This is a genomic window from Sphingomonas sp., from assembly GCF_035910975.1.
GTDB lineage: Bacteria > Pseudomonadota > Alphaproteobacteria > Sphingomonadales > Sphingomonadaceae > Sphingomonas.
Map to the genome: position 1 here is coordinate 674,139 of NZ_JAMHWM010000029.1, position 57,201 is coordinate 731,339.

General features: G+C 67.6%; 54 protein-coding genes and 1 tRNA gene (2 of these 55 running past the window's edge). 21 read left to right on the forward strand and 34 right to left on the reverse strand.

The features are described 5' to 3' along the window. Together mfd and VYI76_RS09690 are read left to right on the forward strand one after the other, a co-directional pair. On the forward strand, positions 1-1,205 hold the 3' portion of the coding sequence (gene mfd, locus VYI76_RS09685) for a transcription-repair coupling factor (RefSeq protein ID WP_326524546.1). 2,242 nt of this gene lie to the left of the window's left edge; the window shows 1,205 of its 3,447 coding nt (coding positions 2,243-3,447); the start codon falls outside the window, past its left edge; the stop codon is at positions 1,203-1,205. Positions 1,206-1,300: 95 nt separating this feature from the next. Beyond that, positions 1,301-1,858, forward strand: coding sequence for a GAF domain-containing protein (locus VYI76_RS09690; protein ID WP_326524547.1), 558 nt, complete (start codon positions 1,301-1,303; stop codon positions 1,856-1,858). Here VYI76_RS09690 and VYI76_RS09695 read toward each other — a convergent pair. Beyond that, the gene (locus VYI76_RS09695; protein WP_326524548.1) at positions 1,846-3,366 is read right to left on the reverse strand and encodes an EAL domain-containing protein; all 1,521 of its coding nucleotides are present in this window, start codon (positions 3,364-3,366) and stop codon (positions 1,846-1,848) included. The genes VYI76_RS09690 and VYI76_RS09695 overlap by 13 nt on opposite strands. 88 nt (positions 3,367-3,454) lie before the next feature. On the opposite strand from VYI76_RS09695, the gene moaA reads away from it, so the two are divergent. From moaA to VYI76_RS09725, 6 genes are all read left to right on the forward strand, one after another. Further along, positions 3,455-4,447, forward strand: coding sequence for a GTP 3',8-cyclase MoaA (gene moaA, locus VYI76_RS09700; RefSeq protein ID WP_326524549.1), 993 nt, complete (start codon positions 3,455-3,457; stop codon positions 4,445-4,447). Further along, positions 4,444-5,220, forward strand: coding sequence for an NAD kinase (locus VYI76_RS09705; RefSeq protein WP_326524550.1), 777 nt, complete (start codon positions 4,444-4,446; stop codon positions 5,218-5,220). The genes moaA and VYI76_RS09705 overlap by 4 nt, the downstream gene beginning before the upstream one ends. A gap of 55 nt (positions 5,221-5,275) precedes the next feature. Continuing rightward, a tRNA-Asn gene (locus tag VYI76_RS09710) sits at positions 5,276-5,350 on the forward strand. A gap of 61 nt (positions 5,351-5,411) precedes the next feature. Continuing rightward, positions 5,412-6,428, forward strand: a complete 1,017-nt coding sequence (locus VYI76_RS09715) for an adenosine deaminase (RefSeq protein ID WP_326524551.1) — start codon at positions 5,412-5,414, stop codon at positions 6,426-6,428. Continuing rightward, positions 6,425-6,943 (forward strand): phosphoribosyltransferase, encoded by a 519-nt coding sequence (locus tag VYI76_RS09720; protein WP_326524552.1) that lies wholly within the window; start codon positions 6,425-6,427, stop codon positions 6,941-6,943. The genes VYI76_RS09715 and VYI76_RS09720 overlap by 4 nt, the downstream gene beginning before the upstream one ends. A gap of 143 nt (positions 6,944-7,086) precedes the next feature. Next, positions 7,087-7,695 (forward strand): CC0125/CC1285 family lipoprotein, encoded by a 609-nt coding sequence (locus VYI76_RS09725; RefSeq protein WP_326524553.1) that lies wholly within the window; start codon positions 7,087-7,089, stop codon positions 7,693-7,695. Between the two features lie 66 nt (positions 7,696-7,761). On the opposite strand, the gene VYI76_RS09730 is transcribed toward VYI76_RS09725, so the two are convergent. The 7 genes from VYI76_RS09730 to VYI76_RS09760 all read right to left on the reverse strand — a co-directional run bounded on the left by VYI76_RS09730 (position 7,762) and on the right by VYI76_RS09760 (position 13,359). Continuing rightward, positions 7,762-8,568 (reverse strand): TrmH family RNA methyltransferase, encoded by an 807-nt coding sequence (locus VYI76_RS09730; protein ID WP_326524554.1) that lies wholly within the window; start codon positions 8,566-8,568, stop codon positions 7,762-7,764. Positions 8,569-8,907: 339 nt separating this feature from the next. Beyond that, positions 8,908-9,183, reverse strand: coding sequence for an HPr family phosphocarrier protein (locus tag VYI76_RS09735; protein WP_326524555.1), 276 nt, complete (start codon positions 9,181-9,183; stop codon positions 8,908-8,910). Beyond that, a complete protein-coding gene (locus tag VYI76_RS09740; protein WP_326524556.1) occupies positions 9,180-9,587 on the reverse strand; it encodes a PTS sugar transporter subunit IIA in 408 nt (135 codons plus the stop codon). The genes VYI76_RS09735 and VYI76_RS09740 overlap by 4 nt, the downstream gene beginning before the upstream one ends. 23 nt (positions 9,588-9,610) lie before the next feature. Then, complete coding sequence (rapZ, locus tag VYI76_RS09745) at positions 9,611-10,525, reverse strand: RNase adapter RapZ (protein ID WP_326524557.1); 915 nt, start codon at positions 10,523-10,525, stop codon at positions 9,611-9,613. Beyond that, the gene (locus tag VYI76_RS09750; protein WP_326524558.1) at positions 10,522-10,965 is read right to left on the reverse strand and encodes an HPr kinase/phosphorylase; all 444 of its coding nucleotides are present in this window, start codon (positions 10,963-10,965) and stop codon (positions 10,522-10,524) included. Before VYI76_RS09750 ends, rapZ begins: the two co-directional genes overlap by 4 nt. Then, a complete protein-coding gene (locus VYI76_RS09755) occupies positions 10,962-12,521 on the reverse strand; it encodes a sensor histidine kinase (protein WP_326524559.1) in 1,560 nt (519 codons plus the stop codon). Before VYI76_RS09755 ends, VYI76_RS09750 begins: the two co-directional genes overlap by 4 nt. Before the next feature lie 130 nt (positions 12,522-12,651). After that, the gene (locus tag VYI76_RS09760) at positions 12,652-13,359 is read right to left on the reverse strand and encodes a response regulator transcription factor (RefSeq protein WP_326524560.1); all 708 of its coding nucleotides are present in this window, start codon (positions 13,357-13,359) and stop codon (positions 12,652-12,654) included. Between the two features lie 156 nt (positions 13,360-13,515). Between VYI76_RS09760 and VYI76_RS09765 the strand changes: the two genes are divergently transcribed. Continuing rightward, entirely contained in the window at positions 13,516-15,132 is a 1,617-nt protein-coding gene (locus VYI76_RS09765) for a phosphoenolpyruvate carboxykinase (protein WP_326524561.1), read from the forward strand. 50 nt (positions 15,133-15,182) lie between these two features. Here the strand turns inward: VYI76_RS09765 and VYI76_RS09770 are convergent, their stop codons facing one another. Next, positions 15,183-15,572: a DUF3597 domain-containing protein gene (locus VYI76_RS09770; RefSeq protein WP_326525084.1), complete on the reverse strand. Its 390-nt coding sequence runs from the start codon at positions 15,570-15,572 to the stop codon at positions 15,183-15,185. Between the two features lie 114 nt (positions 15,573-15,686). On the opposite strand from VYI76_RS09770, the gene VYI76_RS09775 reads away from it, so the two are divergent. Beyond that, complete coding sequence (locus tag VYI76_RS09775) at positions 15,687-16,256, forward strand: DUF937 domain-containing protein (protein WP_326524562.1); 570 nt, start codon at positions 15,687-15,689, stop codon at positions 16,254-16,256. A 53-nt stretch (positions 16,257-16,309) separates the two neighbouring features. On the opposite strand, the gene VYI76_RS09780 is transcribed toward VYI76_RS09775, so the two are convergent. The 12 genes from VYI76_RS09780 to VYI76_RS09835 all read right to left on the reverse strand — a co-directional run bounded on the left by VYI76_RS09780 (position 16,310) and on the right by VYI76_RS09835 (position 29,981). Further along, entirely contained in the window at positions 16,310-18,115 is a 1,806-nt protein-coding gene (locus VYI76_RS09780) for a DUF885 domain-containing protein (RefSeq protein ID WP_326524563.1), read from the reverse strand. Continuing rightward, positions 18,112-18,570, reverse strand: coding sequence for an NfeD family protein (locus VYI76_RS09785; protein WP_326524564.1), 459 nt, complete (start codon positions 18,568-18,570; stop codon positions 18,112-18,114). The genes VYI76_RS09780 and VYI76_RS09785 overlap by 4 nt, the downstream gene beginning before the upstream one ends. Positions 18,571-18,575: 5 nt before the next feature. Further along, entirely contained in the window at positions 18,576-19,568 is a 993-nt protein-coding gene (locus VYI76_RS09790; RefSeq protein WP_326524565.1) for an SPFH domain-containing protein, read from the reverse strand. A 64-nt stretch (positions 19,569-19,632) separates the two neighbouring features. Further along, positions 19,633-20,805 (reverse strand): class I SAM-dependent RNA methyltransferase, encoded by a 1,173-nt coding sequence (locus VYI76_RS09795; RefSeq protein WP_326524566.1) that lies wholly within the window; start codon positions 20,803-20,805, stop codon positions 19,633-19,635. After that, positions 20,787-22,175, reverse strand: coding sequence for an NAD(P)H-hydrate epimerase (locus VYI76_RS09800; RefSeq protein WP_326524567.1), 1,389 nt, complete (start codon positions 22,173-22,175; stop codon positions 20,787-20,789). Before VYI76_RS09800 ends, VYI76_RS09795 begins: the two co-directional genes overlap by 19 nt. Then, positions 22,172-22,543 carry a hypothetical protein gene (locus tag VYI76_RS09805; protein WP_326524568.1) on the reverse strand — a complete coding sequence of 124 codons (372 nt, stop codon included), beginning with the start codon at positions 22,541-22,543 and terminating at the stop codon, positions 22,172-22,174. The genes VYI76_RS09800 and VYI76_RS09805 overlap by 4 nt, the downstream gene beginning before the upstream one ends. Then, positions 22,524-24,245 (reverse strand): dihydroxy-acid dehydratase, encoded by a 1,722-nt coding sequence (gene ilvD, locus VYI76_RS09810; protein WP_326524569.1) that lies wholly within the window; start codon positions 24,243-24,245, stop codon positions 22,524-22,526. Before ilvD ends, VYI76_RS09805 begins: the two co-directional genes overlap by 20 nt. 10 nt (positions 24,246-24,255) lie before the next feature. Further along, positions 24,256-24,984, reverse strand: coding sequence for an N-formylglutamate amidohydrolase (locus tag VYI76_RS09815; RefSeq protein ID WP_326524570.1), 729 nt, complete (start codon positions 24,982-24,984; stop codon positions 24,256-24,258). After that, a complete protein-coding gene (locus tag VYI76_RS09820) occupies positions 24,981-25,703 on the reverse strand; it encodes an enoyl-CoA hydratase/isomerase family protein (protein ID WP_326524571.1) in 723 nt (240 codons plus the stop codon). Before VYI76_RS09820 ends, VYI76_RS09815 begins: the two co-directional genes overlap by 4 nt. 178 nt (positions 25,704-25,881) lie before the next feature. Beyond that, on the reverse strand, positions 25,882-26,772 hold the full coding sequence (locus VYI76_RS09825) for a 4-(cytidine 5'-diphospho)-2-C-methyl-D-erythritol kinase (RefSeq protein WP_326524572.1): 891 nt from the start codon (positions 26,770-26,772) through the stop codon (positions 25,882-25,884). Next, positions 26,717-28,303: a tetratricopeptide repeat protein gene (locus VYI76_RS09830; RefSeq protein ID WP_326524573.1), complete on the reverse strand. Its 1,587-nt coding sequence runs from the start codon at positions 28,301-28,303 to the stop codon at positions 26,717-26,719. Before VYI76_RS09830 ends, VYI76_RS09825 begins: the two co-directional genes overlap by 56 nt. 16 nt (positions 28,304-28,319) lie before the next feature. Then, on the reverse strand, positions 28,320-29,981 hold the full coding sequence (locus tag VYI76_RS09835; protein WP_326524574.1) for an electron transfer flavoprotein-ubiquinone oxidoreductase: 1,662 nt from the start codon (positions 29,979-29,981) through the stop codon (positions 28,320-28,322). A 105-nt stretch (positions 29,982-30,086) separates the two neighbouring features. Here VYI76_RS09835 and VYI76_RS09840 point away from each other — a divergent pair, with 105 nt between their 5' ends. The 3 genes from VYI76_RS09840 to moaB are packed head-to-tail and all read left to right on the forward strand — an operon-like array spanning position 30,087 to position 33,083. After that, positions 30,087-30,785: a uracil-DNA glycosylase family protein gene (locus VYI76_RS09840; RefSeq protein WP_326524575.1), complete on the forward strand. Its 699-nt coding sequence runs from the start codon at positions 30,087-30,089 to the stop codon at positions 30,783-30,785. Between the two features lie 26 nt (positions 30,786-30,811). Continuing rightward, positions 30,812-32,566 carry a lytic transglycosylase domain-containing protein gene (locus tag VYI76_RS09845; protein WP_326524576.1) on the forward strand — a complete coding sequence of 585 codons (1,755 nt, stop codon included), beginning with the start codon at positions 30,812-30,814 and terminating at the stop codon, positions 32,564-32,566. Then, positions 32,556-33,083 (forward strand): molybdenum cofactor biosynthesis protein B, encoded by a 528-nt coding sequence (gene moaB, locus VYI76_RS09850; protein WP_326524577.1) that lies wholly within the window; start codon positions 32,556-32,558, stop codon positions 33,081-33,083. Before VYI76_RS09845 ends, moaB begins: the two co-directional genes overlap by 11 nt. Positions 33,084-33,203: 120 nt before the next feature. On the opposite strand, the gene VYI76_RS09855 is transcribed toward moaB, so the two are convergent. Beyond that, the gene (locus VYI76_RS09855) at positions 33,204-33,554 is read right to left on the reverse strand and encodes a GFA family protein (RefSeq protein ID WP_326524578.1); all 351 of its coding nucleotides are present in this window, start codon (positions 33,552-33,554) and stop codon (positions 33,204-33,206) included. 49 nt (positions 33,555-33,603) lie between these two features. Here VYI76_RS09855 and VYI76_RS09860 point away from each other — a divergent pair, with 49 nt between their 5' ends. Then, on the forward strand, positions 33,604-34,683 hold the full coding sequence (locus VYI76_RS09860; RefSeq protein ID WP_326524579.1) for a PA0069 family radical SAM protein: 1,080 nt from the start codon (positions 33,604-33,606) through the stop codon (positions 34,681-34,683). 241 nt (positions 34,684-34,924) lie between these two features. Here VYI76_RS09860 and rutA read toward each other — a convergent pair whose 3' ends face one another. From rutA to VYI76_RS09910, 10 genes are all read right to left on the reverse strand, one after another. Continuing rightward, positions 34,925-35,983, reverse strand: a complete 1,059-nt coding sequence (gene rutA / locus VYI76_RS09865; RefSeq protein WP_326524580.1) for a pyrimidine utilization protein A — start codon at positions 35,981-35,983, stop codon at positions 34,925-34,927. A 14-nt stretch (positions 35,984-35,997) separates the two neighbouring features. Continuing rightward, positions 35,998-36,783, reverse strand: a complete 786-nt coding sequence (gene rutD, locus VYI76_RS09870; protein ID WP_326524581.1) for a pyrimidine utilization protein D — start codon at positions 36,781-36,783, stop codon at positions 35,998-36,000. Beyond that, a complete protein-coding gene (rutC, locus tag VYI76_RS09875) occupies positions 36,783-37,163 on the reverse strand; it encodes a pyrimidine utilization protein C (protein ID WP_326524582.1) in 381 nt (126 codons plus the stop codon). Before rutC ends, rutD begins: the two co-directional genes overlap by 1 nt. A 189-nt stretch (positions 37,164-37,352) precedes the next feature. Beyond that, complete coding sequence (rutB, locus tag VYI76_RS09880; protein ID WP_326524583.1) at positions 37,353-38,069, reverse strand: pyrimidine utilization protein B; 717 nt, start codon at positions 38,067-38,069, stop codon at positions 37,353-37,355. 89 nt (positions 38,070-38,158) lie between these two features. After that, positions 38,159-39,742: a long-chain fatty acid--CoA ligase gene (locus VYI76_RS09885; protein WP_326524584.1), complete on the reverse strand. Its 1,584-nt coding sequence runs from the start codon at positions 39,740-39,742 to the stop codon at positions 38,159-38,161. A gap of 74 nt (positions 39,743-39,816) precedes the next feature. After that, positions 39,817-43,308 (reverse strand): DNA polymerase III subunit alpha, encoded by a 3,492-nt coding sequence (gene dnaE, locus VYI76_RS09890; RefSeq protein WP_326524585.1) that lies wholly within the window; start codon positions 43,306-43,308, stop codon positions 39,817-39,819. A 103-nt stretch (positions 43,309-43,411) separates the two neighbouring features. Continuing rightward, positions 43,412-43,891: a glutathione peroxidase gene (locus VYI76_RS09895; RefSeq protein ID WP_326524586.1), complete on the reverse strand. Its 480-nt coding sequence runs from the start codon at positions 43,889-43,891 to the stop codon at positions 43,412-43,414. After that, positions 43,888-44,562, reverse strand: coding sequence for an ABC transporter ATP-binding protein (locus tag VYI76_RS09900; RefSeq protein WP_326524587.1), 675 nt, complete (start codon positions 44,560-44,562; stop codon positions 43,888-43,890). The genes VYI76_RS09895 and VYI76_RS09900 overlap by 4 nt, the downstream gene beginning before the upstream one ends. Next, on the reverse strand, positions 44,555-45,805 hold the full coding sequence (locus VYI76_RS09905; protein WP_326524588.1) for a lipoprotein-releasing ABC transporter permease subunit: 1,251 nt from the start codon (positions 45,803-45,805) through the stop codon (positions 44,555-44,557). The genes VYI76_RS09900 and VYI76_RS09905 overlap by 8 nt, the downstream gene beginning before the upstream one ends. A gap of 519 nt (positions 45,806-46,324) precedes the next feature. Beyond that, positions 46,325-48,775, reverse strand: a complete 2,451-nt coding sequence (locus tag VYI76_RS09910; RefSeq protein ID WP_326524589.1) for a TonB-dependent receptor — start codon at positions 48,773-48,775, stop codon at positions 46,325-46,327. A 257-nt stretch (positions 48,776-49,032) separates the two neighbouring features. On the opposite strand from VYI76_RS09910, the gene VYI76_RS09915 reads away from it, so the two are divergent. Continuing rightward, positions 49,033-49,500, forward strand: a complete 468-nt coding sequence (locus VYI76_RS09915; protein WP_326524590.1) for an Hsp20 family protein — start codon at positions 49,033-49,035, stop codon at positions 49,498-49,500. A 263-nt stretch (positions 49,501-49,763) separates the two neighbouring features. Here the strand turns inward: VYI76_RS09915 and VYI76_RS09920 are convergent, their stop codons facing one another. Both VYI76_RS09920 and secG read right to left on the reverse strand, forming a co-directional pair. Beyond that, positions 49,764-51,398, reverse strand: coding sequence for a CTP synthase (locus VYI76_RS09920; protein WP_326524591.1), 1,635 nt, complete (start codon positions 51,396-51,398; stop codon positions 49,764-49,766). 83 nt (positions 51,399-51,481) lie between these two features. Continuing rightward, the gene (gene secG, locus VYI76_RS09925) at positions 51,482-51,871 is read right to left on the reverse strand and encodes a preprotein translocase subunit SecG (protein ID WP_326524592.1); all 390 of its coding nucleotides are present in this window, start codon (positions 51,869-51,871) and stop codon (positions 51,482-51,484) included. A gap of 235 nt (positions 51,872-52,106) precedes the next feature. Between secG and VYI76_RS09930 the strand changes: the two genes are divergently transcribed. The 6 genes from VYI76_RS09930 to edd form a co-directional block, all read left to right on the forward strand. Beyond that, complete coding sequence (locus tag VYI76_RS09930) at positions 52,107-52,445, forward strand: MarR family transcriptional regulator (RefSeq protein ID WP_326525085.1); 339 nt, start codon at positions 52,107-52,109, stop codon at positions 52,443-52,445. Continuing rightward, complete coding sequence (locus VYI76_RS09935; RefSeq protein ID WP_326524593.1) at positions 52,390-53,196, forward strand: glycoside hydrolase; 807 nt, start codon at positions 52,390-52,392, stop codon at positions 53,194-53,196. Before VYI76_RS09930 ends, VYI76_RS09935 begins: the two co-directional genes overlap by 56 nt. Continuing rightward, positions 53,193-54,122: an N-acetyl-gamma-glutamyl-phosphate reductase gene (gene argC, locus VYI76_RS09940; RefSeq protein WP_326524594.1), complete on the forward strand. Its 930-nt coding sequence runs from the start codon at positions 53,193-53,195 to the stop codon at positions 54,120-54,122. Before VYI76_RS09935 ends, argC begins: the two co-directional genes overlap by 4 nt. Before the next feature lie 101 nt (positions 54,123-54,223). After that, positions 54,224-55,681, forward strand: a complete 1,458-nt coding sequence (gene zwf, locus VYI76_RS09945; RefSeq protein WP_326524595.1) for a glucose-6-phosphate dehydrogenase — start codon at positions 54,224-54,226, stop codon at positions 55,679-55,681. A 131-nt stretch (positions 55,682-55,812) separates the two neighbouring features. Beyond that, positions 55,813-56,520: a 6-phosphogluconolactonase gene (gene pgl / locus VYI76_RS09950; protein ID WP_326524596.1), complete on the forward strand. Its 708-nt coding sequence runs from the start codon at positions 55,813-55,815 to the stop codon at positions 56,518-56,520. Between the two features lie 12 nt (positions 56,521-56,532). Beyond that, a protein-coding gene (gene edd, locus VYI76_RS09955; protein WP_326524597.1) for a phosphogluconate dehydratase crosses the window boundary here: on the forward strand, positions 56,533-57,201 show its 5' end (the start). Its footprint extends 1,152 nt past the window's final position; only the first 669 of its 1,821 coding nucleotides appear in the window; its start codon is at positions 56,533-56,535; the stop codon falls past the right edge of the window.

The window sequence follows — 57,201 nt, forward strand, 5'->3', positions numbered from 1 at the left end:
TGAAGACCGACGTACACGTCCTCACCCTCACCGCCACGCCGATCCCGCGCACGCTCCAGATGGCGATGTCGGGCCTGCGTGAGCTATCGGTGATCCAGACCCCGCCGGTCGATCGCCTGGCGGTGCGCACCTATGTCATGCCCTGGGACCCGGTGGTGCTGCGCGAGGCGCTGCTGCGCGAGCATTATCGCGGCGGGCAGAGTTTCTTCGTCACGCCCCGCATCGCCGACCTGCCCGACATCGAGGAATTCCTGCGCGAGAGCGTGCCCGAGGTCCGCTATGTCATCGCCCACGGCCAGATGGCGCCGAGCGAGGTCGAGGAACGGATGTCCGCCTTCTACGACAGGAAGTTCGAGGTGCTGGTGTCGACCAGCATCATCGAAAGCGGCATCGATATCCCGAGCGCCAATACGATGATCGTCAACCGGGCCGACCGCTTTGGCCTCGCCCAGCTCTACCAGCTGCGCGGCCGCGTCGGGCGGTCGAAGACGCGCGCCTATGCCTATATGGTCGCCCCGCCCGAGCGGCTGATGACCGACGCGGCGGAAAAGCGGCTGAAGGTACTCAGCGACCTTGAATCACTGGGCGCCGGATTCCAGCTCGCCAGCCACGATCTCGATCAGCGTGGCGCCGGTAATCTGCTGGGCGACGAACAGTCGGGCCACATCAAGGAAGTCGGTTTCGAACTCTATCAGTCGATGCTGGAAGAGGCGATCCTGGAAGCCAAGGCGGGCGGTACGCTGCGGCGGCCGAACGATTTCTCGCCGCAGATCACCATCGATGCGCCGATCCTGATTCCGGAATCCTATGTGCCCGATCTCGACCTGCGTATGGGGCTCTACCGCCGCCTGAACGAGATCGACGCGTCCGCGGGCCTGGAGGCGTTCGCGGCCGAGATGATCGACCGGTTCGGCACACTGCCGGACGAGACCGAGAACCTGTTGCGCATCATGGAGATCAAGCTCAACGCCAAGCGCGCATGCATCGCCAAGCTCGACGTCGGGCCGAAGGGCGCGCTGGTCAGCTTCCATGAGGGCGGCTTCCCCAACCTCGACGGGCTGCTCGCCTATGTCGGCAAACTGGGCGAGGTGGCGAAGCTGCGTCCCGACAGCAAGCTGGTCATCAATCGCGTCTGGGCCGACGGCAAGGCCCGGCTGCACGGCGCGTTGCAGCTCTCGCGCGGCCTGGCGAAGGCGGCGGGTTGATCGCTTACTATCGAAATGGCGCCATTTCGACGATAGCAACGAATTGTTTGCCTTAACGAATTTCGTGTTACACCCGTTTCGGGTAGGGTGTGATAATGATAAGATGGTTCGGAAGGCGGGGGAAGGTCGACACTCCCAAGGCGCTGGAGAGCGGCGATTTTTCGCCTTCCCCGATCGACGCCATTCGTGCGCGCCTGGCCGAATCGGACAGCGTCGATGACGTGATCGCCACCCTGCGAGAGATGGTTCGTCCGATCATCGGCGCGGACGGTATCACCGTCGTGCAGCGAGAGGGCGACGAGGTTGTTTACGTCACCGAGGATGCGGTGGCGCCACTGTGGGCCGGTCAGCGCTTTCCGATCCGCGTTTGTATCAGCGGCATGGCGATTCAGGCGCGTGCCCCGATCGTCATCCCCAATATCCTTGAGGACAAGCGCGTTCCGCTAAATGCTTATCTCGCGACATTCGTCCGCTCGATGGTGATGGTCCCCGTCGGGCATGGCGAGCCGCATATGGCGATGGGCGCCTACTGGCGCGTGGCGGAACCGATCACATCGATTGCGGTCGATCGGATGTCGGCGATCGCCGCCGTCGCCGCCGATGCACTCGCCCGGATCGAAGGCGGCGGGGACGAGGGCGTTCAGGTCGCCTGATCTACCAGCGCGACCAGCGCGGCGCCATCGATCGGCGGTGCGCAGAGATACCCCTGGAAGTATCGGCACCCCTCGCTGGCAAGCAAATCGCGCTGCACAGCCGTCTCGACTCCTTCCGCGATCACTTCCATCCCCAGCGACCGCGCCATGTCGATCACGCCGCGCACGACGACACGATCGCGCGGCGATCCGGCGATGCCCACCGTCAGTGCCTTGTCGAGCTTCAGATAATCGACCGGCAGGCTGTTGAGATAGGCCAGGCTGGAATAGCCTGTGCCGAAATCATCGATCGCTACGCGCAATCCCGCAAAGCGCAGCGCCGAGAGCGTGGCGGCGGCGGCATCGAGATTTTCGATCAGCCCGCTTTCGGTAATCTCGACCGTCAGTCGAGCGCGGGAGAAACCGCTGGCATCCACCCGCTCGAGCATCGCTGCGACGAAATCGGGCGCGGCGACGTCCTCCGCTCCGACGTTGACCGACAGGCGCAGCGCGTCAAGGCGCGCCGGCCAGTGCGCTGCGACGTCAAACGCGCGGCGGTGAAGATGTGTCGCCAGTTCGCCGCTCCGCCCGCCGTGCGCCGCCGCGGCCAGCAGAGCCTCGGCACCGACCTCGCCCAGCCGGGGATGGTTCCAACGCGCCAACGCCTCGACACCGGCGATCCGCCCGCTTGCGATCTCCACCTGCGGCTGGAACAACACGTCGATCTCGCCGCGCGCAAGGGCACCCGGCAGTTCGCGGGCAAGCGCCGCGATAGAGCGCGAGCGCCGCTGGAACAGATCCCGTACCGCCGCGCCCGCGTCGGGCGGGTCGCCGAGCGGTTCGATCAGACCATGAATCCGACCGGTCCGACGATCATGCTGAAGGTGCGCAACGACCCGGCCGAGCCCGGCGATCTCGTGCGCGAAGGCGGTCGAGGCCTCATTGCTCAGCCTGCGGATTGCCTGTCGGAGCTGTTCACGCTGGGCCGCGGGCAGGCGCGCAAGCGCCGCGCGGAGACGGCCATCTGGCGCCACGCCCAGCAGGGCCGCTAGGCTGGGGCTCATCTGCAACGATCGCCGAACGGGGTCGTATCGCCAACCCAGCGGCTCGGCCGCCCGCGCTTCGCTGACCCGCCCGCCACCACCGGCACGCTCCGCATGTAGTTCGGCAAAGCGCAGCGCCTCGATCAGTTCGATTTCCCGCATCGGGCTCGCCAGGAAGTGCGTCGCGCCGGACGCACGGAACTCTCCAAGCCGCGTCGCGTCGCCGCGCGACACAAGCGCCAGCAGCGCCAGATGATCGCGGGCGACCTGCTCGCCGATCGCGCGCGTCGCCGCGAGCCCGTCATCCACCGCCCCACGCGCATCGATCACCACCACCGCGGCACCGCTCGCCGCAACCCGACGCGCCAGCCCGTCGTCGCGCCGCGCCGCCACCGGACGCCAGCCGCCACGCACTGCGACCTCCGCCAGTTCGTCGCGCTGGCGGAACGACAGGATGAACAACGGGCGAACGCTCTCTTCGGTCACTCCGCGGCTTGTCGGGCAAATCGATGAAGAAAGACAGTATATCCGCAAAGGCTTGTTGCCGCGCGCGCAACCGCCTAGCTCTCTTGCCATGGCGAGCGCCCTTCCCCTGATCGACCGCCACGGTCGCGCGATCAGCTATCTGCGCGTGTCCGTCACCGATCGCTGCGACCTGCGCTGCCGCTATTGCATGGCGGAGGCGATGACCTTCCTGCCGCGCGCGGCGCTGCTTTCACTCGACGAGATCGCGATCATCGCCGAACGCTTCATCGCACGCGGCGTACGCCGGATTCGGCTGTCGGGCGGCGAGCCGCTGGTGCGGCGCGACGCGATCGATCTGGTGCGCCGGCTGGGCCGGCACGTCGGTAGTGGCCTCGACGAAGTGACGATGACGACCAACGGCACGCGCCTCGCGGACGCAGCGACCGATCTGCGCGGCGCCGGCATCCGCCGGATCAACGTCAGTCTCGACAGCCGCGACCCGGCCACGTTCCGCTTCATCACGCGGCACGGCGACGTGGCGCGGGTGCTGGACGGAATCGCCGCGGCGAAACGCGCCGGCATCGCGGTCAAGATCAACATGGTCGCGCTCGCCGGCCTGAACGAGGACGAAATCCCGGACATGCTCGCCTGGTGCGGCGAACAGGGCCATGATTTGTCGCTGATCGAGACGATGCCGCTGGGCGCGATCGACGAGGACCGCACCGATCGGTTCGTGCCGCTGACCCGCGTCTTGGATCGGCTGGCCCGGACGGTCGCGCTCGAACGCGACAGCCACCGCACCGGCGGGCCGGCGCGCTACTGGCGTACGCCGTGGGGGACCCGGCTGGGCCTGATCTCTCCACTGACAGCGAATTTCTGCGACGGGTGCAACCGCGTCCGGCTGACGACCGAGGGGCATCTGTACATGTGCCTGGGGCATGAGGATCGGGTCGATCTGAAGGCGGCGCTGCGGAACGGCGGCGTGGACGCGCTAGACGCCGCGATCGACGGCGCGCTGGCGGCAAAGCCCGCGCGCCATGACTTCCGCATCGATGCGGCGGCGCCCGCCGTCGCGCGCCACATGAGCGTGACGGGCGGATGAGCGCCCCGATCCGGCGCGCGCTCGTCGCGTCGCCCACCAATCCCGCGCGGATCGCGGCGGAGGAACTGGCCAACCTCTATGACTGGGTGCCGGTCGAACAGGCCGATATGGTGATCGCGCTCGGCGGCGACGGCTTCATGCTCCAGACGCTGCACCAGATGCTGGAGGCGCGGCGCAGCGTGCCGGTGTTCGGCATGAACCTGGGCACCGTCGGCTTTCTTATGAACGAATGGCGGCTCGACGGGCTCGATCAGCGGCTGGCGCGGACCCGGCCTTTCAAGGTGTCGCCGCTGTCGATGACGGCGCGGACGATCTCTGGCGAAACGCGGGTTCTGCCGGCAATCAACGAGGTGTCGCTGCTGCGCGAGACCCGCCAGACGGCGAAGCTGGAAGTGACCGTCAACGACCGCATCGTGCTGCCCGAACTGGTATGCGACGGCATATTGGCGGCCACGCCGGCTGGGTCCACCGCCTACAACCTGTCCGCCAACGGCCCGATCCTGCCGCTCGGCTCGGCGTTGATCGCGCTCACCCCGATCAGCGCATTCCGCCCCCGGCGCTGGCGCGGCGCGATCCTGCCCGAAAAGGCGCGGATCGGCATCACGGTGCTGGAAGCGGAAAAGCGCCCGGTCAGCGCCGTCGCCGACCAGCGCGAGATTCGCGATGTCGCGCGGGTCGATATCGAGATCGACCATATTCGGGACCTGACACTCTTGTTCGATCCCGAACACGCGTTGGACGACCGCATCACGATGGAGCAGTTCGTCGCCTGACGCCACAGGGGTTGCAACCGCCGAAAAGGCTGCTATCAGCGCGCCCTCACGCTGTTCCCTGATAGCTCAGCGGTAGAGCTCTCGACTGTTAATCGAGCGGCCGTAGGTTCGAATCCTACTCAGGGAGCCAGCGTTTTTTCTCGCAGACGCAGCACTTGCGCGCCCCTTCGCGGCTTGCGATGCTGCGCGCCATGAACGATCTCGACGCCTTCATCGCCGGCCTGCCCAAGGCCGAGTTGCACCTGCATATCGAAGGCAGCCTGGAACCCGAATTGATGTTCGCGCTCGCCCAGCGCAACGACGTCTCCATCCCCTATGCCTCGGTCGATGACGTGCGGGCCGCCTATGATTTCTCGAACCTTCAGGATTTCCTCGACATCTATTACGCGGGTGCCGACGTGCTCAGGACGCGCGCCGATTTCCGCGACCTGGCGATCGCCTATTTCGATCGCGCGGCGGCGGACGGCGTCGTCCACGCCGAGATATTCTTCGATCCGCAGACACATACCGATCGCGGGATCGCGATCGGCGAGGTGATCGAGGGGCTGTGCGACGGCATGGCCGATGCCGAGGGGCGGCACGGCCTCACCTCGAAACTGATCCTGTGCTTCCTGCGCCATTTGTCGGAAGAGGCCGCCTTCGCCACGCTGGAGGCTGCGGAACCGTGGCTCGATCGTATCGTCGGCGTCGGCCTCGATTCGTCGGAGGTCGGCCATCCGCCGTCGAAATTCGCCCGCGTCTTCGCCGCCGCCGCCGCCAGGGGCCTGAAACTGGTCGCCCATGCCGGCGAGGAAGGGCCGCCCGAATATGTCGCGGAGGCGCTCGACCTGCTCCACATCGACCGGCTCGACCACGGCAACCGCAGCCTGGAGGACCCGGTGCTGACTGCCCGGCTGGCGCGACAGGGCATCACGCTGACCGTCTGCCCCCTCAGCAACGTCAAGCTGTGCAACGTCGCCTCGATCGACGTCCATCCGATCGACAGGATGCTCGAACTGGGTCTCCGCGCGACGATCAATTCGGACGATCCCGCCTATTTCGGCGGCTATGTGGGCGAAAACTTCCGCGCCGCCGCGCGCGGACGCAACCTGGATCGCCGCCAGCTTGCAACGCTCGCGCGCAACAGTCTTCTCGGCTCGTTTCTCGACGATGCGCAGGTCGCCGCACATCTGGCCTCGCTCGACGCTTATGTGGAGGCGCAGGCATGACGCCGACGCTCACCCCCTTCACCTTCGACGAATTCCTGCGCGCGATCGACGATCTGGCGGCGCGCCTGCGCGGTGACGACTGGGGTGCGCAACTGCTCGTCGGCGTCGGGCGCGGCGGGCTGACGCCGGCGGTATTCCTCAGCCACGCGACCGGCATGCAGATGGTGTCGATCGACTTTTCGACCCCCATTCCAGAATTCAACGCGGCGCTGATCGATACGCTGGCCGCGCGCACCCGCGCGGGCGAACGGCTGTTGTTCATCGAGGACATCAACGATTCGGGCCGCACCATCGCCGCGATCCGCGCCCGGCTGTCCGCCGCCGGCGCCCATGCCGCCTGCACCCGCTTCGCCGTGCTGCTCGACAACGCGGTGTCGGCCGAACGGATCGATTATGCGTGGCGGACGATCGACCGTACCGTCACAAAGGACTGGTTCGTGTTCCCGTGGGAAGCGGTCGCCCCCCGCGCCGCGATTATGGAGGATGCCGAGGAAGTGCCCGAACGGATCGCGTGAATCGCGTCAGGCGTTCAGCCTGACGAAAGCCCGTTCCTGTTATGGCCCGTACCCAAGTTGAGCCGAGCGGACCCAATCCGGCGGCGAGACGTTTGCCCAACGGACGAGCCTCCCGGTCGCGGGATCGCTCGCTGGAGATTGAAATGTCTGGAAAAAACACTCCCCGCCGGTCCCGCGCGCTGATCGCTGCGGCGCTTGCCGGCGCAACATTGCTCGCCGCCTGCGCGGGTCCGACTCCCTACCGTCCGGCGATGGGATCGGGCTTCAGCCGCACCGGCTTCATGGATCAGCAGGTCGAACGCGACCGCTTCCGCGTCGCCTTCGCCGGCAACAGCTACACGTCGCGCGAGACGGTCGAACGCTATCTTCTGTTTCGCGCGGCCGAAGTCACGCTGCAAAGCGGCAACGATTATTTCGTGATGGCCGATCGCGATACCGACAAGCAGACGCGGACCTATACCACGCCGGGCTGGAGCCGCCCGTATGGCGGCTTCTCCGGCTTCGGCTATTGGGGCCCGTCATGGCGCTATTACGGCCGCGGCTTCGGCTGGCGCGGCTGGGACCCGTTCTGGGGCGATCCGTTCTGGGATCGGTCGGTCGATGTCCGCACCGTCGAGCGTTATGAGGCTTCGGCTGAGATCATCGTCGGCAAGGGTCACAAACCTGACGGCAACGTCCGCGCTTTCAATGCGCGCGACGTGGTCGACCGGCTGGGCCCGACGATCCAGTTGCCGGAGCAGGGCCGCCGCTGATCACGGGCAGGATTTGACGAAAGGGACCGTGAGCCAGGCGCTCGCGGTCCCTTATCTTATCCAGCGTCAGGCGGATCGTTCGGTCCGGGCCAGCACCTCATAGGCCATCACCGCGGTGGCGACGGCGGCGTTCAGGCTGTCGGCCTTGCCCAGCATCGGAATCTTGACCAGCAGGTCGCATTCGGCGGCCATGTGATCGGGCATCCCCTGCGCCTCGTTGCCGGTCAGCAGGAAAGTGGGCGCGGCATAGGCGGCGGCGCGATAGCCGCTGCTGGTATCGAGGCTCAGGCCGACAAGCTGGCCCGGTCCGCCGCGCAGCCAGGCACGGAACTCGTCCCACCGCGCGCGGGCTACCGGCACGGTGAACAACGCGCCCATGCTGGCGCGCACCGCCTCGACCGAAAAAGGGTCGACGCTTTCGTCGATCAGGATCACACCCCCCGCCCCCACCGCATCGGCGGTGCGCAGGATCGTGCCCAGGTTGCCCGGATCGCGCATCCGTTCCGCGACCAGCCAGATCGCGGCGGCGCTGCGATCGAGCGCGTCGAGCGGGGTCGGGAATTCACGATACACACCGATCACCGCGCCGGGATTGTCCTTGCCCGACAATTTGGAGAGGATGTCGGGGGTGGTCTCGATCGCGTCGCCGCCGGCGGCCTCCGTCGCGGCGACGAGGGCGGTGACGAGGGGGCGATCGTCGGCGGTGGGGACGAAGAACAATGTCTCCGGCAAACGCCCCGCCTCCCGCGCCTCTGTCAGAATCCGCAGCCCTTCGGCCAAGAACAGGCCGGCGTCGCGGCGATGCTTCTTGTCACGCAGGCGCTGGGTCGCCTTGACGAGGGGGTTGGAGAAGGCGGTGATGGCACGGGGCATGGCGTGTTGCGCCTACGCGCTAGGCACAGCCTAGCGCAAGGCGCGGCGCCGCAGGAGACTGGGCGGGCTTTGACGATAAGGAGCCGCACCCCCGAACCGTTCGCCCTGAGCTTGTCGAAGGGCTGCCCTTCTTGCCACGGCAAGCTGTGCACCAGGAAGAAGAAAGGCAGTGCTTCGACAGGCTCAGCACGAACGGGAAAAGGGAGGAATGTCGTGGCCTTGCAGACTCCTGCGGACTCGCGCCGCGGGCAAAGCCCGCGTCGTCGGTCGGCGCAATGCGCCGCCGGCCGGACTGTCGCCGCGACGTCGAATAGCTGACGCTATTCGCCTGCGACAGCGCTACTCTTCCCCGAACTTGTCCTCGACCAGTTGGCACAGCGTCGCCACCGCCACCTCCGCGCCCGCCCCTTCGGCCGAGATCACGATATGGTCGCCCATCGCGGCGCCCAGCATCATCAGGCCCATGATCGAGGTCCCGGTGACGCTCGATCCGTCCTTGCGCACGGTCAGTTCGACCGGCTGGGACGAAGCGAGCGTCACGAACTTGGCGCTGGCCCGCGCATGCAGCCCGCGGCGATTGGTGATCTGGACGGCGCGTTCGTGGCGCCCACTCACGCGGCGGCCTCGCCAAGCACTTCGGAGGCGACCGAGATATACTTGCGGCCGGCGTCGCGCGCGGCGCTGACCGCCTCGGCGACCTTCATCGCCTTGCGCGCCCCGCCCAGCCGGATCAGCATCGGCAGGTTGATGCCGGCGATTACCTCGACCTTGCCCGGCTTCATCAGCGATATGGCGAGGTTGGACGGCGTGCCACCGAACAGGTCGGTCAGCACGATCACGCCCTTGCCCTGATCGACCTCGGCGATCGCGCGGGCGATATCGGCGCGGCGCCCCTCCATATCGTCCTCCGGCCCGATACAGATCGTCGCGATCAGCTCCTGCCGGCCGACGACATGCTCCATGGCGACGACGAATTCCTCCGCCAGCCGCCCGTGTGTTACGAGCACGAGACCGATCATAGCATCGTTTCTCACCGGCGAAGTCATTTGCCCCTGGGCGTATCCTCAAGCGAGTCCTGCGGCGCCGTGCCGAGGTCGCGATGGGTTACCGTGGGCGAAAAGCCGGCGTCATGCAACCTCCGGCCGATGCGATCAGCGACATGGACCGAACGATGCCTCCCGCCGGTACAGCCGATGGCGACGGTGACATAGGACTTTCCCTCCGCCCGGTATCGCGGAAGCAGCATCAGCAGCAGCCGCTCGATCGTGTCGATCGAATCCGCATAGGCCGGGTCGGCCACGATGTAATCGGCGACCGGCACGTCGAGCCCCGTGCCGGGGCGCAGCGCGGGAACCCAGTGCGGGTTGCGGAGGAAGCGCATGTCGAACACCAGGTCGGCATTGCGCGGAAGGCCGCGTGAAAAGCCGAAGGACATGACCGACACGACCGGTTCGCCCAGCCCGCCGCCGGCGAAGGTCGAACGGATCGTCTGGCTCAGCTCGTTGGCCGACAGCGTGGTGGTATCGACAACCCGGTTGGCCCAGTCGCGCAAGGGGCTCAGCACGTCGCGCTCGCGCGCGATACCGTCGGCGGCGGGACGATCGAGCGCCAGCGGGTGCCGCCGCCGCGTTTCCGAATAGCGGCGTTCGAGCTCTGGGCTCGAACAGTCGAGGAAGAGGGTGCCGATATCGTGGCCATGCTCCTCGCGCAGCCGCTTGATGCGGCGCACGATGCGCTGCGCGTCGAAGCCCCGCGTGCGAGCGCCGATCCCGAGCGCAAGCGGGCGCGAATCGCCGGCGCTACCGGCCGGCAGCGCGGTTTCCAGCAATCGGTCGAGCAGCAGCAGCGGGATGTTGTCGACAACCTCCCAGCCGATATCCTCCAGCGTCCGCAGCACCGTCGACTTGCCCGCGCCGGACATGCCGGTGACGAGCAGGATATCCTTGGGCTCGGTCACCTGTCCGTCATCCGGCGACGCAGTGCCAGCTCGACCTTGACCGGCGCGGACGGCTCCAGCGACGGCAGGGCGATCTCGCGCAGCTGAACGCCCGCGATCGTGCGCAACCGCCCTTCGGCGGGCATGCGCGGCGGCGCCTCGGTGATCGCGACGATCATGCGGACGGGAACGTCCTCGACATGGTCCATCGTCAGGATGCCGATCCCGCGCACCTCGATCCGCCCGGCGAGATTGGCGGGCGGCCGCGCGACCAGTTCGCTCTTGTCCCGCAACAGCACCGTATAATCATCGCTGACCAGCGTCGCCCCGCGATCGATCAGGCGCAGCGCGAGATCGGACTTTCCGGCGCCCGACCGCCCCTCGATCAGCACCGCCACCCCGTCGATCGCGACGCAGCTGGCATGGATCGTCTCCGACGACAGGGGGGTGCCGCGCGTCATTCGCTCTCCGCCAGCGGCAGACGGACGACGAAGCGGGCGCCGCTCAACCCATCCTCACGCGATTCGACCATGATCGTACCGCCATGCCCCTCCACGATCGTCCGCGCAATCGCGAGGCCAAGGCCCGAATGGCGCCCGAACGCCTCGGCTTCGGGCCGCACCGAATGGAAGCGGCGGAAAATGCTGTCGCGTTCGGCATCGGGCACGCCCGGCCCCTCGTCGATTACGTTCGCCTCGAGTTCGTCGCCGGCGCGGCGCAAGGCGATCGCGATGTTCCCGCCGTCGGGCGAGAAGGATATCGCGTTGTCGATCAAATTGTCGAAGACCCGTTCGAGCCGCGTACCCTCGCCAAAGACGATTGCGGACAGGTCGCGCGGTGCATCGGCGGACAGCAGGATACCGCGCTCTACCCCGCGGGCGCGGCGCTGCATCACCAGCCCGTCGATCATCGCGGCCATGTCGATGGGTTCGAATTTCGCACGGCTCAGTTGCGCGTCGAGGCGCGAGGCGTCGGAGATGTCGGTGATGAGCCGGTCGAGCCGGTGCACATCGTCACGCACAATCGCCAACAGGCGTTCCTGCAGTTCGGGATCCTTGACGTGGCCCAGCCCGTCGATCGCCGACCTTACGGAGGCGAGCGGATTCTTGAGTTCGTGCGTCACGTCGGCGGCGAACGCCTCGGTCGCGTCGATCCGCGCGCGCAACGCCCCGCTCATGTCCGACAGGGCGCGGGCGAGCAGCCCGATCTCGTCACGCCGATCGGGCAGGCGCGGCACCACCACTTCGCGCGCGCGGCCCAGCCGGACGCGCACCGCGGCGCGTGACAGGCGTCGCAATGGCCGCACGATCGTCCGCGCGAGGAACAACGACAGCAGGACCGATACCAGCGCGACGATCGCCAGCACCACCGTCAGCCGGAACCGTTCGAGCCGCACCGTCTGGGTGATGTCGCGGGCATTGGCGGTGGTGAAGACGATGCCGTCGCCATAGCTCGCCGCCGCGGTGATGACTGGCGTGCGATCGGGCGCGCGCCACACGCTGGCGCGGGCGATGGCGGGATCGAGCGCGGCGCGGACGTCAGGCCACCCCAGGCCATTGCGGCGTTCGCGGAACAATGGTGGACGCGCCGCGCCGACGATCGTGTCGATCGCCGCGTCAAGGAAACGGGCGACATCCTGTCGCCATGGGTCCTTGTCGGGATCGCGCAGTACGGCATTGCGCGATCCGCGCGCGCGACTGTCATCGAGCAGGGCGCCGTCGCGGGAATAGAGGCGCACGCGGGCGCCGGTATCGCGTGCATAGCCCATCACCAGCGCGGGCCGTTCATGCGCCTCCGCCACCGCCAGCCCGTCGGCGATCAGCCGCGCCTCGCGGCTGGCCTGGGCGATGCGGCTGTCGAGTATCCGGCTGCGGAAGCTGTCGAGGTAGAAGAAGCCGCCCGCCAGCATCGCCAGCGCGATGATGTTGACGGCCAAGATGCGCGGCGTGAGCGAAACGCGCGCCGACCAGGTGAGGTTCAGGTCGCGGGGCGACTGGGGGTCGTCGGGATCGGCCACCGGCGTAGGCCAGATTATCCGTTCGCCCTGAACTTGTCGAAGGGCTGCCCTTCTTCGTACCACAATATTCGCGGCGCGCAGAAGGACAATGCTCCGACAGGCTCAGCACGAACGGGGGCCTCGCGAGCCGTCACTCGTCAGAGAACCGATATCCCGCGCCATAGAGCGTCTCGATCGCGTCGAATTCCGGATCGGTCTCACGGAACTTGCGGCGGACACGCTTGATATGACTGTCGATCGTACGATCGTCGACGTAGATATCGTCCTGATAGGCGGCGTCCATCAGCTGGTTGCGCGTCTTGACGATGCCCGGTCGCTGGGCGAGCGTTTCGAGGATCAGGAATTCTGTGACGGTCAGCGTCACGGCGTTTCCGGCCCATGTCACGCGGTGCCGGGCCGGATCCATCGTCAGCCGCCCGCGCTCTATCGGCTGCTGCGCCTCTTCCGCGCCTGCTTCTCCGCCGACGCTGACCCCTTCCGTCCGCCTCAGGATCGCGCGGATGCGCGCGATCAGCAGGCGCTGGCTGAACGGCTTGGCGATGTAATCGTCGGCACCCATCGCCAGGCCCAGGGCCTCGTCGAGCTCATCGTCCTTCGACGTGAGGAAGATCACCGGCACGGCGGATTTCTCGCGCAGGCGCCGCAGCAGCTCCAGCCCGTCCATGCGCGGCATCTTGATATCGAGCACCGCCAGGTCGGGCGGATTATCGACCAGCGCCTTCAGCGCGGTTTCTCCGTCCGAATAGACGCGGGTCAGGAACCCCTCCGCCTGGAGCGCGATGGATACCGAAGTCAGGATGTTCCGGTCGTCATCGACGAGCGCGATCGTAGCCGTCATCCGCAGAGGTTAGTCGAAAGATCGACACGCCTCAACATCGCCGCACCTTTGACACCGGTAGCAGGTTTGACCCCTCCGGGACCGGCCGATAAGCGCCCCTCACAACGATAAGATATCGGCAGCGCATTTCCGGCGCGGTCCTTGAGGAGAAATCAATTGAGCGAGCGCGTTCCCGACGCCGGTCTCGAGTCGCAGGGCATCGAGACGCGGGCCGACATCCACTGGAATCTCGTCACCGCTCGGCTGGTCGATGCGGCGCTGCGCCGCAATGAAGGCAAGCTGTCGGCCGACGGTCCGCTGGTGGTCGAGACCGGCCCGCACACCGGGCGCAGCGCGCAGGACAAGTTCATCGTCCGCGATTCCGAGACCGAGAACACCGTGTGGTGGGGCAAGACCAACAAGGGCATGCTCCCGGAACATTTCGCCGCGCTCAAGGCCGATTTCCTCGCGGCGCTCAATCGCCGCGAAGACCTGTGGGTCCAGGACCTTTACGGCGGATCGCAGCCCGAGCACCGGGTCAAGGTGCGCGTCGTCAACGAACTCGCCTGGCACAACCTGTTCATCCGCACGATGCTGGTGCGGCCCGAAGAGCATGAACTTCGCGGCTTCGTGCCCGACTATACGATCATCGACCTGCCGAGCTTCCGCGCCAATCCCGCGCGTCATGGCACGCGCAGCGACACGGTGATCGCCGTCAACCTGACGGAAAAGCTGATCCTGATCGGCGGCACCCGCTATGCCGGCGAAATGAAGAAGAGCGTGTTCGGCCTGCTCAACTACCTGCTGCCGACGACCGGCGTGATGCCGATGCACTGTTCGGCCAACATGGGCGCCGACGGATCGACCGCTGTGTTCTTCGGCCTTTCGGGCACCGGCAAGACGACGCTCAGCGCCGATCCCAAGCGCACGCTGATCGGCGACGACGAACATGGCTGGTCGGACACCGCGGTCTTCAACTTCGAAGGCGGTTGCTACGCCAAGATGATCCGCCTGTCGGAGGATGCCGAGCCGGAAATCTTCGCGACCACGAAGCGGTTCGGCACAGTGCTCGAAAACGTCGTGATGGACCCCGTCACGCGCCAGCTCGACCTCGACGACGCCAGCCTCGCGGAAAATTCGCGCGGTGCCTATCCGATCGATTTCATCCCGAACTCCAGCGCCGAGAACATGGGCGGCGTGCCGAAGAACATCATCTTCCTGACCGCCGATGCCTACGGCATATTGCCGCCGATCGCGAAGCTGACACCCGATCAGGCGATGTACCATTTCCTGTCGGGCTATACCGCGCGCGTCGCGGGGACGGAAATCGGCGTCAGCGAGCCCGATGCGACCTTCTCGACCTGCTTCGGCGCGCCATTCATGCCGCGGCACCCGAGCGTCTACGGCAATCTGCTGAAGGAGCGGATCGCGAAGGGCGGCGTCGATTGCTGGCTGGTCAACACCGGATGGACCGGCGGCAAATATGGCATCGGCCAGCGCATGCCCATTAAGGTGACACGCGCGCTGCTCAACGCCGCGCTCGACAGCAGCCTAAAGGATGTCGAGTTCCGCACCGACGCCAATTTCGGCTTCGAAGTGCCGGTGTCGGTGCCCGGCGTCGATGCCGCGATCCTCGATCCGCGCGGCACCTGGGCCGACGCTGCCGCCTACGACGCGACCGCGGCCGATCTGGTGCGCCAGTTCACGGAGAATTTCGCCCAGTTCGAGGAGCATGTCGACGAGGGCGTGCGCCAGGCCGCACCGCGCGCCGCCGCCGAGCCGATGGCGGCCTGAACGCGGGGCCGGGACGCGGGGACGGCCTCAGGCTGTCCCCGCGGGCTCGTTCAGTCGAGCATCGATGCCGGCACCAGGCCGCCGTTCGCGGCGAGTTCCTGCATCACGCGCTTGTGCAGCCAGATGTTCATCTCGGCGCTGCCGTCCAGGGCGCCGGTATAGCCCAGTTCGCTGGCCAGCTCCTTGCGCTCGCTCAGGCTCGATTCGAGGCCGACCAGCTTCATCAGATCGACGATCGACGTGCGCCAGTTGAGGTTCTTGCCGGCCGCCATCTCCGTCAGGATCGCCTCGACATCGACTTCCGATATCGGCACCGGTGCCGGCGAAGCCACAGGCGCGGCGGGCGCGGCCGCGGCGGGATCGGGCTGGGGTGCGGGCGCAGGCTCGGCCGCCTTGGCCTTGCCGAAGATCGCGTTCTTGATCGTCGAGAAAATGCCCATCGTCATGCTCCTTCAGAGGAAACGGGTACGGACGCGATCCTGCCAGACTTGCCCTGCCGTCGCCAGCGGCTAAGCGTATCGGGGAATGGACTTACGGCAGGAAAGGCCAAATCGATGGATATCCAGCAGATGCTGAACAGTAACGGTACGGTTTCGGCCGTGGCGCGCGAATTGGGGGTCGATCAATCGACCGCAGCCAGCGGCGTACAGGCCCTGCTGCCGGCGATTCTGGGCGGATTCGGCAAGCAGGGCGAATCGGGCGGCCTCGACGCGCTGGGCGGCCTGATCGGCGGGCTTGGCGGCGGTGGCCTGCTCGACGCGGTGACGGGCGATCAGGCGACTCCGGTCGGCCAGGGCAACGAGATCCTCGGCCAGATCTTCGGATCGAAGGACACCAGCCGCGCGGTTGCGTCCCATGCCGCCGACCAGACCGGCATCAGCCCCGATCTGCTCAAGAAGATGCTGCCGATCGTGGCGATGGCCGTCGCCGGCTACATGGCCAAGCAGGGCGGCGGTAGCGGTGGATTGGGCGGGCTTCTGGGCCAGGTGCTCGGCGGCGGGCAGCAGCAGTCCGCGCCGCAATCCGGCGGGCTGGGCGGTATCCTGGGCCAGGTTCTGGGCGGCGGCGCAGGCGGCGGATCGGGCAACCCGCTCGACGCGATCCTCGGTCAGTTGCGGCGCTGATCCCGTCCGGCGGCGGGGCGGCCACACCGCCCCGCCCCCGTATCCACGCAGGTTCAGGCGCCGCCGATCATCCGGTCGGTATCGCTCGCCACCACGCTCAACGGGCGCGATCCACCCGCGACGACCATGTCGTTGAACGCCTTGACGTCGAAGCGCGTCCCCATCGCCGCACGGGCGCGGTCGCGCTGGCGGTTGATCTCGGTATGGCCGACCTTGTATCCGCACGCCTGCCCCGGCCAGACGCAATAGCGATCGATTTCGCTGGTCACGCCTTCCACCGTGTCGCCCGTCGCTTCGGCGAACCATTCACGTGCCTTGTCGCGGGTCCAGCGGCGCGCGTGGATGCCGGTGTCCACCGCCATCCGCGCAGCGCGGAACGCCATCGAATCGAGATAGCCCAGCCGCCCGGCGTCATCGCCTTCATACACGCCGATCTCGCCCGCGATCTGTTCGGCATACAGGCCCCAGCCCTCGCCGAACGCGCTGAACCCGCCGCCCACCAGCGTGCGTAGCAGGGGCAGCCGCTGGACATATTCACCCTGCCAGACATGGCCGGGCAACGCTTCGTGATAGGTCAGCGTCGGCAGATTATACTTCGTGTGCCGTGCCGGATCGCGCAGGTTGATCCAGAAGCGACCCGGAATCGTCCCGTCGATCGACCCCGCCCCGCCATAGGCGCCGGGCGCGCCGATTTCCTCCGCCGGCGCGATACGTCGCACCTCCACATTGCCGCGCACCAGCGTGTGAAACGCATTGGGCAGGCGCGGGCGGATGTCGGCGATACGGCCGTCGATGAATTTCAGGATCTGAGCGCGCCCCTCGTCGCCGGGCGCGAAGGTAAAGCGCGGGTCTTTCGCCAGCGCGCGCATCCGTGCGCCGACCGAGCCCTGCGTCAGCCCCATCGATTTCAGGATCGCGTCCATCTGGCGATGCAGGTCCGCGTGCTGGCGCAGCCCCTCCGCATGGACCTCATCGGGCGTCATCCGCGTCGTCGTCGCGGCGCGCAGCGCCCAGGCGTAATAATCGTCGCCCTGCGGCAGTTTCCAGACGCCGGCATCGGCCTTGGCGACCGCGCGGTGCGCCTTCAGTTCGGCGATCTGGCGGTCAAGCGCGGGACCGACCTCGCGCGCCAGGATACGCTCGGCGCGGGCGGACCAGTCGCCCGCAATGCCCTCGGCCTTCTTGCCCAGCGTGGTCACGACCAGCGCATCGGCCGGCGCTTCGCCGCGCGTGACGGCAAGGCCGGCAAGCGTCTTGTCCAGAATGAAATCGGGCGCGACGACTCCCCGCCCGCGCGCATCCTTCAACCGGGCGGTTTCGGCATCCAGCCGGCGCGGCCAGTTGACGAGGCGGGCGAGATAGGCCTCCGCATCCGACGCGGTCTTCACCGGCTGGCTGGCGTCGAGCGCCTTGGGCGCGTCAATGTAGCTGCCCATGTTCTGGGCCACGACATAGGGGCCGTTGCGCCATCCCGCGATCGACACCGCGCCATAAGGGAAATCGAACCCGTCGGCCGACGTCCGCCATGCCGCCAGCGCGACCTCCGCCGTGCGCGCGGTGTCGGCATCGGGCTTCGCGGCCTGCACCGCTTCCAGCCTGGTGATGGCGCGGCGCACCCAGGCGCGGGTGCGCTCGATGCCCGCGGCGGTCGGGTCCGACGACTGGCCGCGCAGCGCGGCACGAGCGCCGGTGTCGATGCCGAGCGACGTGGCGCTTTCCGGCGACAGGCGCAGCCATTCCTCGGCCAGCGCCTCGACCTCCGCCTTCGGATTCGCGGGCGTCCGCGCAAAGGCGGGCAGGGTCGCGAGGGCGGCAGTGCCCGCACCTGCGGCGAGCGCCTGGCGACGCGTGAAACTCATGTCGGGGACTCCAGTGACGTGATCGGTTCGACGGTGAGCGCCGTGCCTTCGGCGCCCGTCACGCGGACGCGCGCGCCGGCCGGCGTATCCGGGCCGCGCGCAAGCCATTCGCTGTCACCCACGCGGACGCGGCCCGAGCCGCCCTCGATCGGCTGGGCGACGGTGACGGTTTCGCCGATCAGCCGCGCTACGCGGTGATTGAGCAGGGGGTCCGACGTCTCGACCGGATTGTCGCGATACCAGCGCCGGCCGATCCACACGCTGATCGCCGACCAGGCGGCAAAGCTCAGCAGTTGCGCCGGCACCGGCAGTTCGGGGAACAGCAGCAGGAACACGCCGGTGATCGCCGCCGCGATTGCCAGGAAGACCAGGAACACGCCCGGCAACAGCAATTCCGCCCCGCCAAGCAACACGGCGGCGACCAGCCACCAGCCGCCGAGATTGTCGAAGTTCATCGTCGTCAGCCCTGCTGCTCGCCCGGCCCGCCCTTGATCCGGGGAACGCTGGGCGCGGACGGCGCACGCGGCGCGGCCGCAGGCGAACTACCCGACGCCAGCACATCCTTCGCCAGTTCGCCGATGCCGCCCAGCGTGCCGATCAACTGGGTCGCCTCGACCGGGAACAGGATCGTCTTGGCATTGGGGCTGGTCGCGAACTTGCCGATCGCCTCGACATATTTCTGCGCGATGAAATAGTTCAGCGACTGGCTGGACCCCTGCTCGATAGCCTGGCTGACCAGTTCGGTCGCCTTGGCCTCAGCCTCCGCCGCGCGCTCGCGGGCCTCGGCGTCGCGATAGGCCGATTCCTTGCGCCCCTCCGCCTCCAGGATGCGAGCCTGCTTCTGCCCTTCGGCGCGCAGGATCTCGGACGCGCGGCTACCCTCCGCCTCCAGGATGTTTGCGCGCTTCTCGCGTTCGGCCTTCATCTGCCGGCCCATCGCCGCGACGATATCGGCGGGCGGGCGGATATCCTTGATCTCGACGCGGGTGATCTTGACGCCCCACGGCACCGTCGCGTGATCGACGACCGACAACAGGCGCGCGTTGATCTCGTCGCGCTTCGACAGCGTCTCGTCGAGGTCCATCGATCCCATGACCGTGCGCAGGTTGGTCGTCGTAAGCTGAAGCAGCGCGACATAGAGGTCCGACACCTCGTACGCCGCCTTGGGCGCATCGAGCACCTGGAAGAACACGACACCGTCGGTCGATACGATCGCATTGTCCTTGGTGATGATCTCCTGCCCCGGGATATCGATCACCTGCTCCATCATGTTCACCTTGCGCCCCACCCGGTAGAAGAAGGCGGGATAGAAGTTGAAGCCCGGCGACGCGGTGCTGGTGTAGCGGCCGAAATGCTCGATCGTGTACTGATAGCCCTGCCGCACGATCTTGATCGAGCTGGCGAGATAGAAGACGACGAGCGCCAGAATGAAGGCGGCGGCGGTCAGTTCCATGGGCATCCTCCGGTGATCGCGGCGATGCTAGGTCGCCAGGCCACCGCTGGCAACGGGCAGTGACTTAACGCGAGAACGCCGCGGCGAGTTCGACATGGGTGGACCAGGTAAACTGGCCGACCGGTTGCACCCAGTCGAGCCGGTAGCCGCCGTCCACCAGCAGCTTCGCGTCACGCGCGAAGCTGCCGGGATTACAGGATACATAGGCGATGCGCGGCGTTCGCGCCTGCGCCAGTTGCCCCACCTGCTCGCGCGCGCCGGCACGGGGCGGATCGAGCACCACGGCGTCGAACCGGTCAAGCTCGGCCGGAATCAACGGGCGGCGGAACAGGTCCCGATGCTCGGCGAAAACCCGGCCTGTCGCCTTGAGCGCCAGGATCGTGTCGCGCCCGGCCTCGGCCGCATAGACCTTGCCGGGCAATGCAAGCGCGAAGGTGCCGAGCCCGGCGAACAGGTCGGCGGTGGCGGCGGGTTCCCCGACCGCCTCGCGCACGGCGGCGACCAGCGCCGCCTCGCCGTCCGCCGTCGCCTGGAGGAAGGATGCCGGCGGGAACGCCACCGGCACGCCGCCCAGCGTGATGGTGGCGGGCTGCGGTTCCCAGCGGATTTCCGCGCCATAGCCTTCGTCGATCGCCAGCCGCGCGAGGCGGTGATCCTGCGCGAACCCAGTCAGCGCCTCGGCCGCCGCAAGCCCCCCGCCCACCGCACCGCCGATCACGACTTCCACGCCCTGGTCGATCCGCGCGAGATGCACGTCGATCCGTGCCGCATCGCGCAGCGCCGTCACCAGCAAGCGGCGCAGCGGGGTGACCAGCGCGAACAGTTCGGGCAGCAGGACATGGCATTCGGTAAGGTCGACCAGTTGGTGGCTGCCGGTTTCGGTGAAGCCGATGCGGACCTGCCGCCCTCGCTTCTCGGCATGCAGCGTGGCGCGACGCCGGGTGTGCGGCGCCGACACCAGGGGAGCGCGGACCGGCGCCGCCAGTCCCTGCCCCGCGATCGCTCCGGAGACGCGATCATGGACGAAGGCCGCATAGCTGGCATCGTCGAGCTGCTGGAGCTGGCAACCACCGCAGGTGGAAAAATGCCGGCACGGTGGAACCCGCCGGTGCGGGCCGGGCAATATGCCGCCATCCTCCCGCAGCATATCGCCCGGCGCGGTCAGCGGCGCGTGGCGACCGCTTTCGGTAACGCCGTCGCCCTTTGCGGCGATGCGGATTATGGTTTCGTCAGGCATTCCGCGAGCGCCTGCCCGATCCGCGCGGGCAAGTCATCCGCGATCAGCACCGGGCCGGCAAGCACGGCGGCACGGGCATGGAGCCAGACGGCCTCGGCCGCAGGATCGCGCACGCCTGCCGCGAGGCGCGCCGCCACGGTCCCCGCCAGCACATCGCCCGTGCCGGCGGTGGCAAGCCACGGCGAGGCGCCACCAGCGACGACGGCGCGCCCGTCGGGCCGGGCGATCACCGTGTCGGCACCCTTGTGGACGATGGTGCAGCCGCAGGCACGCGCGGCAGCAAGACTACGGTCGATCTTGCTGCCGCAGCCTGTACCAAACATGCGGTCGAACTCGCCCGAATGCGGAGTCAGGATCGCGTCGCGATCTCGCAGGCGATCGGCCGCAGCGGCCCCCAGCAAAGACAGCGCATCGCCGTCAAGCACGAGCGGCAGCCGGCTCGCCAGCGCACGTTCGAGCAGGTTTCGCGCCATCTCGTCGCGACCGAGACCCGGTCCGATCACTAGCGCCCCGATGCGGCCATCGGCGAACAGCCCATCGTCCGCCGGGCGGCAGACCAGTGCGTCTGGGCCGCTCCGATCCTCGCCGGCCAGCACGACATAGCCCGCGCCACCACACATCGCCGCGCGCGCCGCGAGGCGGGCGGCACCCGGCATCGCGCCGGACACTACCGCGATCATACCGCGACTGAACTTGTGGTCGTCAGGCTGCGGCGGCGCGATCACCGGGCGTTCGAGCGTGCGCCACTCGCTCGCGAGTGACACGCTGATATCGGCGAGCAGGACATGCCCGCAAGCCGCCCCGCCCGCGCCGAGCAGATGCGCCGGCTTGAGCGCCCCGAGGGCGATCGTGACGTCCGCGCCCACGCCGCCGAGCGCTACACCATCGTCGCTGCCGAAACCCGAAGACACATCGATCGCGACGGTAAGCGCCGCCGCCGCGCGGAGCCTGGTAAGACCCACGGCAACCTCCGCATCAAGCGGACGCGAAAGACCGGTGCCGAACAGGCCATCGACCAGGATGGGTCGCGGAGCGGCGGCGGCGAGCGAGGATATGCTCCCGCGCCACCGCCCGCGCATCCTCGCGGCAGCGCCTTCAGCGCGCCCATCGATCGCGGCAACCGCGACGTCATGGCCACGCGCCGCCAGCCAGCCTGCGACCACCCAGGCATCGCCACCGTTGTTACCCGGGCCGGCGAGGACGAGGACGGGCCGCCCGGCCGCCAGCCGCGCCACCTGAACCGCCACGGCCGTGCCAGCGCGCTCCATCAGCGCATCCTGTGACACGCCGGAGGCGAACACCGCGTCTTCGGCGGCACGCATCGCGGCGGCGGTGACGATCGGCGCGCCTTCGGGCAGGCGCCGCGTCACCTCGGCAGCGGCACCCTGTAACGCGCGTCGCCGATCGCCACTTCCACGCCATCCTCTCCGCGCGCCACGATCGTCGCGGGTTCGGCGCCGTCGGCGGCGGCGACGCTGCCGTCGCCCGTGACGCGCAGGCGGCGGAAGCCGCCATCGGGATGCCGGAGCGTCAGCAGTTCGCCGTCGCCATCCGGGACTCGCTCGACGGTGCAGCTTTGCGTCAGATCACTTCCGCAGGCGACCTGTTCGACCGGGGCCTCAGCAGGCGTGCCCGCTCCGGCCGCCATCACCGCATTGCCGGTGGCGACCTGCTCCGGCGGACCGCCACAGCTCGCCAGCAGCACCGCGAGCGCGAGGCTAGATATCCGCGAAGACATGGGTCTCGGCCTTGCCGCCCGGATGCGTGACCGCGCCGGCCCACGCCGGGCCGACATTCTGCGCATAGCGCCACAGCGCACCCGACTGATAGTCGTTGGTGCGCGGGGCCCAGCGGGCACGGCGATCGGCGATCACGGCGTCGTCGACAAGCAGGTCGATCGTCCCGGCTTCCGCGTCGATGCGGATCATGTCGCCGTTCTCGACCAGTGCGATCGGGCCGCCCTCGGCCGCTTCGGGGCCGACGTGGCCGATGCAGAAGCCACGTGTCGCGCCGGAGAAGCGCCCGTCCGTGATGAGCGCGACGCTCTCGCCCATTCCCTGGCCGTACAACGCGGCGGTCGTCGACAGCATCTCGCGCATGCCGGGGCCGCCCTTCGGCCCTTCATAGCGGATCACGATCACGGACCCTTCGGCGATGTCGCGCGTCTCGACGGCGGCGAAGGTATCCTCCTCACAGTCGAACACCCGCGCCGGGCCCTCGAACTGCAGGCTGTGCAGCCCGGCGACCTTCACGATCGCGCCGTCGGGCGCCAGGCTGCCGCGCAGGCCGACGACGCCGCCGGTCGGCGTGATCGGCGTGCGCGCGTCATAGATCACCTTCTGATCCGGGTTCCACGTCACCTGATCGATATTCTCGGCCAGAGTGCGTCCGGTCACCGTCATGCAGTCGCCGTGCAGCAGCCCTTCGGCCAGCAGCGTCTTCATCAGCATGTAGACGCCGCCCGCCTCGTACATGTCCTTGGCGACATAGTTGCCACCCGGTTGCAAGTCCGCGCAGTAAGGCGTTGTTTTGAATATCTCCGCCACGTCGTGGAGCGTGAATTCGATCCCCGCCTCATGCGCCATCGCCGGCAGATGGAGCCCGCCGTTGGTCGACCCGCCGGTCGCCGCGACGATCCGCGCGGCATTCTCGAACGCCTCGCGAGTGCAGATGTCGCGCGGGCGGATGTTGGCCGCCAGCAATTCCATCACCTGTGCGCCCGCCGCGACCGCGATCTGCTCGCGCGAGGTGTAGGGGGCAGGCACCATGTTGCTGTTGGGCAGCGAAAGGCCGATCGCCTCGCCGACGCAGGCCATGGTGTTGGCGGTGTACTGGCCGCCGCAGGCACCGTGGCCGGGGCAAGCGGCTTTCTCGAGCGCGGTCACTTCCTCCAGCGGGCAGGCGCCGGCGGCGTAGCGGCCGACCACCTCGAACACGTCCTTCACCGTCACGTCGCGGCCATTGTGCCGGCCAGGCAGGATCGATCCGCCATAGACGAAGATCGACGGCACGTTGAGGCGCAGCATCGCCATCATCATGCCGGGCAGCGACTTGTCGCATCCGGCGAAACCGACCAGCGCGTCGTAGCAATGGCCGCGCACGCTGAGTTCGACAGAATCGGCGATCACCTCGCGACTGACCAGCGAGGCCTTCATCCCCTGATGACCCATCGCGATGCCGTCGGTGACGGTAATGGTGTTGAACCGGCGCGGCATGCCACCGCCCGCCTCGACACCTTTCCGCGCCGCATCGGCCTGCGCGTCGAGCGTGGTGTTGCACGGGGCGCTGTCGTTGCCGGCGGAGGCGAGCGCGACGAACGGCCGCGCGATCTCCTCCTCGGTCAGTCCCATCGCATAATAGTAGCTGCGATGCGGAGCGCGTTCGGGCCCGACCGACACGTGGCGGCTGGGCAGGCGGGACTTGTCGAATTGATGGGTCATGACGGCGCGCCTATGTCGCGGAACGCCCCTCTGACGCAAGACTGTTGCGCACATCATCGATCATTCGCGCCACCATATCGCACCAGCGGGCGATCCCCGCGGTGTCGCGGATCAGGTCGTTGCGCACCTCGACATTGACGGCCGCGATGTCGCCGGTGGCGTGGGCGTCCAGCGTCGCATTGTAGAGCGCACCGGGATAGGGTTCGTTGTCACCGACGATCAACCCCTCGCCGCGCAGAAAGGCGATCGCGGGCAGCGCGGCGGCGCGATGGTGCTCGCCATAGAGGATGCCCGCCTGCCACGGACGATCGATCGCCCCCGCCCCCTCCAGTCGCGAGGTGAAGCTGTGGATCGCGACGATCAGGCGCGGGCGGTGCGCCGCGATGCGATCAGCGATCGCGCGGTGATAGGGCGCGTGGAACGCCGCGATGCGCGCGGCAACATCGATATCGATGTTGCCGGGGATGGGGTGCCCGTCGCTCGCCTCGGGCACCAGCCCGGCCTGGTCGAGGGCGCGGTTCAGGTCGATCACGAGCCGTGAGACCGTGCCCAGCACTGCCGGCGCGCCGGTGGCTTCCGCCAGCGCGCGGGTGAGCGGGCCGGCGCCGATATCCCAGGCGATGTGCTTGTCGAGCAGTGCCGGGGCGATGCCGAGCGTGATGCCGTCGGGGACCATGTTCGCAGCATGATCGCACAGCAGGAGGACCTCGCCGGTACCTTCGATGATCTCCGCACTCACCGCGTACGGTTCCGGAAGACGGCGAGCCGCTCGACGAACTCGGTGCCACCGAATGCGGCGTCGAAGCCTGCGTCGGCATTGCCGGGATCAGCGATGGTGCGTTTCAGGAGGCGAACCGCGCCGGGGGCATTCGCCGCGACCTGCGCCGCGAGAGCTTCCGCCGTCGGAACAGCCTCCGCCGCGCGAAGGTGCGCGAGGCCGATGCGCGCCGCCTCGTCGGCGTCGATCGGCTGGGCAGCGAACAGCATCCGCGCCGCCTGCCCGCGCCCGACGCGATCGGCCAGCCGCGCGACGTCGCCACCCGGATAGCCGATTCCCAATTTTGCCGGAGTGGTGGCAAAGACGGCGCGGTCCCCGGCGACGACGATATCGCAGGCAAGTGCCAGCGCCACCGCCGCGCCGTAGCAGCCGCCGTCGATCGCGGCGATCACCGGCATCGGCAGCGCGGCGATTCCCTCGATCGCCGCCGCCATGCGTGCTCGAAACGCCGCGCGGCCGGGCACATCCTCGCCCAGGATCGCGAGATCGGCGAGGTCGGCCCCTGCGGAGAAGATGCCTGGAACGGCGGACCCAAGGATGACCGCCGCCGCGTCGCTCGCCGCTACAGCGCCTACCGCCCCGGCAAGCGCATTCCAGCCGGCGGTCGACAGCGCATTGCGGGCGGCGGGTCGATCGAGCGCGATGGTGACGATAGCGCCCGCGCGTCGCGTTACGATCATCGGGTGCCCCCCCGCCGGGGGAGGTGGCGGCCGGACGGACCGGCGGCCACCCGCGGACGCTTCGCTCCCGGCGCATGATCCGCTGTTGCAGGCCACAGCAGCTTTCGTGCCATCCGGCTTTCCCTCATGAAACGAGATGCGGTCGATGGCTTTTGTGCCAGAATGGAACACCCAACTGTCACGTCAGCACCGTTTCGAGACACCACCAGCCGGGATAGGCACCACGGATCGCCGCCGCGCCGGCTTCGCGCGCCGCGCCGGCATCGAACAGCGCGAAGCAGGTCGCGCCCGATCCCGACATGCGGACCACCGTGACGCCATCGAGCCGATCGAGCGCGTCGATCACCTCGCCGATCACCGGGGCAATGAGCTTGGCGGGTACGGCTAGGTCGTTGCGTCCATCGCGTGCGATCGACCAGGCATCGCCCTCGGGTATCGCTCCGCGATCGACGCCGTCCCACGCCGCGAACACCCGTGCAGTCGACACCGCGACATTCGGGTTGACCAGCAGCACCGGCGTGCCGGCCAGCCCGCTCACCGGCCGCAAGACCTCGCCGCGCCCGATGCCTAACGCAGTGCGGCCGGTCAGGCAGGCGGGCACGTCCGATCCCAGCGCGGCGGCGACCGCATGGACGCGGCGATCGTCGGCGGGAATCCCGGCGATCCGGCTGGCGACGCGCAGCATCGCCGCGGCGTCGGACGATCCGCCGCCGATGCCCGACGCGACCGGCAACCGCTTGACCAGGTCGATCGACAGCGGGGGCAGCGGCGCGACATCGCGCGCGAAGGCGGCGGCTGCACGCAGCACCAGATTGCCGCCCTCGCCCGCCAGCCCGGCGGCGAACGGGCCGGTGACGGTGAAGCCCGCCTCCCCGGCGACATCGACCCGAAGTTCGTCCCCGTCCTCGACGAAGGCGAAAAGCGTCTCCAGCTCATGATAGCCGTCCTCGCGCCGCGCGCGGACGTGCAGCGCCAGGTTGAGCTTGGCGGGCGCGCGCTCGACGATCGTCACGTCAGTCGGCCAGTCCGTCGGCCAGCTTGCCCGTGATCCGGGTGGCGTCTTCGCCATCGGCGAACACCGCCGCCGCGCGCCAGGCATAGCGCGCGTCGAACCGGCGCCCGAGCATCCAGTAGACGTCGCCCAGATGCTCATTGATCGTGACGTCGCCCGGCTCGGCCCGTGCGGCGCGCTCAAGCAGCGGCAGCGCCCTGGCGGGCTGATCCGACTTCACATAGGCCCAGCCGAGCGAGTCGGTGATCGCCGCGTCGTCCGGCGCGAGAGCCGATGCGCGTTCGAGCAGCGCGCGGGCACGGGTGACGTCCTCGCCGCGCTCCAGCTTGGTATAGCCCAGATAATTTAGCGCATGCGGCTCACGCGGGGCGAGTTCCACCGCGCGCTCGAGCAACGGCTTGGCCTCAGCCCAGCGACCGGCGCGGTCCAGCGCACCGCCCTGCTGCATGTAGAGCAGCCAGTCGGCCTTCGCGCCGCTGCGCGCGATCGCGACGCCATAGGCATCGGCCGCCTCGGCGAAGCGATCGGCGCCGACCAGCAGATCGCCCAGCCGCTGCGCCTCGTCGGGGCCGGCGCCCTTTGCGGCGGACAACTGACGCGCGAGGTCGATCGCGCGATCGGTGTCGCCGGATCGCGACACGATGGTGGTCGCCATTGTCCGCGCAGCCGCCACGTACGGCCCCTTGGCGTTGACCCCGTCGAGCAGGGTCAGCGCCGGCGCCTGCGCTCCGGCATTGGACAAGGCCCCGGCCAGCGTCAGCCGCGCGCGATCGTCACCGCGATCAATCTCCAGCGCGGCGCGGGTCAGCGAGATCGCCAGCGGCCGGGCATCGCCATCCACCAGATCGCCCGCCAGCCGGACGAACAACCGCGAGATGCCGAACGCGGCGCTGGGCCTGGTCCCCCGCCGCAGGCCGGCGCGCACCGCCGACAGCACCGGATCGTCGCCGGCGAGCAGTCCCTCGCCCTGCCGACGCTCGCCGGCCCCGGCCAGCAGTTGCGCCGCAGCGACGCGAAGGGCCGGATTGTCGGCGCCGTCGGCGATCAGCGCACGAAGGGCGGCAACGCCCTCCGCCTTCCTGCCGCCCGCGATCAACAACAGCGCGCGATTCTCCGCGGCGAAGCGACGGACCAGCGCGCCCTTGTCGCCATCGACCAGCAGCGCCTCGGGCGCGGCGTCGCCGCGACCCAGCGCGATCCACGCCTTGACCGGCCCGACCAGAAAATCGATCGCCCCGGCGCCCAACCGGTCGGCGGCGGCGTCTGCGGCACCCCAGTCCTTTGCGCGCACCGCGTCGGCGATTTCGAGCAGCGCGGCATCGGGAACCGGGGTCTTCGCCGCCGCGAGGATGCCCGCCGCGGTCCGTGCCAGCGCCATGTCTCCGGCGATCAGTGCGCGGCGATAGGCGCGGCCGGCGATCGCCACATTGCCCGGATCCGCCTGGAGCGCGGCGCGGTAGCCGACCGTCGCCGCCTCGCTGCTGCCGTCCGCTTCCGCCGCGCGGGCGCGGGCATAGGCGGCCAGCGACGGCGGCACGTCGGCATGGGCAGGCACCGCGCCGGCCAGCGCGCCGGCGGCGATCAGCACGCCGCGGGATACCGGTCTACATATTGGGATAGTTCGGCCCTCCGCCGCCTTCGGGGACGACCCAGTTGATGTTCTGGGTTGGGTCCTTGATGTCGCACGTCTTGCAGTGGACGCAGTTCTGGGCGTTGATGACGAACTTCGGCTCGCCGATATCCTCGCCCACCACCTCGTATACGCCCGCCGGGCAATAACGCTGCGCCGGTTCGTCGAACAGCGGCAGATCATAGGCGATCGGGATGTCCGGGTCGCGCAGGGTCAGGTGGACCGGCTGGTCCTCCTCATGGTTGGTGTTTGACAGGAACACCGACGACAGGCGATCGAAGGTCAGCTTGCCGTCAGGCTTGGGATAGGCGATCGGCTGGACCATATCCTTGCGCCACAGCGTCTCGTTATCGGGCTTGTGGTGCAGCGTGAACGGCACCTTCAGTCCCCAGTTCTCCAGCCACATGGTGACGCCGGCCAGCCCTGACCCCACGGTGTCGCCGAATTTCTTGACCAGTGGCACGACGTTGCGGACGACGCCCAGTTCCTGCTTCACCCAACTCGCGTCGAACGCGGCGGGATAGGCTTCCAGCTCGTCATTTTCGCGGCCAGCCTGCACGGCAGCGAAGGCGGCCTCGGCCGCCATAGTGCCCGATTTCATCGAGGTGTGCGTACCCTTGATCCGCGGCACGTTGAGGAAGCCGGCGCTGTCGCCGATCAGCGCGCCGCCGGGGAACACCAGCTGCGGGATCGACTGCAACCCGCCGTCGCTGATCGCCCGCGCGCCATAGGATACCCGCTTGCCGCCCTCCAGTATCTCGGCGATCGCGGGGTGGGTCTTCCACCGCTGCATCTCCTGGAACGGCGAGAGATAGGGGTTGGTGTAGCTGAGCCAGGTGACGAAGCCCAAGGCGACCTGCCCGTTCGCCTGATGATAGAGGAAACCGCCGCCGTTCGAGCCCGACGTTTCGCTGAGCGGCCAGCCCTGGGTGTGGATGACCCGGCCCGGCTCATGCTTGTCAGGCGCGATGTCCCACAGCTCCTTGACGCCGATGCCGTAGATCTGGGGATCGACATCCTTCGCCAGCTCGAAGGTGCGGATCATCTCCTTGGTCAGGTGCCCGCGCACGCCCTCGGCGAACAAGGTGTATTTTGCGTGGAGTTCCAAGCCCGGCTGGTAATCGGCCTTGTGCGTGCCGTCGCGCGCGACGCCCATGTCGCCGGTCGCGACGCCCTTCACCCGGCCCTTCTCGTCGAACAGCACCTCGGCGGCGGCAAAGCCGGGGAAGATTTCCACCCCCAGCTCCTCGGCCTTGCCCGCCAGCCAGCGGCACAAGCTGCCCAGGCTGCCGGTGTAGGTGCCCTTGTTGTGCATGAAGCCGGGGGTAAGAAAATGCGGCAGGCCGAATTTCCCCTTCTTCGTCAGCACCCAATGCTGGTTGTCGTTCACCGGCACCTCGGCCAGCGGACAGCCGTCGTCGCGCCACGTCGGCAGGAATTCATCCAGCGTGCGCGGATCGATCACCGCGCCCGACAGGATGTGCGCGCCGACCTCCGAACCCTTTTCGAGCACGCAGACAGAAAGCTCGACGCCGCTTTCCGCCGCCAGCTGCTTCAGGCGGATCGCCGCCGACAGGCCCGCCGGCCCGGCGCCGACGATCACCACGTCGTAAGGCATCGACTCCCGGTCGGCCATGTGTCGCATCTCCCTCGATCGCCCATCGCGTTCGCGGGGCGTTTTGTCGGCATCCCGGTTTCAGCAGATTGACGGCTGCGTCAAGGCGTTGTCCAAGCGGTCACCATGGGGGCCGACCAACAGATCGACTGGGCGACGGGCGCGGTGAGCGTGCTCGACTGGTGGCGCGAAGCCGGGGTCGATGTGCTGGTCGACGACGCGCCGCGCGACTGGCTGGCGCGAACGCCCCCGCCGCCGCCCCTGGCCGCACAGGCCGTAACGGAAGCCGCGCCCGCCGCCCTGCCCGACACGATCGAGGCTTTCGTCGCCTGGCGCACCGGCCCGGCTGCGCCCGAGGGCCCCGCGGCGATCTACGCCGAAGGCGACCCGGCCGCCGCGATCATGGTCGTGGTCGATTATCCGGAGGGTGATGGTCTGATCGGCGGCGCGGCGGGCGTCCTGTTCGACGGGATGATGGCGGCGATCGGGACCGACCGCGCCGGCGTATATCTGACGACCTTCATAACCGCGCGGCCGCTGGGGGGAAGGATCGCGCCGGAAATGACGCCGCGTCTCGCCGAACTGACCACCCATCACATCGCGCTCGTCCGGCCGCGGCGCCTGCTGCTGCTCGGCCAAGCGTTGAGCCGTGCGTTCGGCGGGACGGATGCCCCTGCCCCCACAAGAAATTTACGCGCCATTAACCTAGAAAACGGCACGGTCGAGGCCGTCGCGAGCCTGCATCCGCGCTACCTTCTGGATCATCCCGAACGGAAGCGGCTGGCCTGGGACGACCTGCAGTTGTTGATGAGGGGACAGCGCTGATGCGCCCAGCTTTCATGCTCGCACTGATGGCCACAGCCATCCCGGCGGTGGCGCACGCCAGCGAGCCGTCTGCCGACGCGAAGTTCCCGACCGCCTCCGCCGCGCCGAAGGGCGACGGCATCCCCGACCAGCTCGACGGCGATCAGCGCGCCGCCTACCGCGCCGTGTTCGCCGCGATCCGCGCTGGGCGCTGGAGCGATGCGCAGATCCAGCTCGACGCGATGAAGCCGGGGCCGCTCCATGCCGCCGCGCGCGCCGAACTCTACACCGCCAAGGGCTCGCCCCGCGTCGAATTGGCCCCGCTGGTCGCGCTGATCGCCGAGGCGCCAGAGATGCCGCGCGCGGCGCAGCTCGCCCGGCTGGCAAAAACGCGCGGCGCCGAAGCGCTGCCCGAACTGCCGTTGGAACAGAAGCTGATCTGGTTCGACGGCGCCCCCAACCGCCGCCGCGCCTCGACCGTGCGCAGCGACGCCGCCGCCGCCGCGCTCACCAACCTGATGCAGCCCTTCATAAAGGAGGATCGCGGGTCGGAAGCCGAGGCGCTGGTGGAATCACGCGCCGGGCAGCTGACGCCCGAGGCGCTGACCGAATGGCGCCAGCGGGTGGCGTGGATCTACTACGCCGCAGGCGATGACGCCTCTGCGCGCCGCGTGTCGGCGCTGGCGCAGGGTGGCAGCGGCGAATGGGCAGCCCAGGCCGATTGGGTCGCCGGCCTGTCCGCATGGCGCCTGAAGGATTTCCCGAGCGCCGCCGCCGCGTTTGCCGGCGTTGCCCGCCGCGCCGCCGATGCCGATCTGCGCGCCGCCGGCCTCTACTGGGCCGCGCGCGCCGACATGGCCGCCGGCCGCCCCGATCTGGTCCAGCAGCGGTTGCAGGGCGCCGCGCAGTTCTCCGAAAGCTTCTACGGCCAGCTCGCGCGGCAGGCGCTGGGCGTCACCGCACCACTGACCGCTGCGGGCGAAAAGACCACCGCCGACGACTGGCGTGACCTGTCGCGCCGCCCCAACGTCCGCGTCGCCGCCGCCCTGGTCGAGATCGGCGAGACCGACCTCGCCGACGAGGTGATCCGCCAGCAGGCGAAGATCGGCGCCGGCGATTATGACGCGCTGACCCGGCTTGCCGGCCGCATGAACCTGCCGACCACGCAGCTCTGGCTGTCGCACAACCGGCCTGCCGGCGCGCAGCCGACGATGGCGACACGCTATCCGGCGCCCAACTGGACGCCCGACGGCGGCTGGCGCGTCGACAAGTCGCTGGTGTTTGCCCACACGCTCCAGGAATCGCGCTTCCGCGCGGCGGTGGTCAGTCCCGCCGGCGCCTACGGTCTGATGCAGATCATGCCCGCCGCCGCGACCGATTTCTCGCGCGAACGCGGCGTTACCGTCGATCGTGCCGCGCTGACCCGTCCGTCGACCAATATGGAAGTCGGCCAGCGCCACCTCGAACGGCTGCGCGACATGGGCATCACCGGCGGACTGCTGCCCAAGGTGATCGCGGCATACAACGCCGGCCCGCTGCCGGTCAGCGTCTGGAACGCGCAGGCGCGCGACGGCGGCGATCCGCTGCTCTACATCGAGAGCATCCCGTACTGGGAAACGCGCGGTTACGTGATGACGGTGCTGCGCAACTACTGGATGTACGAAGGCCAGGCCGGCAAGAATTCGACCAGCCGCGCCGCACTGGCGCAGGGGCTCTGGCCCAAGTTCCCCGGCATGACTGGGGCGGGCGCGGTGCGCGTCTCCGCACGCAGCGGCGGGGGCACGACGTCGGGTGCCAATTGACGACAGCGTCGCGTTCCGCCCGGTGCGGATCGCGGTGCTCACCGTTTCCGACAGCCGCTCGCTGAGCGAGGACCGCTCGGGCGATACGCTGATCGCGCGGATCGAGGGCGCCGGCCATGTGCTCGCCGACCGCGCGCTGATCCGCGACGACGGCGATGCCATCATCCAGCAACTGGCGGGCTGGATCGATGACCCCATGGTCGATTGCGTCATCACCACGGGCGGCACCGGCGTGACCGGCCGCGATGTGACGCCAGAGGCGCTAGAGGCCGTCGCCGACAAGATGATCCCCGGCTTCGGCGAACTGTTCCGCTGGCTCAGCTTTGCCAAGATCGGCACCTCGACGATCCAGTCGCGCGCTACCGCCTGCGTAGCGCGCGGCACCTACATCTTCGCGCTGCCCGGATCGACCGGCGCGGTGAAGGACGGATGGGACGATATCCTGGCCAGCCAGCTCGATATCCGCCACCGCCCGTGCAACTTCGTGGAGTTGATGCCGCGGCTGATGGAACGATAGCGAGTCTTCCCGATCCGTTCGTGCTGAACCCGTCGAAGCACTGCCTTCTTCTTCGTGCTTTCGGCTATAGGGCTCGAAGAAAGACAGCCCGTCGACAAGCTCAGGGCGAACGGGACGTAATCAGAAACTCGCGCCGTCGACATTCTGTACGTCCAGCACGTCGAGAGCGATATCCGGCACGCAGCGCAGGTTCACCGCCACCATATCCTTGCCGTCCGGTCCCGTCCCGCTGGCGAACGGCTGGCATCCGCAGGTAGCGCAGAACCGGTGCGCCAGCACGTGCCGGTTGAAGCGATATTCGGTCAGCGCCTCCCCGCCCGTCGCGAGCGTAAAGGTGTCCGCCGGCACGAAGCTGAGCAGGAATCCCTTGCGCCGGCAGTGCGAGCAGTTGCAGCTCATGGCTGTGGTCGGCGCGTCGCCCTCCACCTCGAACGTCACCGCGCCGCAATGGCAGCTTCCCGAATAGGCCATACCAACTCTCCGTTCTTGCTTTGTTCTCAACCACGTCGTATCGAGGGCCATGCCCCTTGCCAAGCCTCGAGCCGTGCGCGGCGCCACGCTGAACCAGGAAAGCACGCGCTTCAACCTGCCTCGGACGGAGGCCGACGGCGACTGGCTCGACACGCGCGACGATATCGACGGCGCCCCGCCGCCGCTGCGCACCACGGTGACGGTGGAGCAACCCAGGACGATCATCACGCGCAACACCTCGCCCGACGTGCCGTTCGATCGCTCGATCAATCCCTATCGCGGCTGCGAGCATGGCTGCATCTACTGCTTCGCGCGGCCGACGCATGCCTTTCACGACCTCTCGCCGGGGCTGGATTTCGAGACGAAGCTGTTCGCCAAGCCCGACGCCCCCGCCCTGCTCCGCACCGAACTGGCAAAGCCCGGCTATGTCTGTCGCCCGATCGCTTTCGGCACCAACACCGATCCGTACCAGCCGATCGAAGGCGACTGGCGGATCACCCGCGGATGCATCGAGGTGCTGGCCGAACTCGACCATCCGATCACCATCACCACCAAGTCCGACCGCGTGGTGCGCGACCTGGACCTGATCGCGCCGATGGCGGCGAAGGGGCTGGCGGCGGTGATGGTGTCGGTTACGTCGCTCGATCCGAAGGTGGCGATGACGGTGGAGCCGCGCGCGCCGCATCCCGAACGGCGGTTGGCGGCTATCCGCAAGCTCAGCGAGGCTGGCGTGCCGGTGCACATCTCGATTTCGCCGGTTATCCCCGCGATCACCGATCACGAGATCGAGCATCTGATCGCGCGCGGGGCGGAAGCCGGGGCCTATGCGGCGGGCTTCATCCCGGTACGGCTGCCGTACGAGGTCGCGCCACTGTTCGAGGCGTGGCTCGACACGCACTTCCCCGATCGCAAGGCCAAGGTGATGGCGACGATCGCAAGCCTGCGCGGGGGCCGCCGCAACGATCCCGAATTCTTCAGCCGGATGCGCGGCCAAGGGCCGTGGGCCGACCTGCTGCGCACCCGCTTCCATATCGCCTGCCGCAAGCACGGGCTGAATGGAGAGAGACGGGTGCTGCGGACGGACTTGTTCCGCCCGCCGAAAGGGCCTCAAGGGGATTTGTTCGAGTGAGATAAGCGACGTTGATTTTTCTCGATAAGTTCTTCCGTTCGTGCTGAGCTTGTCGAAGCACTGTCCTTCTTCTCTCCCGGACGAAGAGAAGGACAGCCCTTCGACAAGCTCAGGGCGAACGGGGTAGTTGGATGCTCGCCACTCTATCGTCGATGTCGGTAGCGTAGCCAGATTAGCGCGCAGAGACTCGCACCGAGAAGCGCAATGCCCGCCCAAAACTCCATGCCGGAAAGCGGCATGATTACCGCCGGCTATCCATCAGCGGCTGGATGCGGGTGCCGAACGCCTCCACGCCCTCCAGGAAATCGTCGAAGGTCAGCAGGACGCCGCCGGTGTTGGGCACTTCGGCCATCTCGTCGAGCATCCGCGCGATGCTTTCATACGACCCGACCAGAGTGCCCATGTTGATGTTCACCGCCCCTTCCGGCGCGGCGAGCTGGCGGACGTTGGTGGTCGCGTTGTGCTTGTCGGCCGCGCCCTGATTGGCGAGCCAGGCGATCGCGTCCAGATCGACGCCGGCGTTGTAGCTCTGCCACTTCGCCATCGCCTCCTCATCGGTTTCGGCGGCGATAATCATGACGAGCACGAACACGCTGACGTCGCGCCCGGTCTTTTCGAGAGCCACCGCCAGCCGTTCGTTGTTGAAGGCGAAGGCGGTCGGCGTGTTGACCCCCTTGCCCAGGCAGAAGGCATAGTCCGCCCATTTGGCGGAGAAGGCCAACCCCTCGTCCGACGATCCCGCGCAGATGATCTTCATGTCGCCCTGCGGCTGCGGCCGGACGAGACAGTCATCCATCTGGTAATACTCGCCCTTCAGGTCGCTGCGCCCCGTCTCCCAAAGTTCGCGCAGGATCTGCGCATATTCGTCGAGCATCCGATAGCGATTGCGGAAATGCTCGTCGCCCGGCCACAGCCCCATCTGGCTGTATTCGGGCTTCTGCCACCCGGTGATGAGGTTCAGCCCGAAGCGACCGTGGCTGATCGAATCGATCGTGTTGCACATCCGCGCGGCAAAGGCCGGCGGGATGACCAAGGTCGGGCAGGTCGCGTAGATCTTGATCCGTTCGGTGACGGCGGCGAGCCCGGCCATCAGCGTGAAGCTTTCCAGGCCATATTCCCAGAATTCGGTCTTTCCGCCGAACCCGCGCAATTTTATCATCGACAGCAGGAAATCGAGGCCGTGCTCCTCGGCCTTCAGCGCGATCGCCTTGTTCATGTCGAAGCTCGGCTTGTACTGCGGCGCATTCTCCGAGATCAGCCAGCCGTTGTTGTTGATGGGAACGAAGACGCCGACCTGCATGGGGTAAACTCCTGTCAGCGCAGCCAGTCGGCGACGCGGGCGTTGAAATCGTCGGGACGGGTGACGTTGCAGGCGTGGCCGCCCCACGTCATCGACGCGAGCTTCGCGCCGGGGATCGCGTCGGCGAGCAGTTCGGAAGCAGCCGCTGGCACCAGCATGTCGTCGTCGGCCGCGAGGCACATCACCGGGATATTGATCGCGCCGAGCCCGGGCCCCGGATCAAAAGTGCGCACCGCGTGAATGCGCCGCTCGACCGTTTCCTGACCCGGAAAATGCTCGATTTGCTCGACTTCGGCCCGCAACAATGCGGCATCGTTGCGGGAGATATACGCCGGTGGAAACAGGAACAAAGGTTGGGCATGGAGATAGGCGCGCGGCCCGCTGTCGCGCAGCAGCGCCAGCCGCGTGTCGAAGCAGCGCGCGGTATGCGGATCGAGGCTCGCCCAGCCGTTGACCACCATCAGCCGCTGAAGCCGCCCCGGCTGGGCAATGGCGAGCGCGAGGCCGATCAGCCCGCCCAGCGCATGGCCGACGAACGCCGGCGGCTCGTCGAGCGCGAGTTCGTCGAGCAGGTCGGCGACATCCTGCGCCATCGCCTCCACCGTCATCGCGCCAAGCACCTTGCGTTCCGACTGGCCGGTCCCGCGATGATCATACACCAGCACGCGGTAATCGTCGGCCAGCGCGAGCAAATTGGGCTCCCAGTAACTCGCCAGCCCGCCCAACCCCGACGACAGGATCAGCGGCGGCGCGCCCTCGTCACCGTGCCATTCATAATGGATGCCCCCCGCGACCGGCATCAGAGGTGCGCCACCGAAGCGATCTCGACCAGGCAATCGGGCTTCACCAGATCGCATTTGATGCAATAGCGCGCGGGCTTGGCGCCGGAAAAATACTCGGCATAGACCTGGTTGAACGCGGCATAATCGTCCAGATTCTTCAGGAAGATGTGGTTCATCGCGACATCGGCCATCGTCGCGCCGGCCGCTTCCAGCGTGGTCTTTATGACCTCCAGCACGTGGCGCGTCTGCGCCGCCGCATCGCCGACATGGAGCACCGCCCCGCCCTCGCCCAGCGCCAGCACGCCCGAGACATAGACGGTGTTGCCCGCCCTCGCACCGGCCGAATAGGGCGCGATCGGGGTCGGGAACTGCGGAGGATTGATAGGTTCGAATGGCACTGTTGCACTCCTGCTTGCCGAAATCGGCGTCACGCTAGTCGCTATTTGGTCCACTGAGGCCGTCCATCCCCCCGGTGCTAGCGGTCCAGGTATCTTCGCCTTCACCGTGAACACGAGTTGGACGCAGGTTCCAAACCACGGCCACGATAATGAGAAGACCGAACGCGACGGTGACAAGCTGGCCAATGCTCATGCCGGCACCTGTCCGAAGCTGCCGCAGAAATCGGCGACGGTGGACACCCAGCCAAAGAACTTCTCGACATTGTAGACGGTCGCGTCCTGCATGGCGGGCGGGCCGAGGTGATGGGTCGCATCCTCCAGCATCACGCCGAAATATTCGAGGTGGAAGCCGTCGCGCAACGTGCTTTCGACGCACACGTTCGTGGCGATGCCGACGAACACGATGTTGCGGATGCCACGCGCGCGCAGGGTGCTGTCGAGCTGCGAATTGAAGAACGCCGAATAGCGCGTCTTGTGCAGGCTGATGTCGCCGGGCCGTGGCTTCAGCGCATCGACAAGGTCATAGTCCCACCCCCCGCGCGCGAGCAGTTGCCCGGCGAGTTCGGGGCGGCGACGCATCGTCTTGAGCGCGTTGGACTTGTGCCAGTTGGGCGATCCGGGGCCACCAGCCTCCGCATAATCGGCATCCCAGCCGTTCTGGAGATAGACCACCTGCACGCCCGCCGCGCGGGCGGTGTCGAGCACCTGCGCGATCTTGCCGATCGTACCCGCCGCGCCGGAAATGTCGAAGCCCGCCAGATCGACGTATCCACCGGGCGACGCATAGGCGTTCTGCATGTCGATGACGACGACCGCCGTCTCCTCCGGCTTGAGGCGCAGCGCCTCGGGCCGGGCGGGCAAGGTGACGCCCGCGTCGCCTGCGGTTCCGGTCGCGATCGTATCCATGCGCCTCCCGTACGGTTGCAGCGACGCATGCTGCCTCCTGGGCGACCGGAAGGCAAGGCGCGCTGCCACCCGTCATTCGCGAAGCAAGGTCAAGCCGCCGCCAGCTTGAAGTCCTTGTACTGCTTGCGGATCGCCGTCTTGAGCAGCTTGCCGGTCGCGGTGTGCGGCAGGTCGTCGACGAAATGGATTTCGTCCGGCAGCCACCATTTGGCGACATGCTTCACCAGATGCGCGGTGATCTCCTCCGGCGTCACGCTGCTGCCGGGCTTGCGCACCACCAGCAGGATCGGGCGCTCGTCCCATTTGGGATGATAGACGCCGATCGCCGCGGCTTCCGCCACGCCCGGACAGCCGACGGCGGCATTTTCCAGTTCGACCGAACTGATCCATTCGCCGCCGGACTTGATGACGTCCTTCGCGCGATCGGTGATCTGCATCGTTCCGTCGGGGTGCAGCGCGGCGACGTCGCCGGTATCGAACCAGCCCTCGGCGGTTACGCAATCCTCTTCCGCCCTGAAATATCGGCGGATAATCCACGGCCCGCGAATCTGAAGCCGGCCCGACGCGACGCCATCGCGCGGCAGCACGACATCCTCGTCATCGACGATGCGCAGTTCGACCCCGAACGGCACGCGGCCCTGGCGCACGGTGGTATCAACCTTCTGATCGAACGTAAGATCATCCCAGTCGGGGCTGGGGGCGCCCATCGTGCCGATCGGGGATGTTTCCGTCATGCCCCAGGCGTGATTGACGCGGACGCCCATCTTCATAATCCGCTCGATCATCGCGCGCGGCGCGGCCGATCCGCCGATGGTGACGACCTTCAGGTGCCGGGGTTCCTCGCCGCTTTCGTCCATATGCTGGAACATCGCGAGCCAGACGGTCGGCACGCCGGCCGAATGCGTCACCTTCTCGCTGTTCATCAGGTGGCACAGCACCTTGGCCTCGTTGATCGCGGAGAACACGAACTTGACGCCCGCCGCCGCCCCCGCGAACGGCAGACCCCAGCCGACCGCGTGGAACATCGGCACCACCGGCAGCGCGACGCCGCGACTGTCGAGATCGAACACCGCCGGCTGCATTTCCGCCAGCGCGTGGATCATCGTCGAACGGTGGGTATAGAGCACGCCCTTGGGATCGCCCGTCGTGCCGCTGGTATAGCAGAGCAGGCAGGGCTCGCGCTCCGGCCCCTCGACCCAGGCGTAATCGCCGTCCTCGGCATCGAGCAGCGCGTCGAACTCGCCATCGTCGAAGCAGACATAGTGGCGGATCGTCGTCCACTGCGGCTTCATCCGTTCGACGATCGGCGCGAACATCTTGTCGTAAAGGAGAACCTGATCCTCCGCATGGTTGGCGATATAGGCGAGCTGATCGTCGAACAGCCGCGGGTTGATCGTGTGCAGCACGCCACCCATGCCGATCGTGCCGTACCAGCTCGTCAGGTGATGCTGGTGGTTCATCGCCAGTGTGCCGACGCGATCGCCGGGTTTCACGCCCAGCCGCTCGAGTGCCTGCGCCAGCCGGCGGGCATCGCGGTGGATGCCGGCCCAGTCGCTGCGCGTGACCCGCCCGTCGAACCAGCGGGTGACGATCTCGCGCATGCCATGTTCACGCGCGGCATGGTCGATCAGGCGCGGAACGCGCAGTTCCATGTCCTGCATCGTGCCCAGCATCCGTCTCTCCTTCTCGTCGCCTGTCGTTGGCCGACAAGGTGCGGAAAAGGCGCCAGCTTGGCAAGCGCGGCGGGCTATCCGGCGAGCCGCGAGGCCCGTTCGCCGCCGTCGTCCGCGTCCAGCGCGACCTCCTCGACGCCGGGCAGGCGCCCGACCGCGTCCGCGAGTTCCGGATCGATACGGAAATCGGCGCCCAAAACGACCAGCGCCGCCCCGCCTTCGGGAAGCGCGGCACGTATCTCGACGCTGCCCCGCCCGCCGCGCACCGGCTCCAGCAGCCGGGCGAGCGCCTCCAGCACCTGCGGCACCGCGATCGCGCAACGCAGCGTCATTCGCGCCGCGCTCGCCATTTCCTCAAGCGGCAGGATGCGGCGGACGGTCACCCGCGCGCTATCCTCGCCGGCACGGCGATCGAGTTCCACGGTCAGCAGGCCGCACCCGCCGGCGCGGGACTCATCCTCCAGGTTTTTCGCGACATCCTCGTCGAAACAGGTAGCCGGCACCTGCCCTGACTGGTCGCTGAGCGTCATCATCAGATAGCGGTTGCCGCGCGCGGAGGTGCGCCAGCGCGCATCCTCGATCAGCGCGGCGATCTTGGCGCCGGAACGCCCGCCCTCCGCCACCGGCACCTCGCCCAGCGCGGCGATCGGCCGCGCGCCCTGCCCGCGCGCGAGATGGGCGTAGCGATCGAGCGGATGCGCGGAGAAGAAGAACCCGAACGCCTCCTTTTCCGCCTCGATCGCCTCGGCCAGCGACCATCGCGCATTCTTCGGCAGCTCGATCGTGACGCGGCCCGGCTCGGCCTCGCCGAACAGCCCGCCCTGCCCGCTGGCCCGGTTGGCGTGGGTGCTGGCGGCGACCGCGAGCAGCATCTCGGCCGCGGCATGGACCCCGGTCCGGTTGGGATCGATCGAATCGAAAGCGCCCGCCGCCGCCAGCGTCTCGACCTGTCTTTTGTTGAGCAGGCGGGGATCAACGCGCCGGGCGAGATCATCGAGCGACTCGAAGGGGCCGTTGGCGACCCGTTCCTCGACCAGTTGTTCCATCGCACGCTCGCCGACGCCCTTGAGCGCGCCCAGCGCATAGCGGACGGCATACCCCTCGTCGTCACCCTGCGGCTCGACGGAAAATTCGGCCTCGCTGGCGTTGAGGTCGGGCGGCAGTATCGCGATGCCCGCCCGCTTCATGTCGTCGGTGAAGATCGCCAGCTTGTCGGTCTGGTGGATGTCGAAGCACATCGACGCGGCGAAGAATTCCTCGCGGTAATGCGCCTTCAGCCACGCCGTCTGATAGGCGAGCAGGGCATAGGCGGCCGCGTGCGACTTGTTGAAGCCATAGCCAGCGAACTTGTCGATCAAATCGAACAGCTGGTTGGCGTAGCTTTCCGGGATCTGGTTGTGCGCCGCGCAGCCCTCGACGAAAGTCGCACGCTGCGCGTCCATTTCCGCCTGAATCTTCTTGCCCATCGCGCGGCGCAGCAGGTCGGCGCCGCCCAGCGAATAGCCGGCCAACACCTGCGCCGCCTGCATCACCTGTTCCTGATAGACGAAGATGCCGTAGGTTTCCGCCAGGATCGGCTCCAGCAGCGGGTGCGGGTAGGCGACCGCCTCCCGCCCGTTCTTGCGCGCGCCGAAGCTGGGGATATTGTCCATCGGACCCGGCCGGTAGAGCGAGACCAGCGCGATGATGTCGCCGAAGTTCGACGGGCGCACGGCGCTGAGCGTGCGGCGCATCCCGTCCGATTCGAGCTGGAACACCCCCACCGTATCGCCGCGCTGGAGCAGGTCGTAGACGCCGGGATCGTCCCATTCGAGCGTGTCGAGATCGACCGCGATTCCGCGCTTCGCCAGCAGCTCGACCGCCTTCTTGAGCACCGACAGCGTCTTGAGGCCGAGGAAGTCGAACTTCACCAGCCCCGCGCCCTCGACATATTTCATGTCGAACTGCGTCACCGGCATGTCGGAACGCGGATCGCGGTATAGCGGGACGAGCTGCGCCAGCGGCCGATCGCCGATCACCACGCCGGCCGCATGGGTGGAGGAATGGCGCGGCAGCCCCTCCAGCTTCTGCGCCAGATCGAGCAGGTGGCGGACGTCGCTGTGGTTCTTGTATTCCGCCGCGAGTTCCGCGACGCCGTTCAGCGCGCGTTCCAGCGTCCACGGATCGGTCGGATGGTTGGGGATCAGGCCGGCGAGGCGGTTGACCTGACCATAGCTCATCTGGAGCACGCGGCCGGTGTCCTTCACCACCGCGCGCGCCTTCAGCTTTCCGAAGGTGATGATCTGCGCGACCTTGTCATGGCCGTAGCGTTCCTGGACGTAGCGGATCACCTCGCCCCGCCGGGTTTCGCAGAAATCGATGTCGAAGTCGGGCATCGACACGCGTTCGGGATTGAGAAAGCGTTCGAACAGCAGCCCCAGCTTGATCGGGTCGAGATCGGTGATCGTCAGCGCCCAGGCGACGACAGAACCGGCGCCCGAGCCACGTCCCGGACCGACCGGAATGTCATGGTCCTTCGCCCATTTGATGAAATCGGCGACGATCAGGAAATAGCCGGGGAACCCCATGCCGATGATGACGTCGAGCTCGAAATCGAGGCGTTCGCGATAATTCCGGACCGCCGCGTCATCGGCGATCCCCGCCTTCTCCAGCCGCATCGTCAGACCGGCATGCGCATCGGCGCGCAGCTTCGCCGCCTCCCCCTCCAGGTCGCCGGCCAGCGTCGGCAGGATCGGCTTGCGCTTCGGCGCCGCGACGGCGCAGCGTTGCGCGACGACCAGCGTATTGGCAATCGCTTCCGGCAGGTCGGCGAACATCTCCCGCATCGCCGTCGCCGGTTTCATCCACGCATCGGGCGATGAGCGGCGGCGATCGTCGCTGGTGACGTAGCTGGAACTGGCGATGCACAGCATCGCGTCATGCGCCTCATGAAACGCGCTCTCCGCGAAGCAGCAGGGGTTGCTGGCGACCAGCGGCAAGTCGCGGGCATAGGCCAGGTCGAGCAGCGCGGGCTCGGCGCGCCCCTCCACCGCATCGAGCCGGCGGACGATCTCGATATAGAGGCGCTCCGGGAACAGCGCCTCCAGCCGTGCGGCGTAGGCATTGGCCGCGTCGTGCTGATCGTCGGCGAGCAGCCGGGCAAGCGCCCCCTCCCCGCCCGCCGTCAGCGCGATCAGCCCGTCGGTATGCCCCTCCAGCCCCTCGAGCGTGACGTGCGCGTCCTCTTCGACCGGGCGGCCGAGGTGCGCCAGGCTGACGAGTGCGCAGAGATTGTCATAGCCCGCCTGGTCCTGCGCATAGAGCGCCAGCCAGTCGATCGGCGCCTCGACACCCTCGGGCACCGGCCGCTTGACCGCCAGCAGCGTGCCGACGATCGGCTGGACGCCGGCATCGCGACAGGCGTCGCCGAACGCCATCGCCGCGTAGAGCCCGTTGCGATCGGTCAGCGCGACGGCGGGAAAGCCCAATTCCTTCGCGCGCTTGGCGATCGCCTTGGGCTCGATCGCCCCTTCGAGCATCGTGTATGACGAGAAGACGCGAAGGGGGACGAAACCGGTGTGCGGCATGCGGCATGGGGTAGGCGTTGCGGGTCGATTCTGGAAGGGCGACCGGGCCGGTTATCCACAGATGATGCCTCAGGCACCCCCGCCGGCGCGCCGGCGAAGGCTGTCAGAGCAGCCGTTCGATATCCTTCTCGATCTCCGCGGGCTTGGTCGTCGGGGCGTAGCGGCTCACGACCTTCCCGGCGCGATCGACCAGGAACTTGGTGAAGTTCCACTTGATCGATTCGGAACCGAGCAGCCCCGGCGCGGCCTTCTTCAGATGTTTGAACAGCGGCGCTGCGGCCTCGCCGTTGACGTCCACCTTGGCAAAGACCGGAAACGTCACGTCATAGGTCAGCGAACAGAAATTCGCGATTTCCGCCGCGTCTCCCGGTTCCTGCGCACCGAACTGGTTGCAGGGAAACCCCAGCACCTCGAAACCGCGCTCGCCATATTGGCGATGCAGTGCCTCCAGCCCCTCATATTGCGGGGTGAAACCGCATTTCGACGCGGTGTTGACGATCAGCAGTACCTCGCCGGCATAGGACGACAGGTCGGCCTCCGTGCCATTGGCGGCGGTAACGGGAATCGCGGTGATTTCGGTCATTCCAGCACTCCCTCATGCAGCCGCACCACGCGGTCCATCTTCGCCGCCAGCCGTTCGTTGTGCGTCGCCACCAGCGCGGCGGAGCCTTGATCGCGGACCAGCCGGAGGAATTCGGCGAAGACGATGTCGGCGGTGGTCTCGTCGAGGTTGCCGGTCGGCTCGTCGGCCAGCACCAGCGCCGGTCGGTTGGCGAGCGCGCGGGCGACCGCGACGCGCTGCTGCTCGCCGCCCGACAGCTGGCTGGGGCGGTGCGTCAGGCGCCGGCCCAGGCCCAGCGTGGTCAGCAGCGCCTCCGCCCGCGCATCGGCCGCGGCGCGCGTCGCGCCGTGGATCATTTGCGGCAGCACGACATTCTCCAGCGCGGAGAAATCGGGCAGCAGGTGGTGGAACTGGTAGACGAAGCCCAGCCGGTCGCGGCGCATTTCGGTGCGGCCGCCGGCGGGAAGCTGGGCCGCCTCGGTGCCGAGGATGCGGATCGAACCTTCGAAGCCGCCTTCGAGCAGGCCGACCGCCTGAAGCAGCGTCGACTTGCCCGAACCCGACGGGCCGAGCAGCGCGACGATCTCGCCGCGCCCGACCGTCAGGTCGATGCCGCGAAGCACCTCGATCGTCACCCCGCCCTGTTCGAAGCTGCGGCGCAGGCCGGTGGTCTGGAGTACCGCCTCAGTCATAACGCAGCACCTGCACCGGATCGGTGTTCGCCGCCTTGTACGCCGGATAGAGCGTGGCGAGGAAGCAGAACAGGAACGCCATCGCGGCGATGCCGACGATTTCCGCCGGATCGGTCTTGGCCGGCAATTCCGTCAGGAAACGCATCGACGGATCCCATATCTCGCGCCCTGTCACGAAGCCCAGGAAGCTGACGACGCTCTGGCGGAAATGGAGCAGCACGAACCCCAGCACCAGCCCCGCGCCGATCCCCACCGCGCCGATCGACGTGCCGACCGTCATGAAGATGCGGACCAGCGCGCCGCGCGTCGCCCCCATCGTCCGCATGATCGCGATGTCGCGCGTCTTGGCCCGTACCAGCATTATGAGCGACGACAGGATGTTGAAGGTCGATACCATGATGAGGATCGACAGCACGGTGAAGGTCACCAGGCGATCGACCGACAGCGCGTCAAAGAGCTGCGCGTTCATCTGTTGCCACAGCGTGATCTGGCCGCTGCGCCCGACGACGGGACCGAGCGGCGCGAGTATCTGGCCGACACGATCGGCGTCGACGGTGTCGATCTCGATCATCCCCACCGAATCGCCCATCAGCAGCAGGGTCTGCGCGTCCTCCATCGGCATCACGACATAGGCCTTGTCGTAATCATAGACGCCGACCTCGAAGATCGCGCCCACCGTATAGCTGACGACGCGCGGGACCAGGCCGAAGGGGGTCGTCTGTCCCTCCAGGCTGATGAGCTGGATCTCGCTGCCGATCGTCGCACCGAGCACCTCTCCGAGCCGCGACCCGATGGCGACGCGGTTGCTGCCCGGCGTCAGGCTGTCGAGCGAGCCGAGCAGCACATTGCCGGCGAGCGTGGGGTTGGTGCGGATATCCTGCACCCGCATGCCCCGGACGAAGACGGCCGCATTGCGCCCCTCGAACCCCGCCATCAGCGGCTTTTCGATGAGCGGCAACGCGGATGTGACGCCCGGCGTCTTCTTCGCCGCGTCGGCGATCTGGCGCCAGTCGCGCAACTGGCCGCCATAGCCCTGGACGACGGCATGTCCGTTGAGGCCCACGATCTTGTCGAACAGTTCGGCGCGGAAGCCGTTCATCACGCTCATCACCACGACGAGCGCGGCGACGCCCAGCATCACCGCGGCCAGGCTGATGCCCGCGACCAGCGCGATGAACGCCTCGCTGCGGCCCGGAAGGAGATAACGGCGGGCGATCATCCGCTCGTAGCGCGAGAGCAACATGTGCCTGCACTAAGGACGCTCCCCGCCTCCGGCAAGCGCGCTGTTGCACGATTCCCACAGGCGTCGCACAATCGCCCGGCAACCCCCGGTTCGCGGATGACAAGCCCCGCGGCCAGGCCTAACCCCCCGCTTACTGAAGCGCAGGTAAAAGGCCGTGGTTCAGGGAGGCTTCGAGGCCCCGTTCGCCAAAGAAGGGCGGATGTGCGGGCACGAAGCGGAAGATTAGGGGGCTGACGAATTCATTTTCGTCACGCAGGACGCCCGGGCTGGCAACAGCCCGGGCGTTTGCGTTTGGTGGCAGCGCGCATGTTGCGCGCGTCGCGCGAAGCGCGGCCACCAAACCGGCCGGCGGGCGCCGAACCAGGCGCCCGACCGACGACGGCGGCTTCGCCGCCGGCGCTGACATCGCACATCAAACCCCACGACGACGGCAAAGCCGCCGTCGGCCGGGACCGGCTGGCCCCGCCGGCCGGCCTGGGCGCCGCGCCCTCGCGCACCGGCATTCACCTTCGCTTGTGACTAGAAGCTCTTAGCCAGAGTCACGCCGTACGTCCGCGGATCGCCGACATTGCCCGCAATCAGGCCGGTGTTGCCCGGTGTCGTCGCCAGCACCTCGTAATATTTCCGGTCGAAGACGTTGCGCACCCACCCGAACAGGCTGAACCCGTCGTCACTACGGAAGCCCGCGCGCAGGTTTGCGAGGGTGTAGCCGTCGATGTCGGTGTAGATAGACCGCGAGGCATTGGACGAGAATTTCGCCCGGCTGTTGGCGTCGAACCCCAGATAGAGCTCACCGGATTGTCCGAGCAGATCGGCCGGCGCATTCGCCTCGAAACCATAGGACAGCGCCCAGCGCGACACGCCCGGCAGCCACTGGCCGGATATGTCGCAGACGGCGGGGCTGTTGGTGCCCGGCGCGCCCGGCGCCCCGATCGGCGTACCGCTGCCGCCGCCGGACAGTTCGGGCGGGCACGGCGCGTTCCTGAAATCAAGGTACTTCGCGTCGTTGAAGGCGCCGTTGACATAGGCATTGAACCGCTCCGACGGACGCACCGAGAAATCCGCCTCGACCCCGCGCACCCGCACCTTGCCGGCGTTGGCGAGATAGCCGCGCAGGGTGGAGGTCGAGCTGTTGTTGACGATCGCCTGATAGTCGCTGATCTCGGTCCAGAAGCCGGTGACGTTCAGCGTAATCCGACGGTCCCACGCCTGCGATTTCACGCCCAGTTCGAAATGATCGACCTTTTCAGGTGCCACCTGGGCAAGCTGGGTCTGGACGACGCCGGCTACCACCGGCACGCCGTTCAGGTTCAGCCCCCCCGATTTGAAGCTGTGCGCATAGGTGGCGTAGAGCAACACGTCGGCCGAGGGCTTGTACGACGCGGTGACATCATACGACACGTTCCAGGCGCGATACGCCTCGTCGGTGAACGCCTGCGGCTGGATCGCGTCGCGCTGCGCCGCCTGTCGCGCCGTGCCGCCCGAATAGGGCACCAGATTGCCCTGGGCATCGCGCACAATGCTGACATAGCTGCCGACCTTGTCGTCATAGTTGGCGCGAAAGCCCGGCGACAGCGTGACCGCGTCGGACAGTTTCCAGTTGAGCTTGGCGAACAGCGCCCCGCTGAAATTCTTCAGCCGGATATCGTTGTTGGCGGTCAGCCCGTCGAGCACGGTGGGATCGTTCGACAGCGCGTTGGATGGATTGATGAGCCAGCGGCTCGCCGCCGGGCCCTGGCGCTGGGTGCCGGTGGTGTGGATGTTCTGGTAGAAGGCGAAGGCGCCGAGCACATAGTCGAAGCCCTTGCCGTCGCCGGCATAGCGGAATTCCTGGGTGAACTGGTCCTGCCGCGTCGGATTCTGCGACAGGGTGGTGATCGGCAGGCCGGTGAAATCGCGGTCGTTTGCGGGCAGCCAGTCCCAGAAACGCCATGCGGTGACCGAGGTGAGCGTGCCCGATCCGGCATCGAGTTCGCCGCGCAGAGATACCCCGCCCAGCACGTTCTTCGCGCTCAGTTCGGCATCCACGTCGGTCAGCCGATCGAAGGGGTTGCGGCTGACCGGCACATAGCCCTGCGCCGCGGCGAGCGCGTCGAACTGGCGGTTCAGCGGGCGCTGGGTGCTGCCGAGCTTGACGTAGATCTGCGCGCAGCATTCCGGGTTCTGGCGGTTGTAGTCCGCACTGAGCGTCAGATCGAGCGTGTCGCTCGCGCGCCACAGCAACGCACCCCGCACGCCGATATTGTCCTGCTCGTTGACATGGGTGCCGCTCGCCACGTTGAAGATCGTCCCGCGACGGCTGGTCGCGGCGAGGCCGAGGCGCAGCGCGACGGTCTCGCCCAGCGGACCCGAAACCGATGCCTTTGCCTGTTTGAATTCCAGGTTGCCGACGCTCAACTCCGCCCGGCCGCCGAAGGTGAAGCTGGGCGCCTTGCTGGTGATGTTGATCGCGCCGGCGACGGTGTTCTTGCCGTAGAGCGTGCCCTGCGGCCCGCGCAGCGTTTCGATCTGCTGGATATCGAGGAAATCGAGCGTCGCCGCCGCGACACGGCTGAGATAGACCTGGTCGATATAGACGCCGACGCCCTGATCGATGCCGTCGTTGGTCAGCCCCAGCGGCGCGCCGAGGCCGCGGATGTTGACCGAGGAGTTGCGTGGGTTGGTCGAATAGAATTGCAGCGTCGGCTGGATTTGCTGGAGCCGGCCGACGTTGAAGCTGCCGGTTGAATCGATCTCCTTCACCCCCACGACCGAGATCGGGATCGGCACACTCTGCGCGCTTTCCTCGCGCCGTCGCGCGGTGACGACGATGTCGGCCGCAACCGAAGTGCGCTGAACGTCGTCCGGGTCGCGTTGCGACGATCCGGGAGCGGTCTGTGGCGGCACAACTGTCACCGCGCCCTGGACCGCCGCTGGAGTAATCCCGGTGGTTGTCTGGAGAAATATGGCGAGCGGCAGAGCGAGAGACATTCGAAGACCCCTTCAGTTCATTTCTCGACTATTCCTATCGATGAAATAGGCATTGTGGTCGAAGTTTGCCTTTGCTCGACCGAAGCCGCGGTTTCACGATCCTGATTTCAACAGGTTGACCCCCCTTGAAACCGCTCAGGGGGCTTCCGAAATCAACGCTGCGCGGGGCCTCTCGGCCCGCGCACGACCCCGACGCCGCGCAGAAGCGGGCGCCGGATCGACGTGTCAGAACGCTCAAATTCGGAGGCTTTGGAACCATGCGTCAGATCGATTTCACCCCCTACCGCCGTTCGACGATCGGCTTCGACCGGCTGTTCGACCTGCTCGAGGCGGGCAACCGCGCCCAGCCGAGCGAGAACTACCCCCCTTTCAATCTCGAGCGCGTCGCCGAGGATCGCTACCGCATCACGCTGGCGGTCGCGGGCTTTCGAGGTGACGAACTCGACATCACGGCGCAGCAAAACCTGCTGGTCGTCGCCGGCAAGAAGGCCGACACTCAGGACAATGCCGCGCAGATGCTCCACCTTGGCATCGCCAACCGCAGCTTCGAGCGCCGCTTCGAACTCGCCGACTTCATCCGCGTCGCCGATGCGGACCTGAAGGACGGGTTGCTGATCATCAATCTGGTGCGCGAGGTGCCCGAGGCGATGAAGCCCAAGAAGGTCGCGATCGGCAGCGGAGAAAGCGTCACCAAATCGGCCGCGATCGAGGCAAGAGCCGCCTGACGGCTGAGCGAGCTGGCGGCGCCTTGCTCCCTCAGGCGCCGCGGCACGGGCGCCCGGTCCGACAGGGTCCGGGCGTCTTTTGCATTGGGCCGGGCATGCACTGATGAAATCGGGCCGTCGGCTCGTGCCTCCCGCGCCAAAGCCACGCCACCAACGGCTCGGCTACGCCGGGAACGCGACACCAGACCACCGCCGCATCGGGCAGGACTTGACGCCGCAAAGCCGAAACGATTCGAACGCGCGCGCAGCCCGCGACGCCGAACCTACACCAGCCGCGACTGACGCACCGCTGCTTCGATGAAACTGGCGAACAGCGGATGCGGTTCGAACGGCTTGGATTTCAGTTCCGGATGGAACTGCACGCCCACGAACCAGGGGTGGTCGGGCCGCTCGACGATCTCGGGCAAGGTCCCGTCGGGTGACATCCCCGAAAAGCGCAGGCCGCCCGCCTCCAGCGCGTCCTTGTAATGGACGTTCACCTCATAGCGGTGGCGGTGGCGCTCGCTGATCGCCTCACCGCCGTAGATCGCCGCGACATGGCTGTTACCCGCCAATTTGGCGTCATAGGCGCCAAGCCGCATCGTCCCGCCCAGATCTCCGCCTTCCTCGCGCTTCTGCAGCCCCTCTGCCGTCATCCATTCGGTGATGAGGCCGACGACAGGCTCGGGCGTCGGACCAAATTCGGTGGTCGAGGCGGCGGCGATGCCCGCGGTGTTTCGCGCACCCTCGATGCACGCCATCTGCATGCCGAGGCAGATGCCGAAATAGGGCACGCCGCGCTCGCGAGCGAAGCGGACCGCCGCGATCTTGCCCTCCGACCCGCGCTCGCCGAAACCGCCGGGCACCAGGATCGCGTGGCATGGTTCCAGCGTCGCGGCGACGTCGTCGGGCGCCTGTTCGAACAGCTCGGCATCGAGCCACCGGATATTGACCTTGACCCGGTTGGCGAGGCCGCCGTGGACCAGCGCCTCGTGCAGCGACTTGTACGCGTCCTGCAGCCCGACATATTTGCCGACCACACCGATCGTGACCTCGCCATGGATGTTGGTCAGCCGGTCGATGATGTCGTCCCAGCGGCCCAAGTCGGGCATGACGTCGCTCGGCAGGCCGAACGCGTCCAGCACCGCGCTGTCGAGCCCTTCGGCATGATATTGCAAGGGCACGCCGTAGATCGACTTCGCGTCCAGCGCCGGAATGACGTGTTCGGGCGGGACGTTGCAGAACAGCGCGATCTTGGCGCGCTCGCTGGACGGCAGCGGGCGCTCGCAGCGACAGACGAGCACGTCGGGCTGGATGCCCAGCGCGGTCATGTCGCGGACGCTGTGCTGCGTAGGCTTGGTCTTCAGTTCGCCCGCGGCGGCGATGTAGGGCACCAGCGTGAGGTGCACGAAGCAGGTGTTGGCACGACCGACGTCGTTCCTCAGCTGGCGGATCGCCTCCATGAACGGCAGCGATTCGATGTCGCCGACCGTCCCGCCGATCTCGCACAGCACGAAATCGAGCTCGTCGGTTTCCGCGCGGGCGAATTCCTTGATCGCGTCGGTGACGTGGGGGATGACCTGTACCGTCGCGCCGAGATAGTCACCGCGCCGTTCCTTGGCGATGATCTGCTGATAGATGCGGCCGGACGTGACATTGTCGCTCTGGCGGCTCGGCACGCCGGTAAAGCGCTCGTAGTGGCCAAGGTCGAGATCGGTCTCCGCTCCGTCGTCGGTCACATAGACCTCGCCGTGCTGGTAGGGGCTCATCGTGCCCGGATCGACGTTCAGATAGGGATCGAACTTGCGGATCCGGACGCGGTATCCGCGCGCCTGGAGCAGAGCCGCGAGGGAGGCCGCCATGAGGCCCTTGCCGAGCGACGAGACCACGCCGCCGGTGATGAAGATATACCGCGCCATGGGAGGATGCGCCTAACCTTGAACGTGCGTGTTGGGCAAGCGCGGATAACCCGCGCTCGCGACGAAAGCTGTGGAAGCTGCGACTATTGCTGGAGCGGAACGCCGCTTTGGTTGGCGGGGGCTGCTGCATTGCCCTGCGCGGCCGCGGCGGCTGCCGCCGCCTTCAGCGCATCGCCATCTGCCGGACCAGCCGGCGCCTGGGTGCCGCCCGGCGCCTGCCGTGCCAGGCTGGTGTCGATCGTCGTCGATTCGCGAGTCGCGGCAAGCGTCGCCAGCGCGATCGACATCAAGATGAACAGCGTCGCCAGCACCGCCGTCGAACGCGTCAGGAAATCGGCCGCGCCGCGCGCCGACATCAGGCCCGAGGGACTGCCGCCGGTGGTCAGCCCGCCGCCTTCCGAACGCTGCATCAGGATCACCGTGACGAGCAGGGCGGCGATGATCGCCTGGACGACGAGCAGGAAGGTGAACATGGTTGGGCGCGCTACCGGACAAAATGGTTGGGAAAGTGACCGCGCACATAGGCGCTGTGCGTCGCGCGATCAACCGAACCGCGCCGTCACGCGCCCAAACATTTCGCGAACGCACTGAAACCACCCGCGAATACTGGCGTTAATGTCGCGGAAGCGCCCGGTCGTATCGGGCATGCAACATAAAAATCGGACATATGACGTGAACGCAATGCCCGAAAAATCGCTGTTCAAATGGATGCACACGCTGGTCGATTACGTGCGTTCCGGCGAACCCGATCTCACCAACCGCCAGATGGCACTGCTGATGCTCGTCTATCTGGACAAGGGCCCCCACACGGTGCGCGGTCTGGCCCGCGCGCTGAACGTGTCGAAGCCTGTCGTCACGCGCGCCTTGAACAGGCTGGGGGCGCTCGGCTATCTGCGCCGCCAACGCGACGAGGCCGACAAGCGCAACATCTTCGTCGCCCGCACGCCTAAGGGGGCAGACTTTCTTGCAGATTTCGGGCAGTTCCTCTCCGGTGACGGACCATCGGCCATCCTCGACGCAGAAGAGCGCAGAGCCGCGCACGCGTAAGCGTTTCGCACTGACCGGGCGCAGCCAGAAGGTCGATCGTCGGGTGGAGGCGGCGCGCGGCGACCTGGCCGACCTCCGCCTCGCCGACCGGATATTTGCCCCGCACTATGCCGGCGCGGTCCAGCGCAGCGGCGCGATCCGTAGCCCGATGCTGGCGGCGCATGGCGGCAGGCCCGTTTCCGAGCTGCTGGAAGGCGAAGGGTTCGAAGTGCTTGAGCTGTCGCACGGCTATGCATGGGGCGTGGGGAGCGTCGATGGCGCCGTGGGCTTCGTCGCGGTCGATGCGCTCGACACACCCCGTGCCGTCACCCATGTCGTTTGCTCGCCGGGCGCGGCCAGGCCAATGGGAACCCGCCTGACCGCCGAGCAGGCCGCGGAGTTCGACCCGGATGCGATCCGCCCGCTCGACGCACCGCCGAAGGATTTCGTTGCGCTGGCGGAGGCGCTGGTCGGCACGCCGGCCGTTGACGGAGGACGGTCGAGTGACGGGATAGACGCCGCGGGGCTGATCGCGCTTACCTTGTCGATCGCCGGCATCCGCGCGCCACGCTTCGCAGATCTCCAGGCGGCGACCCTCGGCCACGAAGTGTCGGCCGACGCGCCGGTGCTGCGCGGCGACCTGCTGTTCACCGCGAGCGGCGCTGCCGTCGCGATCGATGGCACCGACGCGATCCGGGTGGACGAAACGCACGTCGCGCACGCGCCAATCGCATCACTCGGCGATATTACCGTACGGAGGCGGCTGCCATGAAGCGCTCGGTCTTCATAGACGGCGCGGCCGGCACCACCGGACTGGAAATCCGCGAACGGCTGGCCGACCGGGCCGAAATCGAGCTCGTCACGCTGGACGGCGACAAGCGCAAGGACGCCGCCGCGCGGCGCGATGCGTTGAACGACGCCGATTTCGTCATCCTGTGCCTGCCCGACAGTGCGGCGCGGGAAAGCGTGGCGTTGATCGACAATGATCGCACGCGCGTGATCGACGCATCGACCGCCCACCGCACGGCGGACGGCTGGGTCTATGGCTTCGCCGAACTCGAACCCGGCCAGGCGGCGGCGATCGCGGAAGCGCGTTTCGTGACCAATCCGGGCTGTTACCCGACCGGTTTCCTGGCACTCGTCAGGCCGCTGGTGCGTGCCGGGCTGATCCCGGCCGACGGCGCGATCAGTGTCAACGCTGTGTCAGGATATTCGGGCGGCGGGCGGCAGATGATCGAGGATTTCGAAAGCGGCGGCGAATCGAGCGCGTTCCGCGGCTATGGCCTGTCGCTGGACCACAAGCATGTTCCCGAGATGCAGCGCCACGCGCGGCTGGAACATCCGCCGATCTTCACCCCCGCCGTCGTCAACGCCTATCGCGGCATGGTGGTGGAGGTGCCGCTGGCGCTCCATGCCCTGCCCCGCCGTCCGGGCGTCGAGGCGCTGCGCGAGACGCTGGCCGCCACCTATGACGGCAGCGCGATCGTGCGCCTGCTGGACGACGGCGCCAATCTGGTCCGGGTCGAGGACGACGCCGGCACCGATCGCATGACGTTGCGCGTGTTCGGCAATGCCGAACGCGGCCATGCGCGACTGGTCGCGACGCTCGACAATCTGGGCAAGGGCGCGGCGGGCGCGGCGGTGCAGAATTTGAACGTGATGGCGGGATTCGATCCCGCGGCCGGGCTGGTGCTGTAAGCGCGACTTGGCGCCGGTGTAGCTTTTACCGTCCCGCCCCGCCTTGCCGCCGCGCCGGCAGGCGCTAGGGAGAGCGCGGACATCTTCCCGAGGGAGCGCGTGTGACCGACGCCGTTGGCAAATTGCTGTTGTTCGGAGCGACCGGCGATCTTTCGCAGCGGATGCTGATCCCGTCGCTGTACGGCCTGCATGTCGATGGCCTGCTGCCGCACGGGCTGACGATCACCGGCACGGCGCGATCCGATCATGACGACGCGGGCTTCCGCGATTTCGCGCGGACCGCACTCGACGAGTTCCTGCCTGCCGACCGCAAGGACGCCGGGGCCATCGCGTCGTTTCTCCAGCGCCTGCAATATCAGGCGCTCGATGCGTCAAAGACGGAAGGGTTCCCGGCGCTCGCGGACAAGATCGGGGATGTCTCCGGCGGACTCGCGATCTTCCTGTCGACCGCGCCGTCGCTGTTCGAACCGACGATCCGGGGGCTCCAGTCGGTCGGCCTGGCCGGTGACACGGTCCGCATCGGGCTGGAAAAGCCGCTCGGCCACGACCTCGCCTCCAGCCGCGAGATCAACGATGCGGTCGCCGCGGCCTTCCCCGAGGGGCGGACGTACCGGATCGACCATTATCTGGGCAAGGAGACCGTCCAGAACATCCTGGCGCTGCGTTTCGGCAATTCGCTGTTCGAGCCGGTATGGAATGCGCGCGGCATCGATCACGTCCAGATCACCATCGCCGAGACGGTCGGACTGGAGGATCGCGCAGGCTATTACGAAGGCGCCGGCGCGCTGCGCGACATGGTGCAGAACCATATCCTCCAGCTCGTCGCGCTGATCGCGATGGAGCCGCCGGCGCGGTTCGACGGCACCTCGATCCGCGACGAGAAGGTCAAGGTGTTGCGCTCGTTGCGCCGCATCGCTCCCGCCGACGTGCCCCACCTCACCGTCACCGGACAATATGGCGCCGGCGCGGTGGGCGAGAAGATCGTCAGAAGCTACGCCGACGAACTGGGCAAGCCATCCGACACCGAGACGTTCGTCGCGATCAAGGCGCATGTCGACAACTGGCGCTGGCAGGGCGTGCCCTTCTACCTGCGCACCGGCAAGCGGCTGCCCGCGCGGCAGAGCGAGATCGCGATCCAGTTCAAGCCCGTCCCGCATTCGATCTTCGCGGAAAAAGGCGGGCAGTTGCAGCCCAACACCCTCGTCATCCGCCTTCAGCCAGAAGAATATGTCCGCCTGCTGGTGATGGCGAAGCAACCGGGGCTCGACCGGGACGGCGTGCGCCTGCGCGAGGTGCCGCTGAACCTGTCACTCGAGAACGAGTTCGCCGGCACCCGTCGCCGCATCGCCTATGAACGGCTGCTGCTCGATCTGATCGAGGGCGATCCCACGCTGTTCGTGCGACGCGACGAGGTGGAGGCGCAATGGGCGTGGATAGACGCGATCCGCGACGGTTGGGCGAAGAACGACGTCAAGCCCAAGCCCTATTCCAGCGGCAACTGGGGGCCGTCGGCCGGCATCGCGCTGACCGAGCGCGACGGAGTGACATGGACGGAGTGATTGTCCACCCATAACCGTCACTCCCGCGAAGGCGGGGGTAAATTCTGGCTGAACCGGGGTGGGTCTCACGACGTTCAGCGACTATGGATTCCCGCCTTCGCGGGAATGACGAACTTGAGAGATTGTCCGAGATGACGACCGAAATCGAATGGTGGGACTATGACGACGCCGACGAGATGGCCGCGGCCGTCGCGGGCGACATCGGCTTCATCATCGAAAGCGCGATCGATGCGCGCGGCGCGGCGGTGATCGCGCTGGCCGGCGGCAAGACGCCGCTGCCGATCTATGAGCATATGGCCAGGGCGAAGATCGACTGGAAGCGGGTGACGATCATCCCTGGCGACGAACGGATCGTCCCGCTGGGCGATCCCCTCTCCAACGTCACTGCGATCGGCAAGGCATTCCTTCCCAAGGGCGCGCGGGTGATCCCGCTCGTGTCGGCGACCGCCCCCGATTACAAGGCTGCGGGCCGCGCGGCGGACGCGCTGCTCCAGGACATCCACTGGCCGCTCGACCTGTGCCTGCTGGGCGTCGGCGGCGACGGGCATGCCGCGTCGATCTTTCCTGGCCCTGATTTCGACGAGGCGCTGAACGGCCCCAGGGAACGCCGTGCGCTGGGCGTCATGCCCGATCCGCTGCCGCCCGAGGCGCCGGTCGCCCGCGTCACGCTCAGCAAGGCGGCGATCGCTTCGGCACGCGCGCTGATGATCGCAGTGACCGGCGATGCAAAGCGCCGCGTGATCGAGGATGCGGTGAAGGAAGGCCAGTCGTCGCCCTATCCGATCGGGCGTATCCTTGCGGATGTGGAACTGCCGGTCGATATTCACTGGGCGCCGTAAGGAACGCCCCCGATGTCGAACCTCCATTCCGAAGTCGCCGCCGTCACCGACCGGATCATCGAGCGGTCCCGCGCGCGACGCGCCGCCTATCTCGACCTGATGGCCCGCGAGCGGGAAAACGGCGTCGATCGCCCGATGCTGGGCTGCGCGAACCTCGCCCACGGCTATGCCGGGACGGACGAGGATCGCGACGCGATGAAGACCAACGCGGCGATGAACATCGGCATCGTCAGCGCCTATAACGACATGCTGTCGGCGCACGCCCCCTATTACCGCTATCCCGAACAGATGAAGGTTTGGGCGCGCGAGGTCGGCGCGACCGCGCAGGTGGCCGGCGGCGTGCCGGCGATGTGCGATGGCGTGACCCAGGGCTATCCGGGGATGGAACTGTCGCTGTTCAGCCGCGACACGATCGCGCTCAGCACCACGATCGCGCTCAGCCACGGCATGTTCGAGGGCGCCGCGCTGCTCGGCATCTGCGACAAGATCGTACCCGGCCTGCTGATGGGCGGCTTGCGCTTCGGCCACCTGCCGATGGTGCTGATCCCCGGCGGGCCGATGCGTTCCGGCCTGCCCAACCGGGAGAAGGCGCGCGTCCGCGAACTCTATGCGGAAGGCAAGGCGAGCCGCGACGAACTGCTCGATGCGGAGATCGCCGCCTATCACGGCAAGGGCACCTGC

Bases quoted from the DNA above. Each gene is read 5' to 3' on its own strand.
- VYI76_RS09690 (WP_326524547.1), top strand. From the start codon at position 1,301: ATGATAAGATGGTTCGGAAGGCGGGGGAAGGTCGACACTCCCAAGGCG.
- moaA (WP_326524549.1), top strand. From the start codon at position 3,455: ATGGCGAGCGCCCTTCCCCTGATCGACCGCCACGGTCGCGCGATCAGC.
- VYI76_RS09705 (WP_326524550.1), top strand. From the start codon at position 4,444: ATGAGCGCCCCGATCCGGCGCGCGCTCGTCGCGTCGCCCACCAATCCC.
- VYI76_RS09715 (WP_326524551.1), top strand. From the start codon at position 5,412: ATGAACGATCTCGACGCCTTCATCGCCGGCCTGCCCAAGGCCGAGTTG.
- VYI76_RS09720 (WP_326524552.1), top strand. From the start codon at position 6,425: ATGACGCCGACGCTCACCCCCTTCACCTTCGACGAATTCCTGCGCGCG.
- VYI76_RS09725 (WP_326524553.1), top strand. From the start codon at position 7,087: ATGTCTGGAAAAAACACTCCCCGCCGGTCCCGCGCGCTGATCGCTGCG.
- VYI76_RS09730 (WP_326524554.1), bottom strand. From the start codon at position 8,568: ATGCCCCGTGCCATCACCGCCTTCTCCAACCCCCTCGTCAAGGCGACC.
- VYI76_RS09740 (WP_326524556.1), bottom strand. From the start codon at position 9,587: ATGATCGGTCTCGTGCTCGTAACACACGGGCGGCTGGCGGAGGAATTC.
- VYI76_RS09750 (WP_326524558.1), bottom strand. From the start codon at position 10,965: ATGACGCGCGGCACCCCCCTGTCGTCGGAGACGATCCATGCCAGCTGC.
- VYI76_RS09760 (WP_326524560.1), bottom strand. From the start codon at position 13,359: ATGACGGCTACGATCGCGCTCGTCGATGACGACCGGAACATCCTGACT.
- VYI76_RS09770 (WP_326525084.1), bottom strand. From the start codon at position 15,572: ATGGGCATTTTCTCGACGATCAAGAACGCGATCTTCGGCAAGGCCAAG.
- VYI76_RS09775 (WP_326524562.1), top strand. From the start codon at position 15,687: ATGGATATCCAGCAGATGCTGAACAGTAACGGTACGGTTTCGGCCGTG.
- VYI76_RS09780 (WP_326524563.1), bottom strand. From the start codon at position 18,115: ATGAGTTTCACGCGTCGCCAGGCGCTCGCCGCAGGTGCGGGCACTGCC.
- VYI76_RS09785 (WP_326524564.1), bottom strand. From the start codon at position 18,570: ATGAACTTCGACAATCTCGGCGGCTGGTGGCTGGTCGCCGCCGTGTTG.
- VYI76_RS09790 (WP_326524565.1), bottom strand. From the start codon at position 19,568: ATGGAACTGACCGCCGCCGCCTTCATTCTGGCGCTCGTCGTCTTCTAT.
- VYI76_RS09795 (WP_326524566.1), bottom strand. From the start codon at position 20,805: ATGCCTGACGAAACCATAATCCGCATCGCCGCAAAGGGCGACGGCGTT.
- VYI76_RS09805 (WP_326524568.1), bottom strand. From the start codon at position 22,543: ATGTCTTCGCGGATATCTAGCCTCGCGCTCGCGGTGCTGCTGGCGAGC.
- ilvD (WP_326524569.1), bottom strand. From the start codon at position 24,245: ATGACCCATCAATTCGACAAGTCCCGCCTGCCCAGCCGCCACGTGTCG.
- VYI76_RS09820 (WP_326524571.1), bottom strand. From the start codon at position 25,703: ATGATCGTAACGCGACGCGCGGGCGCTATCGTCACCATCGCGCTCGAT.
- VYI76_RS09825 (WP_326524572.1), bottom strand. From the start codon at position 26,772: ATGGCGAAGACGCCACCCGGATCACGGGCAAGCTGGCCGACGGACTGG.
- VYI76_RS09835 (WP_326524574.1), bottom strand. From the start codon at position 29,981: ATGGCCGACCGGGAGTCGATGCCTTACGACGTGGTGATCGTCGGCGCC.
- VYI76_RS09840 (WP_326524575.1), top strand. From the start codon at position 30,087: ATGGGGGCCGACCAACAGATCGACTGGGCGACGGGCGCGGTGAGCGTG.
- VYI76_RS09845 (WP_326524576.1), top strand. From the start codon at position 30,812: ATGGCCACAGCCATCCCGGCGGTGGCGCACGCCAGCGAGCCGTCTGCC.
- VYI76_RS09855 (WP_326524578.1), bottom strand. From the start codon at position 33,554: ATGGCCTATTCGGGAAGCTGCCATTGCGGCGCGGTGACGTTCGAGGTG.
- VYI76_RS09860 (WP_326524579.1), top strand. From the start codon at position 33,604: ATGCCCCTTGCCAAGCCTCGAGCCGTGCGCGGCGCCACGCTGAACCAG.
- rutA (WP_326524580.1), bottom strand. From the start codon at position 35,983: ATGCAGGTCGGCGTCTTCGTTCCCATCAACAACAACGGCTGGCTGATC.
- rutD (WP_326524581.1), bottom strand. From the start codon at position 36,783: ATGCCGGTCGCGGGGGGCATCCATTATGAATGGCACGGTGACGAGGGC.
- rutB (WP_326524583.1), bottom strand. From the start codon at position 38,069: ATGGATACGATCGCGACCGGAACCGCAGGCGACGCGGGCGTCACCTTG.
- VYI76_RS09885 (WP_326524584.1), bottom strand. From the start codon at position 39,742: ATGCTGGGCACGATGCAGGACATGGAACTGCGCGTTCCGCGCCTGATC.
- dnaE (WP_326524585.1), bottom strand. From the start codon at position 43,308: ATGCCGCACACCGGTTTCGTCCCCCTTCGCGTCTTCTCGTCATACACG.
- VYI76_RS09895 (WP_326524586.1), bottom strand. From the start codon at position 43,891: ATGACCGAAATCACCGCGATTCCCGTTACCGCCGCCAATGGCACGGAG.
- VYI76_RS09900 (WP_326524587.1), bottom strand. From the start codon at position 44,562: ATGACTGAGGCGGTACTCCAGACCACCGGCCTGCGCCGCAGCTTCGAA.
- VYI76_RS09905 (WP_326524588.1), bottom strand. From the start codon at position 45,805: ATGTTGCTCTCGCGCTACGAGCGGATGATCGCCCGCCGTTATCTCCTT.
- VYI76_RS09910 (WP_326524589.1), bottom strand. From the start codon at position 48,775: ATGTCTCTCGCTCTGCCGCTCGCCATATTTCTCCAGACAACCACCGGG.
- VYI76_RS09915 (WP_326524590.1), top strand. From the start codon at position 49,033: ATGCGTCAGATCGATTTCACCCCCTACCGCCGTTCGACGATCGGCTTC.
- VYI76_RS09920 (WP_326524591.1), bottom strand. From the start codon at position 51,398: ATGGCGCGGTATATCTTCATCACCGGCGGCGTGGTCTCGTCGCTCGGC.
- secG (WP_326524592.1), bottom strand. From the start codon at position 51,871: ATGTTCACCTTCCTGCTCGTCGTCCAGGCGATCATCGCCGCCCTGCTC.
- VYI76_RS09930 (WP_326525085.1), top strand. From the start codon at position 52,107: ATGCACACGCTGGTCGATTACGTGCGTTCCGGCGAACCCGATCTCACC.
- argC (WP_326524594.1), top strand. From the start codon at position 53,193: ATGAAGCGCTCGGTCTTCATAGACGGCGCGGCCGGCACCACCGGACTG.
- pgl (WP_326524596.1), top strand. From the start codon at position 55,813: ATGACGACCGAAATCGAATGGTGGGACTATGACGACGCCGACGAGATG.